Below are 56,123 nucleotides of genomic sequence, written 5' to 3'. Positions count from 1 at the left end.
ACCTCGTGCCGGCCCGGCTGACTGCACTGCTGGTTGCCGCGCTCGCGCCGTTGGTCGGCGGCAGCGCGGCCACCGCGTGGCAGGTGGCCCGCAGCGACGGCGGCGACCACCCGAGCCCGAACGCCGGCCGGGTGGAGGCCGCGTTCGCCGGTGCGCTGGGGCTGCGGCTCGGCGGCGCGAACGTCTACGCCGGGCAGCGCGAACGCCGCGGCACGCTGGGTAACGGGAACACACCGGAGGTCGACGACATCGCCCGCGCCGTACGGCTCTCGCTGCTGCTGTGGGCCGTGGCGCTTGCCGTCACTGCCGTGGCGTGCGGGGGTGGTCGGCGGTGAGCGGGCTGCTGGTCGCGGGGACGACGTCGGACGCCGGCAAGAGCGTGGTCACCGGCGGGATCTGCCGATGGTTGGCCAGGCGCGGCATAAAGATCGCGCCGTTCAAGGCGCAGAACATGTCGCTGAACTCGTACGTCACTCGCGACGGCGCGGAGATCGGCCGGGCGCAGGCGATGCAGGCGGCCGCGGCCGGCGTGGAGCCCGAGGGCGCGATGAACCCGGTGCTGCTGAAGCCGGGCGGCGAACGCACCCAGGTGATGCTGCTCGACCAGCCGGTGGCCGAGGTGGACGCGCTGTCGTACCGCGATCTCAAGCCGCGGCTGCAGCAGACGGTCAACGACTGCCTGGCCGATCTGCGCGCCCGCTTCGACGCGGTGATCTGCGAGGGCGCGGGTAGCCCGGCGGAGATCAACCTGCGTGACCGCGACATCGCGAACATGGGGCTGGCCCGTGCTGCCGACCTGCCGGTGCTCGTCGTCGGCGACATCGACAGGGGCGGCGTGTTCGCCGGCATGTACGGCACGCTCGCGTTGCTCGACGCCGCCGACCAGCGGCTGATCGCCGGGTTCGTGGTGAACAAGTTCCGCGGCGACGATCGGCTGCTCGCGCCTGGCCTGGACATGTTGCGTGACCACACCGGCCGCCAGGTGTTCGGCGTACTGCCGTGGCTGCACGGTCTCTGGCTGGACGCCGAGGACTCCCTCGACCTCGCCGCAGGGCGCAACGCCGAGCCCACGCCACCGGCCGGTGACGACGTGCTCAGAGTGGCCGTCGTACGGTTCCCGCGGATCAGCAACTTCACCGACGTGGACGCGCTGGCCGCCGAGCCCGGTGTGGTGGTCAGGTTCGTCACGTCGCCGGCGGAGCTGCACGACGCCGACCTGGTGGTGCTGCCTGGCACCCGCGCGACGGTCGGTGACCTCGGCTGGCTGCGTGAGCGTGGCATCGCCGACGTGCTTGCCGAGCGCGCCGCCGCCGGGCGCCCGATCCTCGGCATCTGCGGTGGCTACCAGATGCTCGCCCGCGAGATCCACGACGACGTGGAGAGCCGCGCCGGCAAGGTAGCGGGGCTCGGCCTGCTGCCTGCCAGCGTGCGGTTCCTGCCGGGGAAGACCCTCGGCCGGCCGACCGGTTCGGCGTTCGGTGAACCGGTCGAGGGCTACGAGATCCACCACGGTGTGGTGGACGTCGAGGCCGGCGACCCGTTCCTCGGCGGGTGCGCGGTCGGTGCCGTACGTGGCACGACGTGGCACGGCGTGCTCGAGTGCGACGGGTTCCGCCGTGCGTTGCTGCGTACCGTCGCCGCGGAGTCCGGGCGCAGGTTCGTGCTCGCGGGTGAGGTGTCGTTCGCCGAGGTACGGCAACGCCGGCTGGACGGGCTCGGCGACTTGGTCGCCGAGCACCTGGATACCGACGCCTTGCTCCGGTTGCTCGACGCGGGTGTGCCGAAGGATTTGCCGTTGCTACCACCGGGGGCGCCATGACAGCCGACGTACCACAGCCGATCGTGTTGCTCTCCGCCGCGGACACCGACCTGCTCGCTGCGAAGTCGAGCGGCGCGCCGTGGCGGTTGGCCAACCCCGCACGCACGGAGGCGGCGGACGTGCCGGCACTCGTCGACGGCGCGTACTGCGTCGTCGTGCGGTTGCTCGGGGGCAAGCGCAGTTGGGAACAGGGACTCAAGGCGGTGCTCGACGCGGGGGTTCCCGTCGTCGTGCTCAGCGGTGAGCCGACGCCGGACGCCGAGCTGATGGCGCTGTCGACCGTGCCGGGCGGCGTGGCGACACAGGCGCTCGAGTACCTGCGCGAGGGCGGGCCGGACAACCTGGCGGAGCTGGCCAACTTCCTCTCCGACACCATCAGGCTCACCGGCGAAGGCTTCGAGCCGCCGAAATCTTTGCCCAGCAGCGGAATCCACGGCACGCGCGAACACCGCGACGACCGGCCGACGGTCGGCATCGTCTTCTACCGCGCGCACGCGGTGTCGGGCAACACCGGGTTCGTCGACGTGCTGGCGGACGCCGTGGAGGCGGCGGGTGCCAACGCCCTGTCGGTGTTCTGCGGCTCGCTGCGTTCTGCGGACGCCGAGGTCTACGAGCTGCTCGGCGGTCTCGACGCCTTGGTGGTGACCGTGCTCGCCGCCGGTGGCGCCGTGGCATCCGACGCAACGGCAGGCGGCGACGAGGACGGCTGGGACGTAGGCGCGCTCGCCGCTCTCGACGTCCCCGTCGTCCAGGGGTTGTGCCTCACCTCGCCGTGGCAGACCTGGCACGACTCGGACGCCGCGCTTACGCCGATGGACGCGGCGATGCAGGTGGCCATCCCCGAGTTCGACGGCCGCCTGGTCACCGTGCCGTTCTCGTTCAAGGAGACCAGCGACGACGACGTACCGGTGTACGTCGCCGATCCCGAGCGCGCCGCCCGGGTTGCGGGTATCGCCGTACGGCACGCGCGGCTGCGGCGGTCGCCTAACCCGCACAAGCGGCTCGCGCTCGTGCTCTCCTCGTACCCCACCAAGCACGCCAGGGTCGGTAACGCGGTTGGCCTGGACACCCCCGCGTCGGCCGTCGTGGTGCTGCAGGCCTTGCAGGAGGCCGGATACGACGTCGGCGACGGGTTCTCCGACGACGGCGACGAGCTCGTACACCGGCTGATCGCCGCGGGTGGGCACGACGTCGAGTGGCTGACCGAGGAACAGCTCACCGTCGCACCGTTCCGGGTTCCGCTCGCGGACTACCGGGAGTGGTTCGGGTCGCTGCCCGAGGCGTTGCGCGAGAACGTGCGCGAGCACTGGGGCGAACCGCCAGGCGGGTTGTACGTCGACGGCGACGAGATCGTGCTCGCCGCGCTGCAGTTCGGCAACGTGGTGCTGATGATCCAGCCACCGCGCGGCTTCGGCGAGAACCCGGTGGCCATCTACCACGATCCCGACCTGCCACCCAGCCACCACTACCTCGCCGCGTACCGCTGGCTCGACACCGAGTTCGGCGCCGACGCGGTTGTCCATCTGGGCAAGCACGGCACGCTGGAGTGGTTGCCGGGCAAGGGGCTCGGGCTGTCCGCAGAGTGCGCTCCCGACGCGGTGCTCGGTGACGTGCCGCTGGTGTACCCGTTCATCGTCAACGACCCAGGCGAGGGCACGCAGGCCAAGCGGCGCGCGCACGCGACCGTCGTCGACCACATGATCCCGCCGATGGCGCGCGCGGACACGTACGGGGACCTGGCGAAGCTGGAGCAGCTGCTCGACGAGTACGCCACCGTGCAGGCGCTGGATCCGGCGAAGCTGCCGACCGTGCGGGCGCAGGTGTGGTCGCTCGTGCAGGCGGCACAGCTGCACCACGACCTGCACCAGGACGAGATGCCCGCCGAGGACGAGTTCGACGACTTCGTCATGCACATCGACGGGTACCTCTGCGAGGTCAAGGACGTACAGATCCGCGACGGCCTGCACGTGCTCGGCAACGCGCCCGCAGGCGAACAGCTGGTCGACACGGTGCTCGCAGTGCTACGCGCGAATCAGGTGTGGGGCGGGCGGCAGGCGTTGCCAGGACTGCGATCCGCGATCGCCGCTGCGTTCGACCTCGACGAGCGCACGTTGCTCGCTGCCCCGGGCGAGCGGGTCGAGGCACCGCAGGCGCTGGGCGAGCTGGCCGCGGGTGGCAGTGGTGCGGACGTGGTGGACGTGCTCGAGACGCTGGCCAAGCAGCTGGTCGTGGGGATGGACACCAGCGGTTGGGACGTCACGAAGGCGCCCTCGGTGACCGTCGAGGTGCTCGGCCGCGAAGTCCCGGATGTGGTGCGGGTGCTGGAGTTCGCGGCCACCGAGGTCGTACCGCGGTTGGCGCGTACGACCGACGAGGTCGGCAACCTGCTGCATGCACTCGACGGTGGCTACGTGCCCGCGGGCCCGTCAGGCTCGCCCACCCGCGGCCTGGTGAACGTGCTGCCGACCGGCCGCAACTTCTACTCCGTCGACCCGAAGGGCATCCCGTCGCGCAATGCCTGGGACGTCGGTGTGGCGCTGGCCGACTCGCTGATCGCGCGGCACCAAGAGGACACGGGGGAGTACCCGCGCTCGGTGGGGCTAACCGTCTGGGGCACGTCGGCCATGCGCACCCAGGGCGACGACATCGCGGAGGTGCTCGCGCTGCTCGGCGTGCAACCGACGTGGGACGACGCGTCCAGGCGGGTCACGGGGTTCGAGGTGACGCCGCTGGCCGAGCTCGGCCGGCCGCGCATCGACGTGACCATCCGCATCTCCGGGTTCTTCCGCGACGCCTTCCCGCACGTGGTGGCCATGCTCGACGACGCCGTACGTACGGTCGCCGAGCTCGACGAGTCGCCGGACGACAACTACGTGCGCGCGCACGTGGTCGAGGACGAGCGGGCACACGGCGACCGGCGCCGCGCCACCGCACGCATCTTCGGTTCCAAGCCTGGCGCGTACGGCGCGGGCCTGCTGCCGTTGATGGATGCACGCAACTGGCGCACCGACGCCGACCTCGCCGAGGTGTACGCGGTGTGGGGCGGCTACGCGTACGGTCGTGGCCTGGACGGACGCGAGGCGCGTGCGGACATGGAGAGCGCGTTCCGCCGGATCTCCGTCGCCGCGAAGAACCAGGACACCCGCGAGCACGACATCGTCGACTCCGACGACTACTTCCAGTTCCACGGCGGCATGGTAGCGATGGTGCGGCAGCTCACCGGCAGCTCGCCGGCCGCGTACGTCGGTGACTCCGCGGTGCCCGACCAGGTGCGCACGCGCACGCTCGCCGAGGAGACCAAGCGGGTGTTCCGCGCGCGGGTGGTGAACCCGCGGTGGATGCAGGCAATGCAGCGGCACGGCTACAAGGGCGCGTTCGAGATGGCCGCCACCGTCGACTACCTGTTCGGTTACGACGCGACCGCGGGCGTCGTCGACGACTGGATGTACGAGCAGCTCGCCGCGTCGTACGTCTTCGACGAGCAGGTGCGCGAGTTCATGCAGCGGTCGAACCCGTGGGCGCTGCGCGGCATCGCGGAACGGTTGCTCGAGGCCGCCGACCGCGGCCTGTGGGCGCAGCCGGACCCGGACACCGTGCAGCAGCTGCAGGACACCTACCTAGAGCTCGAAGGCGACCTGGAAGGAGACGGATGAGCTACCCGTTCACGGCGGTCGTCGGGATGGACGACGCGCGGTTGGCGCTTGTGTTGAACGCGGTGTCGCCGGCCATCGGCGGGGTGCTCGTCCGCGGCGAGAAGGGCACCGCGAAGTCGACCATGGTGCGCGCGCTGACCGCGTTGCTGCCCAACGTGCCGGTGGTGCAGGACTGCCGGTTCTCCTGCGATCCCGCGACGCCCGACCCGCAGTGCGTGGACGGACCGCACAACGGGTCGAGCGCGACCACCAGGTCCGCGCGGCTGGTGGAGCTGCCGGTCGGGGTGAGCGAGGACCGCGTGGTCGGTTCGCTCGACGTGGAACGCGCGCTCACCGAGGGCGTGCAGACGTACCAACCGGGTCTGCTCGCCGCCGCGCACCGGGGCGTGCTGTACGTCGACGAGGTCAACCTGCTGCACGACCACGTGGTGGACCTGCTGCTCGACGCCGCCGCGCTCGGCACGTCGTACGTCGAGCGCGAGGGCGTGTCGGTACGCCATGCCGCGCGCTTCCTGCTCGTCGGCACGATGAACCCGGAGGAGGGCGAGCTGCGCCCGCAGCTGCTCGACCGGTTCGGCCTCACCGTCGACGTCGCCGCCCCTCGCGACGCGGAGCTGCGCAGCGAGGTGGTCAGGCGCAGGCTCGCGCACGACGCCGCCCCCGGCAGCTACACCGACAAGTGGGCGGACGCCGAAGCCGCGCTCGCCGCGGACATCGCGACGGCCCGCCGGCGGTTGCCCGACGTGGCCTTGCCGGACGCGGCGCTGCGGCAGATCGCGTCGGTGTGCGCGTCGTTCGACGTCGACGGGCTGCGCGCCGACCTGGTTACCGCGCGTGCCGCGCTCGCACACGCGGCCTGGCAGGGCCGTACCGAGGTCACCGCCGAGGACGTACGGGTGGCCGCCCGGTTGGCGTTGCCGCACCGGCGCAGGCGCAACCCGTTCGACGCCCCGCAGCTGGACGAGGAGCAGCTCGACCAGGCACTCGACGAGGCACAGCAGACACCCGAGGACAACGATCCTGACGGCCCGGACGACGACGGCCCCGGTGATGGTGCGCCGGCACCGGACGACGGCGGCACGACGACGAGCAGCGACGAGACGAGTTCGGCGCAGGGCAATGGGCATGCGCCTGCCGGGACCTCGACGGCCGCGCCTGGCGCCACGTTCGCGGCGCGCCGGCTCGAGGTGCCAGGCGTCGGGACCGGCGCGGCCGGGCGCCGGTCGCGGGCGCGTACCGACTCAGGCCGGGTGACCGGCGCGGCGGTGCCGCGGGCCACGGTGACCAGGTTGCACGTGCCCGCCACGGTGGCCGCGGCGGCGCCGCACCAGCACGCGCGCGGGCGGAGCGGCACCGGCCTGGTGTTGCGGCGCGGCGACCTGCGCGAGGCGCGGCACGAGGGCCGCGAGAGCAACCTCGTGTTGTTCGCCGTGGACGCCAGCGGTTCGATGGCGGCGCGGGCACGGATGGGCGCTGTGAAGGGCGCGGTGCTCTCGCTGCTGCTCGACGCGTACCAGCGCCGCGACAAGGTCGGCCTGGTGACGTTCCGCGGCAATGCGGCGGAGGTTGCGTTGCCGCCGACGTCGTCGGTCGACACGGCGGCGACGCGGCTGACCGACCTGCCCACAGGTGGCCGTACCCCGTTGGCTGCCGGGTTGCTGCGTGCCGCCGACGTGTTGCGGGTGGAGCGGCTGCGCGACCCGTCGCGGCGTGCACTGCTCGTCGTCGTCACCGACGGCCGCGCCACCGGCGGCGAGCAACCGCTGCGCGACGCATACGCCGCCGCCGACTGGCTCGCGGCGACCGGCGTCGCGAGCGTGGTCGTCGACTGCGAGAACGGTCCGGTGCGGCTCGGCCTCGCCGCGAAGCTCGCGGATGCGTTGCGCGGCAACGTGTTGCGCCTCGACGAGCTGGCGGCCGACGCGTTGTCGGCTTCGGTGCGAACGATCAGGGAGGCGGCGTAGATGCCACAGGGTAAGCCGGCGGTGGTGCCCGACGACGGGCTCACCACGAAACAGCGCAGGCACCGGCCGCTGCTTGTCGTGCACACCGGTGCGATGAAGGGCAAGTCGACCGCGGCGTTCGGTCTGGCGTTGCGCGCGTGGAACCAGGGCTGGCCGATCGCCGTGTTCCAGTTCGTGAAGAGCGCCAGGTGGAAGGTCGGCGAGGAGGCCGCGCTGCGCGCGCTCGGTGGCGTGCACGAGCAGACCGGCGAGGGCGCGCCAGTCACTTGGCACAAGATGGGCGAGGGCTGGTCGTGGATCAGGCACCGCCGCGGCGAGGAGGACCACGCCGCCGACGCACGCGAGGGCTGGGCGCAGGTCAAGCGCGACCTCGCCGACGAGGCGTACAGGTTCTACGTGCTCGACGAGTTCACCTACCCGATGAAGTGGGGCTGGGTGGACGTCGACGACGTGGTCGAGACGCTGCGCTCGCGGCCGGGCACGCAGCACGTGGTGGTAACCGGCAGGGACGCCGACCAACGCCTGGTCGACGCCGCCGACCTGGTCGTCGAGATGACCAAGGTGAAGCACCCGATGGACGTCGGCCAGAAAGGCCAGCGGGGCATCGAATGGTGAACACTGCCGACGTGCCGCGGATCGTCGTTGCCGCGCCCGCATCCGGGCACGGCAAGACGACCGTCGCCACCGGGTTGCTCGCCGCGCTGCGGGCACGTGGGTTGGCGGTGTCCGGGCACAAGGTCGGGCCGGACTACATCGACCCCGGCTACCACGCGCTCGCCAGCGGCCGTCCGGGCCGCAACCTCGACCCGGTGCTGTGCGGTGAGGAGCTGATCGCGCCGCTGTTCCTGCACGGCGCCACCGGCGCCGGCGTCGCGGTGATCGAGGGCGTGATGGGGCTCTTCGACGGGCAGGGCACCACCTCGCACGGCTCCGCCGCACACGTCGCGCGACTGCTGGACGCTCCGGTAGTACTCGTCGTCGACGTCGCGGCGCAGGCTCGTTCGGTCGCTGCCGTCGTGGCCGGGTTCGCGTCGTACGACCCGCGGATACGGGTGGGCGGCGTCGTGCTGAACCGGGTGGCGTCGCCGCGGCACGAGGAGATCGTGCGCACAGCGCTCGCCGACCTCGGGGTGCGCGTGCTCGGCGCGATCCGTACGACCGACGCGGTGACCACGCCGTCGCGGCACCTCGGTCTGGTACCCGCCGCCGAGCGCGCGGACGAGGCCGTGACGCTGGTCGAACGGCTCGGCGCAGTGGTCGCCGACGCCGTCGACCTCGACGCCGTGCTCACGGTCGCGCGCACGGCAGGCACGCTTACCGCACAACCATGGTCGCCGCCCGAGGTGCGGGTAGCCGACCGTCCCACGGTCGCGATCGCCGGCGGTGCGGCGTTCACGTTCTCCTACGCCGAGACGGCCGAGCTGCTCACCGCGGCGGGCGCCGACGTGGTGTCGTTCGATCCGTTGCACGACAAGGAGTTGCCGGAACGCACAGCAGCGCTGGTGATCGGCGGCGGCTTCCCCGAGATGTACGCCGACGACCTCTCCGCCAACGAACCGCTACGCACGGCGGTCGCCGAGCTGGCCGCTACCGGGGCGCCGGTCGCCGCCGAGTGCGCCGGCCTGCTGTACCTGGCCGAGGAGCTGGACGGCAAGCCGATGTGCGGTGTGCTCGACGCGACCGCGCGGATGACGGAGAAGCTCAGCCTCGGCTACGGCGAGGCGACCGCCGCGACCGGCTCCGTGCTCGCCGACGCCGGCACGACCGTACGTGCGCACGAGTTCCACCGCACCGCGATCGAGCCGGCGCACAGCGTCCCGCCGGCGTGGAGGTTCGGCGGCCGCCAGGAGGGCTTCGTGCGCGGCAACGTACACGCGTCGTACCTGCACCTGCACTGGGCCGGCATCCCCGCGGTGGCGGAGCGAGTGGTGCGCGCCGCCGCGGCGTACCAGGAGGCGGTGGCGTGATGCGGCAGCTGATCGGTGTGGGTGTGGGCCCTGGTGACCCGGAGCTGGTGACGGTGAAGGCCGTGCGGGTGCTGCGCGACGCCGACCTGGTGTTGGTGCCGGTGCTCGCCGACGACGAGCCGGGCCGGGCGGAAGCGACCGTGCAGGCGCACGTGGGGCACGACCGGGTGCGCCGGGTGGTGTTCGCGCTGAACGAGCGCACCGACTCCGCGCGCCGTGAGGCGGCATGGGACGCCGCCGCCGACACCGTGGTCGCCGCGTTCGGCGACGGCGCGGAGACCGTGGCGTTCGCGACCATCGGCGACCCGAACGTCTACTCCACCTTCACCTACCTCGCGCAGACCGTACGCGCCCGGTTGCCCGAGGTGGCCACGCCGACCATTCCAGGCGTCACGGCCATGCAGGACCTCGCGGCGCGCAGCGGCACCGTGTTGAGTGAAGGCAGCGAGACGCTCGCGCTGTTCCCGATGACCGCAGGTGTCGAGAGGTTCCAGGCCGCGCTGGCCGCGTTCGACACGGTCGTCGCGTACAAGGGCGGCCGACAGCTGCCGCGGATGCTCGAAGCCGTCGAACGCGCCGGCCGGCTCGACACCGCTGTGTATGGCGCGAGCCTCGGGCTGACCGACGAGGACGTCAGGCCGGCGGCCGAGATGACCGGCCCTGCCCCGTACCTGTCCACCGTGTTGGTTCCCGGGCGCCGCTCGGGCCGAGGAGGCAGGCTGTGAGCGCGAAGGTGTGGTTCGTCGGGGCCGGGCCGGGTGCGGCCGACCTGTTGACGTTGCGTGCGGCGCGGGTCATCGCCGAGGCCGACATCGTGGTGTGGGCCGCCAGCCTCGTACACGCCGACGTGCTCGAGCACGCGAAGGCGGACGCGGAGATCATCGACTCCGCCGGGCTCCCGCTCGAGGACGTACGCAACCTCTACGTCCGGGCGAAGACCGACGGTCTCGTCGTCGCGCGCATCCACTCCGGCGACCCGGCGCTGTGGGGTGCGGTGCAGGAGCAGCGTGAGACCTGCGACGAGCTCGGCATCGAGCACGAGACCATCCCCGGCGTCAGCGCGTTCTCCGCCGTGGCGGCGATCGTCGACCGGGAGCTGACCGTGCCCGAGGTCGCGCAGTCGGTGGTGCTGACCAGGCTCGGCGGCGGCAAGACACCGATGCCGCCGCGCGAGGAGGTGCGCGAGTTCGCCAGGCACGGCACCACCATGGCGGTGTTCCTCGGCGCCGCGCGGTCCGGGCAGCTGCGGCAGGAGCTGCTCGACGGCGGCTACCCGCCGGACACCCCTGTGGTCATCGCGTACCAGGCGACCTGGCCGGAGGAGCTGATCGTCCAATGTACGGTCGACTCGCTCGAACGCACGGTCAAGGAGCACAAGCTCTGGAAGCACACGCTGTTCCTCGTCGGCCGTGCGCTGGACGCGACCGGCACCAGGTCGCACCTCTACCACCCCGGCCACTTCCACGGCTACCGCAAGGCCGACCGCGCCGCCCGCCGTGCCCTGCGGGAGAGCAAGACGCCATGACCGAACCGCCAGAGCCCGAGCTGCGCGAGCCCGACCTGCCGCGTACGGCGAAGGTGAAGAAGCGCGCCCTGCGCACCGGCTGGACGACCGGCACGTGTGCGTCGGCGGCGGCGAAGGCGGCGACCACCGCGCTGCGCGACCAGTGCGCGCAGCAGGAGGTGGAGGTCGCGATCCCCGTCGGGCAGCGGGTGCGTTTCGACGTACATTCCTGCGAGTACGACCACCGCCGCGCGACGGCCGTCGTGGTGAAGGACGCCGGCGACGACCCGGACGTCACGCACGGCGCGCATCTGACGGCGACGGTTTCGTGGCGCGACGAGCCGGGCGTAGGGCTCGACGGCGGTGAAGGTGTCGGCATCGTCACCAAACCAGGTCTGGGCATCCCCGTCGGCGAGCCGTCCATCACCGGGCCGCCGCGGGAGATGATCACGAAGGCCGTCGGCGAGGTCGTCGACCTCGGCCGGCGCGGGGCGCGGGTGGTCATCTCTGTGCCGGACGGCGAGCGGATGGCGCGCAAGACCACCAACCGGCGGCTCGGCATCCTCGGCGGCATCTCCATCCTCGGCACCACGGGGATCGTGCGGCCGTTCTCCACGGCGTCGTGGCGGGCGAGCGTCGAGCAGGCGGTCTCCGTGCTCGCGGGACAGGGCGAGCGCACGGTGGTGCTGTGTACCGGCGGGCGCACAGAGCGCGGCGCGATGCAGCTGCTGCCCGAGTTGGCCGAGGTGTGCTTCGTCGAGGTCGGCGACTTCACCGGCGCCGCGCTACGGCGCGCCTGCTCCGTCGGCGTGGAGCGGGTGGTGTTCGTCGGCATGGCGGGCAAGCTGGCCAAGCTCTCCGCCGGCGTGCTGATGACGCACTACACCAGGTCGAAGGTCGACGTCGGCCAGCTCGCCGCGCTCACCGAGGCCGCCGGTGCGGACGCCTCGACGGTGGCGGACGTCGCGACAGCGAACACCGGCAGGCACGCGTACGAGATCTGGGAGCGCGACGGCGTGCTACGCCAGGTGGGCGACCTGATCTGCGCCCGGGTGTGCTCGGTGCTGGAACGCGCCGGCCAGGGCCAGTACGACGCCGACGTAGCGATGGTCGACTTCACCGGTGCCACCGTCGTCGCCGCTACCCGCCCGGAGTGGGTGAACGCCGCATGATCACCGTCATCGGGCTGGACGGCTCCGCACTGTCCGCCGCCGTCACGGACGCGCTCGCCACAGCGACGCTCGTCGTCGGCGGGCGCCGGCACCTGGACGCGGTGGACGTTCCGTCCGCCGCGCGTACCGTCGTGCTCGGCAACGTCGGGGACGCGCTCGACGAGCTCGGCAAGCACGACGGAGACGCAGTGGTGCTCGCGTCCGGCGACCCCGGGTTCTTCGGCATCGTCCGCGCGATGCACGAGCGCGGCCTCACGTATGTCGTGCACCCGGCGGTGTCGTCGGTGGCGCAGGCGTTCGCCCGTGCCGGCGTCTCGTGGGACGACGCAGTCGTGGTGAGCGCGCACGGACGCGACCTGCGGCCGGCGGTCAACACCTGCCGCGCGCACCACAAGGTCGCCGTGCTCACCACGCCAGGCGCTGGCCCGGCCGAGCTCGCCGCGGCGCTGGATGACAGGCCGCGGCAGCTGGTGGTCGCCGAGTTGCTCGGCACGGCCGGCGAGACCGTGACGCCGTGCACGCGGGCCGAGGCCGCCGCCCGTGGCTGGCGCGACCCGAACGTCGTGCTGGTGCTCGACCCCGCGCTCGACGCCACCTCGGCCGGGTGGTCGTGGCCACGCGTCGCCGTACCCGACGGTTGGGCGCTGCCCGAGGACGACTTCGAGCACCGCGACGCGATGGTCACCAAGGCCGAGGTGCGTGCGCTCGCGTTGGCCAAGCTCGCACCGCGGCCCGGCACGTTGGTGTGGGACGTCGGCGCGGGCAGCGGGTCGGTCGCGGTGGAATGTGCGCGGTTCGGTGCGGCCGTCGTGGCGCTCGAACGCGACGCCGAGCAATGCGCACGCATAGAGGCGAACGCCGCAGCGCACGGGGTGCGCGTCGACGTGGTTCGTGCAGAGGCGCCAGCTGCCCTGGACGCATTGCCGGAACCGGACGCCGTCTTCGTCGGCGGTGGTGGTACCGCGGTCGTCGCGGCGGTCGCGGCGCGACGACCGACCACCGTGGTGGTGGCACTGGCCGCGCTCGAACGCGTCGGGCCGGCCGCGGACGCGTTGACCACGGCCGGCTACCGGGTGGCGGCCACGCAGCTGCAGGCGTCTCGGCTTGCAGCACTGCCCGATGGCGCGCACCGACTGGCCGCCACGAACCCTGTCGTCGTGGTGTGGGGTGAACGCCGATGACCATCGCACTGATCGCCGCTACCGCGGCTGGGCGGTCGGCCGCGCACCGGCTAGCGCAGGCGTGGCCGGAGGAGACCCGGGTCTACGACGAGAGGGCGAAGACCGCGGTCGAGCAGGCGTGGCGCGACTGTGATGCGCTGGTGTGTTTCCTCGCCGTCGGCGCGACAGTACGTCTCGTCGCGCCGCTGCTCGCCGACAAGCACACAGACCCCGCCGTGGTGTGCGTGGACGAAAGCGCACAGCACGCCGTCGCACTGCTCGGCGGGCACGGCGCAGGCGCCAACGAGCTCGCCACCCGCGTCGCCGATGTGCTCGGTGCCACGCCGGTGATCACCACGGCCACCGACGCCGCCACCGTGCCAGGACTCGACATGCTCGGCTGGCCGGTCGAAGGTGCGACAGCGGCAGTGGGCAGGGCGATGCTCGACGGCGAGCCGGTGCGGCTGGAGTGCGACGCCACGTGGCCGCTGCCCGCCTTCCCGCCGAACGTCAGCGTCGGCGGGCGGTTGCCGGACGACGGCACACACCGCGTCGTCATCACGGACACCGACATCGCCGCCGACGACGGCCACACGGTCGTGCTGCGGCCGCCGTCGCTCGTCGTCGGTGTCGGTGCCAGCAAGGGTGCACCCGCCGACGAGGTGGCCGACCTTGTACAGCGGGCGCTGCGCGAGTCCGGGCTCTCGCCGTCGTCGGTGTGTGCGCTCGCCACGGTGGATGCCAAGCGCGACGAGCCCGGCGTCGTCGCGACGGCCGAGAGGTATGGCTGGGCGCTGCACACCTATCCGGCCGAACGGCTGGCGACGGTGGAGGTGCCGAACCCCAGCGACGCCGCGCAACGCGCGGTCGGCACGCCGAGTGTCGCGGAGGCGAGCGCGCTGGTCGGTGCGGCGGAACTCGTGGTGCAGAAGCGGAAGTCCGCCATGGCCACCGTCGCCATCGCGCGGGTGCGGCCGCGGGGTCGGCTCGCCGTCGTCGGCATCGGTCCAGGCGCCAGGGATCTGCTGCCGCAGAAGGCAACCGACGAACTGCGCCGCGCGTCCGTGGTCGTCGGGCTCGACCAGTACATCGACCAGGTGCGCGACCTGCTCAGGCCAGGCACGAGCATCCGTGCCACCGGGCTCGGCGACGAGGAGGCCCGCGCGCGGTCCGCCGTGGACGCGGCCGCGGCCGGGAACGCGGTGGCACTACTGGGATCCGGCGACGCCGGCGTGTACGCGATGGCCAGCCCGGCGCTCGACCTCGCCGGCGACGACATCGACGTGACCGCCGTGCCAGGCATCACGGCCAACCTCGCGGCCTCGGCCTTGCTCGGCGCACCGCTCGGGCACGACCACGCGGTGGTGTCGCTGTCCGACCTCAACACGCCCTGGGCCGCCATCGAACGCCGGGTGCAAGCCGCAGCAGAGGCCGACTACGTGGTGACGTTCTACAACCCGCGTAGCGCCGGTAGGCACTGGCAGCTGGGCAAGGCGGTCGGCCTGCTCGCCGAGCACCGGCCGCCGCACACGCCGGTAGGCGTCGTACGGCACGCGACCCGTGCCGAGGAGCACGTCGAGCTCACCACCCTCGCCGACTTCGACGAGACGACGGTCGACATGGCGTGCCTGGTGATCGTCGGCAGCACGAACAGCCGTATCCGCAGCGGCCGGATGGTGACACCGCGGGGATACCGATGGTCGCGGTAGCCACCATCGGCGCGTGCCAGGGCTGCGGTGCGTGCCTGCTCACCTGTCCTGAGCATGCGATCCGGCCCAGCGACGGCGTGCTCGTCGTGCTCGACGACTGCTGCACCGGATGCGGGGAGTGCGTGGAGATCTGCCCCGTCGACGCGATCAGCCTTACCAGTGAAGGAGTCTCGCCATGAATGTCCGCTCCGACGTGGTCGCCTCCGGTCGCTGGACGAGAGCGGAGCGGCTGCGGTTGTCCGGCATGATCGGCGTGATCGCCGGCATCCACGTGGTCGGCTGGTCGATGTACCTGTACTACGCGAACAACCTCGCGGCGGCCACGTCGTTCGCGGGCGCGGGCACGCTGGCGTACGCACTGGGCATGCGGCACGCGTTCGACGCCGACCACATCGCGGCCATCGACGACACCACGCGGTTGATGCTGCAGCGCGGCCGGCGGCCGGTGGGGGTCGGCTTCTTCTTCGCCATGGGCCACTCGTCGGTGGTGTTCGTGCTGTCGTTGATCGTCGCGATCGCGGCCGGCGCGGCCACGGCCGCGAAGGTGGACGCGTTCCGCACCTACGGCAGCGTGGTGGCGGCGGCAGTGGCGGCCACCTTTCTGCTGCTGGTGGCCGCGCTCAACGCGCTCGTGCTCGTCGGGGTGGGGAAGCTGTGGCGGCAGCTGACCCGCGGCGAGCTGGACGAGAAGGACCTCGAGCTGCAGCTGCTCAACCGCGGGCTGATGAACCGGATGCTCGGCGGCCGGGCACGCAGCCTGATCCGGTCGTCGTGGCACATGTTCCCCGTCGGCTTGCTCTTCGGGCTCGGCCTGGAGACCGCATCCGAGGTGACGTTGCTGACGCTGTCGGCGAGCGCGGCGACCGCGGGCACGTTGCCGATGCTCGCCGTGCTCACGCTCCCGTTGCTGTTCGCCGCCGGGATGAGTGCGCTGGACACGGCGGACAGCTTGCTGATGACCCGCGCGTACTCGTGGGCGTTCCGGAGCCCGGCGCGCAAGCTCTACTACAACCTCGCGACCACCGGCATGACCGTGGTCGTCGCCTGCTTCGTCGGCACCGTGTACCTGGCCGGGCTGGTCGTCGGCGGCACGGGGATCGGCGGCCCGCTCGCGGCGTACGCGGCCATCGGCGACCACTTCGAGCTGCTCGGCTACATCATCGTCGGGCTGTTCCTCACCGCCTGGCTCGGTGCGGCGCTCGCCTGGCGGGTCGGCGGGTTCGACCGGAAGTACGGGGCAGCCCGATGACGCGGGTGGTCAGCGCGATCGAACGCGAGTCGTACGAGATCCTGCGCTCGCGCGTGGACACCGGTCACCTCGCGCCGCTGCAGCGGGCAGTGGTCGAACGCGTGGTGCACGCGAGCGCCGACGTCGACTACGTCGCCGACCTGGTGTGCGAGGAGGATGCGCTCGCCGGCGGCCTTGCCGCCTTGCACGCGGGCGCACCTGTGGTCGCCGACGCGGAGATGATCGCCGCCGGCATCACCACGCGCGAGGTCGTCTGCCGCATCCGCGACCCGCGCGTCCCGGCGCTGGCACAGGCGCAGGGCTCCACCCGCTCGGCCGCGGCGATCCGGCTCGCGTACGAGGAGGTCGGCGCCGGCGCGGTGTGGGTGGTCGGCAACGCGCCGACGGCGTTGACGGCGATCCTCGAGCTCGACGTGGCACCGGCGCTTGTCGTCGGGCTGCCCGTCGGGTTCGTCGGCGCGGTGGAGTCGAAGCACGACCTACGGGCGAGCGGTCTGCCCGCGGTGAGCAACCGAAGCGAGAAGGGCGGGTCGGCGGTCGCCGCCGCGGCCGTGAACGCCCTGCTCTACCTGGAGGGGGAGAAGGGATGACCGAGATGCTGCCGCTGCTGATCGTCGGGCATGGCACGAAGAGCGAGAAGGGGGTGCGCGAGTTCCACGCGTTCATCGACCGCGTGCGCACCCGGGTGGCCGACCGGGTGCCTGTGGTGGAGGGCGGCTTCATCGAGCTCGCCCCGCCGCCGGTGACCGACGCGGTCGGGAAGGTCGTCGCCACCGGGCACCACGACGTGGCGACGGTGCCGTTGGTGCTGACGGCCGCCGGGCACGGCAAGGGCGACATCCCCGGCGCGATGGCCCGCGAGCAGGTACGGCACCCGGGCCTGAGGTACCGCTACGGCCGGCCGCTCGGGCCGCACCCGGTGCTGCAGGACGTCGTCGCGGCACGTATCGACGACGCGCTCGACGGTGCCGACCGCGCGGACACGTACGTGGTGCTCGTCGGCCGCGGCTCCACCGACCCGGACGCCAACGCCGAGGTCGCGAAGGTCGCCAGGCTGCTGTGGGAGGGGCGCGGTTACGCGGGCGTGGAGCCGTCGTTCATCTCGCTGGCCGAGCCGTCTGTGCCCGCGGCGTTGGACAAGGTGCGCAAGCTCGGTGCGTCGCGGGTGGTGGTGGCGCCGTACTTCCTCTTCCCCGGAGTGCTGCCCGACCGCATCGTCGCCCAGTCACAGGAGTTCGCGGCAGCGGACCAGGCGATGGAGGTGCGGGTGGCCGACCTCATCGGCGACTGCGACGAGCTCGCCGACCTGGTGCTCGAACGCTACGACGAGGCGGTCGGCGGTGACATCAGGATGAACTGCGACACCTGTGTCTACCGCATCGCCCTGCCCGGCTTCGCGGACAAGGTGGGCGCACCGCAGCTGCCGCACCACCACCCGGACGACCCCGCGCACTCGCACGGCCACGGACACGGGCACCATCATGTCGGTTGACGTGGACCTGCGCCACCACGGCGACGCGGAGCTCGACACCGGTCTCGTCGACCTCGCCGTCAACGTGCGCAGGCAGCAGCCGCCGGCCTGGTTGCGCGCGGAGCTCGCCGCCAGCCTGGACGGGCTCGCCAGTTACCCGCGGTCGGCCGTCGCCCGTGAGGTGGTGGCGGCGCGGCACCGGCGGCCTGCGGAGCAGGTGCTGTTGACCGCGGGCGCGGCCGAGGCGTTCACGTTGATCGCCCGTGCACTGCAGCCGCGGCACGCGGTGGTCGTGCATCCGCAGTTCACCGAGCCCGAAGCCGCACTGCGCGCGGCCGGGCACGACGTGCACCGGCAGCTGCTCGACGCCGCCGACGGGTTCGTGCTGCGGCCGGCCGACGTACCGGACGGTGCCGACCTGGTGGTGGTCGGCAACCCGACCAACCCGACGTCGGTGCTGCATCCGGCGGACGAACTGCGGGCGCTCGCCCGGCCGGGTCGGGTGCTTGTCGTGGACGAGGCGTTCCTCGACGCCATACCGGGCGAGCCGGAGAGCCTCGCCGCCGCGACCGACGTGCCCGGGCTGCTCGTCGTACGCAGTCTCACGAAGACCTGGGGGTTGGCCGGGCTGCGGGTGGGTTACCTGCTCGGCGCCGTCGACCTGGTGACGCGGTTGGCCGAGGTGCAGCCGCCGTGGTCGGTGTCGACGCCGGCACTTGTCGCGGCGCAGGCGTGCACGACGACTGCCGCCGTCGCGGAGGCGGACGCGACCGCACGGGTCGCCGTGACGCACCGGGAGTACCTGCTCGACCTGCTGCGCGACGTGCCCGGCGTCGAGGTGGTCGGAGTGCCGCGTGCGCCGTTCGTGCTGTTGCGGGTGCGCGACGGCCTGGGCGTGCGGGAGGCCTTGCGGCAGCGGGGTTTCGCCGTACGTCGTGGGGACACGTTCCCTGGCCTCGGCCCGGACTGGTTGCGCATCGCCGTAAGGGAGCCTGGGGTGACCGAGTCGTTCGTCCAGACCCTGTCGGAGGTGCTCCGGTGACGCTGGACCGGACGATTGCGGCGATCGCCGCCCCTGACCCGGCCGTCGAGGCGGAGGCGTGGCAGCGGCACGGCCAGCTGACCAAACCGCGGGGGTCGCTCGGTGCGCTGGAGGACGTGGGCGTGCGGCTCGCGGTGCTCGCCGGCGAGTGCCCGCCGCCGTTGCCAGAACCGGCGGCCATCGCGGTGTTCGCCGGCGACCACGGCGTACACGCCGAAGGCGTCACCGCGTGGCCGCAGGAGGTGACCGCGCAGATGGTGGCGAACTTCCTTGCCGGCGGCGCCGTCGTCAACGTGGCTGCCGCACAGTGCGGTGCCTCGGTGAGCGTCGTCGACGTCGGGGTGGCCACCGAGCTGCCGGACGCGCCGGACCTGTTGCGCCGCAACGTACGCCGGGGCACGGGGAACATCGCCGTCGAGCCTGCGATGACGCGCGCCGAGGCCGTACGGGCGGTCGAGGTGGGCATCGAGACCGCGCGCGAGCTGGTGGCCGCCGGCAACCGGTGCCTGCTGGCCGGCGACATGGGCATCGCGAACACCACGCCGTCCGCCGCGTTGGTCGCGGCCTGCACCGGCGTGCCCGTGCAGCAGGTGACCGGGCACGGTGCGGGCGTGGACGAGGCGGCCTGGGCGCGCAAGGTCGCGGTGGTGGAGCGGTCGCTGGCGACACACCGGCCGGATCCCGACGACCCGGTCGGCGTGCTGGCCGCGGTCGGCGGGCTTGAGCACGCGGCGATCGCCGGGTTCCTGCTCGGGGCGGCCGCACACCGGGTGCCAGCGGTGCTCGACGGCGTCACCGTCGTCGCCGCGGCGCTGGTGTCGCACGCGCTCGCGCCCGACGTCGTGCACGCGCTCATCGCCGGGCACGTCTCGGTCGAGCCGGGTGCGCGGCACGCGCTGGCCGCGCTCGACCTGCGGCCGCTGCTCGACCTCGACCTGCGGCTCGGCGAGGGCTCCGGCGCGGTGCTCGCGCTGCCGCTGGTGCAGTCCGCGGCCGGTGTGCTGCGCGACGTGGCGACGTTCGACAGCGCCGGTGTCCTTGACAAGAGGTGAGGCGGATGGACGACGAGTTGCTCTACCCGGTGTCGCTGCGGATACGTGGCCGGCTCGCCGTCGTGGTCGGCGGCGGTACGGTCGCGATGCGGAAGGTGGGCGGCCTGCGCGCCGCCGGTGCGGACGTTCGTGTGGTCGCGCCCGACCTGACCCCCGCACTGGCCGACCTCGCCGACCGCGGCGTGATCACCGTTGCGCGCAAGGCGTTCGAGCCGGTCGACCTGGACGGCGCCTGGTTCGCGTTCGCGTGCACCGACCGGCCTGAGGTGAACGCGACCGTGGCTGCTGCTGCGGAGGACCGCCGGCTGTGGTGCGTACGCGCCGACGACGGCGTCGCGTCGGCCGCGTGGACACCTGCGGTGGGCCGCGCCGACGGCGTCACGGTCGCCGTGAACGCGCAGCGCGAGCCGCGGCGTTCGGCGGCGTTGCGCGACCGGTTCGTCGAGCTCGTGCACGAGTCCGTGAGCGAGAGCCGTGACAACGAGCCGGGCGGGGTGGCCATCGTCGGTGGCGGGCCTGGTGACCCCGGCCTGCTGACCGTGCGGGGCAAGGAGTTGCTGCGGGCGGCGGACGTCGTCATCACCGACAGGCTCGCCCCGCACGACGTGCTCGACGAGCTGCCGTCCGGGGTCGAGGTGATCGACGCGGCGAAGGTGCCGCGTGCGGCAGGGATGCGGCAGGAACGCATAAACGAGGCGCTCGTCGAGCACGCCAGGGCGGGCCGCCGGGTCGTGCGGCTGAAGGGCGGCGACCCGTTCGTCTTCGGCCGTGGCCTCGAGGAGGTCATCGCCTGCGCGAACGCCGATGTGCCGGTCGAGGTGGTACCCGGCGTGACGAGCGCGGTCGCGGCGGCCGCGTCGGCCGGGGTGCCGGTCACCCATCGTGGCGTGACACAAGGGTTCACGGTCGTGTCCGGCCATGTGCCGCCTGACGATCCGCGTAGCCAGGTCGACTGGGCCGCACTTGCGAAGTGCGGCACCACCCTGGTGCTGCTGATGGCCGTGGAGAACCTCGCGGCGATCGTCGACTCGTTGCGTGCCGCCGGGATGCCCGCGGACACCCCGGCTGCATGCGTCGTGGAGGGCTGCACACCGCGGCAGCGGGTGGTGACGGCGCCGCTCGGCGAGTTCGTGGCCGCCGCCGACGCCGCGGAGATCGCCAACCCTGCGGTGGTGGTGATCGGCGATGTGGCTGGGTTCGCCTCGACCACGGGCCAGGAACGCACCTCCGCCGACCGCGTGCTGGTGCTCGGTGGTGCGCGGTCGGGGAAGTCGGCGACGGCAGAGCGGTTGCTCGCCGGGCGCGAGCAGGTGGCGTACGTAGCCACCGGGCCGGCGCCCGCACCGGACGACGCCGAGTGGGCGGAGCGGGTGCGGCTACACCAGGAGCGCCGGCCGTCCGGCTGGACGACGGTCGAGACGCTCGACCTGGTGTCGTTGCTGGACGCCGTCGACGAGCCGCCGCTGCTCGTCGACGGCCTGGCTACCTGGCTCACCGCGGTGCTGGACGAGTGCGGTGCCTGGCGACGCGACCCGGACGCCGACCGTGCCGTGGAGGAACGCGTCGACGCGCTGGTCGCCGCCTGGCGCAAGACGACCAGGCACGTGGTGGCGGTCAGCGACGAGGCGGGCTCCGGGGTCGTGCCTGGCACCTACGCCGGGCGCCGGTTCCGCGACGAGCTCGGCCGGCTGAACGCGCGGATCGCGGCGGAGTGCCAGCAGGTGTGGCTGTGCACGGCAGGTGTGCCCCGCAGGCTGCGATGAGTCCGTTGCGTACGGCGCTGAGCCTGTTCACCGTGCTGCCGGTGGCCGGGCCGGTGGAGGTGCGCCGCGTCGATGCGAAGCGGGCGGTGTTGTGCCTGCCGGTCGTCGGGGTGCTGCTCGCTGCCGGGAGCGCAGCCGTGCTCGTGGGCGTACGGGTCGCCGTGGACGGCACTCCAGGTCGGTTGCTCGCCGGCCTGCTCGCCGTCGGGTTGCTCGCCGTGGCCACAGGCGCGCTGCACCTGGACGGGCTGGCCGACACCGCCGACGGCCTCGGCAGCCGGCGGCCGGCGAGCGACGCGTTGGCGATCATGCGACGTTCCGACATCGGGCCGATGGGCGTGGTGGCGCTGGGCTTCGCCCTTGCGTGTCAGGTGGTGGCGCTCGCCGCGGTGCCGATCTGGTGGGCGGCGGCCGCGCTGTGCGCGTCTGCGGTGGCAGCGCGGGTCGGCGTGGTGCTGGCGACGGGTGCGCCGGGTGCGCGGACGGACGGCTTCGGCGCGTTGGTCACCGGTGCAGTGCCGCGCGTGGTGCGGTACGCGTACGCGGTGGCCGTGGTGGCGTTGGCGGCGCTGCCCGGCATCTTCGGTGCGGTCGCGCTCGGCTGGCGGCTGGCCGTCGCCGCTTCGGCCGGGCTGCTGGCCGGTGCGCTGCTGCGCGCGTACGCGGTGCGGCGGCTGGGCGGCGTCACCGGCGATGTCTACGGCGCTGTGGTGGAGACGGTGAGTACGACCACCCTCGTCACCCTTGCCTTGCTGAGCTGAGCGGGCCAGCCTGGTGGCATGCAGCGGGTGCCGGTCGGGTCGAGCGTGCTTGCCAGTGTCGGCCACGCCCGCGGCGTGCTCGAGGTGGAGTTCCGCAGCGGCGCGGTGTACCGGTACGTCGGCGTGCCCGAGCACGTCTACGTCCACCTGCTGAACGCGGACTCCCAGGGCATCTACTTCAACGACCACATCAGGGACACCTACGACTGGGAGCGCGTCGCCTGACCCGCCGGGTCAGCCGAGGGCCGTCAAGGCGACGATGACGACGGCCAGCGTGGCGTCGAGTACCAGGCAGAACTCGGCCAGCGAAGGGCTCACCACCCGGCTGGTACGGAAGTGGTAAAGGTCCCAGGCCGCGTGGCCGAGCAGGCCGAGCGCCACCAGGTAGGCGCCGAGCGGTGGGTGCAGCAGCAGCCCGACCGCGGCGACCGCGCCGTACGCGAGCAGCGCCAGTGTCTGCAGCGGCAACCCGTAAACCGGTCGGAGCGCGCCGCGCAGCAGGCCGTACACCAACAGCACCGCTCCGGCACCGAACAGCAGCCAGGTCGGCTCGATGCGGTCGTCGACGAGTCTTGTCACGGTGATCACGACCACGGTGCCGAAGAACAGCGGCCAGGCCGCGCCGTGCTTGCCTAGGGCAGCCGCGCCGAGATAGACGACGGCGGCCGCGGCGAGCACCGGGGCGAGATCCGCGCCGCCGCCGGAGTCGAACCCGACGAACGCGGCGAAGGCGAGGCCGGCGACGGTGGGCCAGCGGCGCAGCAGTGGTCGGGCTGGGCTGGCGGTCGTCGGTGCCGTCATCGCAGTCTCCTCGCGCTATGCCCGCGCCATGCGGGTATGCAGGACAGTAGCACGAGATACCCAATACCCCAAGGGGGTATTAGCCTGGCTCAGTGCCGGGTGAGGTGGGCGCACTGGTCGGCCCACGCCTGTACGAACTCCTCGTCGGTTCGGTCGAGCGGCGGTGCGCCGAAGGTCCAGGTGGAGCGCCGGAAGTTCACGATCGCGCCGAGCACGGCGACGGCCAGTGCGTCGAGGTCGGTGTCGTCGGCTCCGCCGCGCCAGCGCTTCAACAGCTCCGCCATGGCGCGGTAGCCGGGGTCGGACACCTGGGCGCGGAACAGGTCGCGCTGGCGCGGGATCCGGTGCCCCTCGCGTTCGAGCAGGTGCGAGATCTGACGTTGTGCGTCCAGCTCCGCGAGCACCCAGTGGCCGACTAGCACGGCTTCCGTGCGGACGTCTCCCGGCGGACGGTTGACGAACTCGTCCCTGCCGGCCTGCACGGAGTCGAGGTACCTGTGCACGGCGGCGACGAGGAGCGCCTCCTTGCTCGGGAAGTGCCGGTAGAGGGCGCCGCGGCGCGGCTGCAGCCCGGCGGCCTGCTCGATCTGGCCGACGGTCGTGGCCCGGTAGCCGTGTTCGGCGAACAGGTTCAGGCCCGCGGTGATCAGTCGCTCGCGGGTGCTGCCCTGGACGGCCGCGCGATCCTCTGTAATCATCGGATTATCAAGATAATCGATTGATTACCCATCGCGGAAGCCGGCCGGGAAGAGGAGGTCCACATGCCCGAGGGCACGTTGCCCGCGGGCACCGTCGAGTACCTCGACACCGGCGGCGACGGCCCGGTGCTGCTCTTCCTGCACGGGGTGCTCACCGACGCGACGCTCTGGCGGCCGGTCGTGGACGAGCTCGCCGGCACGTACCGGTGCGTCGTCCCGACGCTGCCGCTCGGCTCGCACCGCCGGCCGCTGCACGAGGACGCCGACTGCACCCCGCTCGGCCTCGCCGACCTGCTGGCCGAGCTCGTCGAGCGGCTGGCGCTGTCGGCGGTGACGGTAGTGGCCAACGACACCGGCGGCGCGCTCGCCCAGCTGTGGGTGGCGAAGCGGCCGGACGTCGTGCGGCGGCTGGTGCTCACCTCGTGCGACGCGTTCGAGAACTTCCCGCCCGGGCTGCCAGGTCGGGCCTGCGTGGCGGCCGCCTACCTGCCCGGCGGGCTGTGGCTCGCCGGGCAGACGCTGCGCGCGGCGGCGCTGCGGCGGCTGCCGGTCACGTTCGGCTGGATGGCGAAGCGTCCGCTGTCGCCGGCCGCGGCCGATCGCTGGTTCGACCCCGTACGCCGCAGTCGCGGCGTGCGACGGGACGTCGGCCGCTTCCTGCGCGCGGTGAGCAGCCGGGACACCTCGTGGGCCGCGGCCCAGCTGCCGCACTACGACCGGCCGGCGTTGGTCGGGTGGGCAGGCGAGGACCGCGTGATGCCACCGGCGCACGGCCGCAGGCTGGCCGAGCTGCTGCCGGACGCACGCTACGTCGAGGTCGCAGACAGCTATACCTTGCTGCCCTGGGACCAGCCGAGCCGGCTTGCCGCCGCGATCGCCGAGTTCCTCGCGGACACCGACGCGGCGGTCAGCTCTCCTCGGTGAGTGCGCTGAGGCCGGTGGCGGCCGCCTTGTTGATGTGCTCGGTGCACACCTGTGCGGCGCGTTCCGGGTCACGTGCCTCGATCGCCTCGACCAGGCGCCGCAGCTCCTTGATCGACTGCGCGGGCCGGCCAGGCTGCGACAGCGAGGTGGCGCGCAGCGCGCGTACGCGGGCCTGCAGGCCCTCCAGGATCTCCTGGATCGGGTTGCTCCCCGCGCCCGCCATCAGCACGGCGTAGATGTCGTCCTTCGCGCGAAGCAGTGCGCGGATGTTCTCGGTGTCCGCGAACGCGACGACGGCGTCCTCGAACGCCGCGCGCAGCTGGCCGAAGTGCTCGTCCGTGGCGCGTGCGATGAACCGGCGTACGGTCATCGCCTCTAGCATCGCCCGCACCTCGTAGAGGTCCGCGGCGTCCTCAGGCGACGGGGTGGCGACCACCGCACCCTTCTGCGGGATCACCGTGACCAGGCCCTCGACGTTGAGCTGGCGCAGGGCCTCCCTGACCGTCGTACGCGAGACGCCGAGCTGCTCGATCAGCTCCCGCTCGACCAGTCGCTGGCCGGGCTTGAGGTCGAAGTCGAGGATCGCCTGCCGGAGCACCGCGGTGACCTGCTCGCGCAGTGGCGCGGCGACCCGGCCGAGGCTCGGTGCACCCCAGGAGGCGACGGATGGCTCTTGACTCACGGGGAGATCCTATGCGAGGACTCCGCGTCGCCCTCGTCGGCGAGGTCGCGCAGGCCCTCCAGCCAGCGGGCGATCTCCGTGTGGTCGGCGTCGGTGGGCAGCTCGCCGGCGGCGCGCTGCCACAGTGCGGCGGTGCTCTCGCACAGCTGCGCGGGCATGCCGAGCGAGTGGCACAGGCCGAGGCCGATCTGGACGTCCTTCAGCATCAGTCGCATGGCGAAGCCGGACGCGAAGTTGCCCGGCAGGATGAACGACGGCCACTTGTACTCGGTGGAGCCGCTGCGCCCGGTGGACCCGTTGACGACGCCGAGCGCCGCCTCCAGGTCGATGCCGAACTCCCGCGCGGTGAGCAATGCCTCCGAGCTGGCCAGCAGGTGGGTCGCCGACATCAGGTTGTTCAGCGCCTTGATCGCGTGCCCGGCGCCGCTGCGCCCGACGTGTACGACGTTGCTGCCGAACACGCCGAACATCGGCTCGCACCGCCGTACGTCGGCAGCGTCGCCGCCGACCATCACCGACAGCGTGCCGGCACGCGCACCGGTGACGCCGCCCGAGACGGGTGCGTCCACGAAGCGCACGCCGTGTTCTCCCGCGCGCCGCGCGAGCTCGACGGTACGCGCGGGCTCAGAGGAGCTCATGTCGACGACGATGGCGCCTGCGGCCATCCGGTCGAGCAGCCCGTCGTCGAGCAGTACGCGCTCGACGACGTCGGAGTCCGGCAGCATGAGGATGACGGCCGACGCGCCTTCGGCCACGTCGGCGGCTGTCGGCACGCACACCGCGCCGGCATGCTCGCCGAGCGCCGTCATGGCGGCGGTCGACGTGTCGTAGCCACGTACCGGGTAGCCGGCGTCGAGCAGGCGGGCCGCCATGACGGCGCCCATGTTGCCGAGGCCGACGAACCCGACGGTGCTCAGGTCGGACTCGTCACTCATCGGCCAGCTCGTTCAGTACGCGCTCCGCGACCCGGAACGCGTCCAGGCCGGCCGGCATGCCGCAGTAGACCGTCGCCTGCAACAGGCATTCGCGGATCTCCTCCGCCGTGCAGCCGTTGGCGACCGCGCCGCGTACGTGCACGCCGAGCTCGTGCATCCGGTTCAGCGCGGTGAGCATCACCAGGTTGAGCATGCTCCTGGTCTTGCGTTCCAGGCCTGGCCGGGTCCAGATCTCGCCCCAGCAGTACTCGGTGGCGAGCTGCTGCACCGGCTGCGCGAAGTCGCTCGCCTGCGCGAGGGACCGCTCGACGTGCTCGGCGCCGAGCACTTCCTTACGGGTGGCGAGACCGCGCTCGAAGCGGTCGGAACCGTTGTGCTGACTCATCGATCGCCCCGCTCCGCGCCGTACTCGCTGTCGCTGACCGCGTCCGCCCACGCGGTGGTACCCAACGAGACCGCCGTGTGCAACAGGTAGCTGTCCTCGTTCGCGCCGTGCCAGTGGCGCTCACCGGCGGGGATCCAGATGGTGTCGCCGACGCCGATCTGCTCGGGTGTGCCGCCAGCCGAGCAGATGAGTCCACTGCCGGCGACGACGTGCAGCACCTGCCCGCGCTCGTGGGTGTGCCAGTGGGTGCGGGCACCGGGGGAGAAGAACACGTTGTTGATCGTCGTGTCGTCGGTCGTCGGCATGACCGGGTCGGCCCACACCGTTCCTGTGAAGGTGTCGGAGCGCTGCTCCGACGGCCGGCCGGCAGTGCTGTTGCGGACGATCTTCATGGGTTGTCAACTCCCCCTGCTCGGTCGTGGACACGTACACCGCCGGCCAGATCACCGAGCGCGTCGACGACGCGGTTGCTGATCAGGTCGGCGTAACCCTGGCTGTTGGCCAGGCCGAAACTCGCAATGGGTCCTGCGGAGTTCAGCGACGGGACCCCGAGGTCGCCAAGCAGCTCGACGTAGAGCTTGACGTCCTTCAGCATCAGCGCGCCGGTGAGCCCGCCCTCCAGGTAGTCACCGGTGATGATACGCGGGAACCTGTTGAGCGACGCGAAGTTGACGCCGCTGCTGGTGTTGATCACATCGAGCAGCGTCTTCAGGTCGAGCCCGGCCCTGCGCCCGGCCACCATCACCTCGGCCGTCGCCGCCAGGTTGACCGCGTTGAGGAAGTTGTTCAGCAGCTTGGCGGTGTGCCCGGCACCCGGCCCGCCCATCGGGTGCACGGCAGAGGCGAACGGCTCGAACAGCCAGGCCAGCTCGTCCAGCAGCTGCGTGGGTCCGCCGGCCATGATCGTCAATGTGCCCTTCTCCGCCGCGGACGCGCCGCCGGACACACCGGCGTCGACGTACGTGCCGCCCGCTGCGTCGAGCTCGGCGTGCAGGGCCACCGTCGAGCTGGGGTCGGCGGTGGTGAGGTCGACGACGACCTGGCCGCTGCGGCAGTGCGCAACGACGCCGTCGGCGCCGCGCATCACGGACTCAACCGCCGTGCTGTCCGGCAACGACATGAGTACGCAGTCGGCGTTCGCGGTGACCTCGGCCACCGACGCGGCAGCGGTCGCGCCTGCGGCCTCCGCCGCACCCGGCGCCGGGTCGTAGCCGAGTACCGGGCGTCCTGCGTCGACGATGCGGCGCGCGATCCGGCCGCCCATGTTGCCGAGCCCGATGAAGCCGATCGGTGTCTGTGTCATGTCCGCCTCGCTCCCTGGCCGCCGTCGATGGCGGCGGTGTCCCACGCTCCTGCGCCACCGGACGGGCGCACGGTGTTGACCGCGGCGGCGCCGCCGTCGACGGAGACCACCTCGCCGGTCATGTACGCCGAGTCGTCGCTGAGCAGGAACGCCGCCACGGCCGCGATCTCGTCGGCCGTGCCGGCCCGGCGCAGCGGTGTGGTGCTGGCGCGCCTGGCCATGTCGGAGCCACCGCCGGCCTGGTCGGTGCCGCCGGCCGCGAATAGCTCGGTCGGCACGATGCCGGGCGCGACCGCGTTCACCCGCACACCGAGCGGCCCGCCGTAGACCGCGGCGCCGTGCACGATGCCGAGCACGCCGTGCTTCGACGTCTGGTACGGCAGCAGGTCGGCGCTGCCGCGCAACGACGCGATCGACGCGGTGAGCGCGATCGCGCCGCCGCTGCGCTGTTCGCGGTACTGCCGGAAGGCGGCCCGCACGCCGAGGAACGGGCCGCGCAGGTTCACCGCCAGGACGCGGTCGAAGTCGGCGACGTCGATGTCCGGGAGCGCGTCGAAAGTGCCGAAGATGCCGGCGTTCAGGTGGTGCAGGTCGATGCGGCCGAACCGGTCCACCGCCGCACGGACGTACGCGTCGACCGCCGCCTCGTCCGCGATGTCGGCCTCGACCGCGAGTGCGGACGGCAGCTCTGCGGCCACCCGTTCCGCCCCGGCGCCGTGGGTGTCGACGACCACTACCGAGGCGCCTTCCGCGGCCAGCCGCCTGGCGCTCGCCTCACCCAGACCACGCGCCGCCCCGGTGACGACGGCGACCTTGCCCGCCAACGACGATCGCGTCACAGTCGGCCTCCCGGTTGTCGTTGTCGCGTGCGCCGGGTCAACCGATACGCAGCGCGAAGTCGAAGCTCGGGTCGACCAACCCGAACCTGTCGGCGTCCGCCGGGTCGTGCCCGGCGATCAGCACCCGGCCCCGGTCCTGGCTCATCTCCGCGAGCAGGTCGTAGGCGCGGTACATCTCTTCCAGGTCCGCGATGACGGAGAACGGGCGGCCGAGCTCGTACTCCTCGTAGAAGTGCACGGCGTCCGACGCGAGGATCGCGGTGCCGTCCGCCGTGGCGACGGTCACCACCAGCTGACCTGGGGTGTGGCCGCCGACGCGCACGGCCTCGATGCCCGGTGCCACGTCGTGGCGTTCGCCGGTCAGCGTCAGCCGGCCCTCGTCGCGGATCGCCGTGAGCTGGCGGAGCTCGGCCAGCTCGGTCGGCGCAGCGAACAGCAGCCGGTCGCCGTAAGGGCCGTGCCAGAACTCGTACTCGCGCCTGTCCACGACGACCTCGGCGGTGGGGAACAGGTCGAGGTTGCCGATGTGGTCGTAGTGCCCGTGCGTGGCCACCACCTGGTCGACCGTGTCGACGCCGAGCGCGGTGAGCGCGTAGCGTGGCTCGATCAGCGAGGTGCGGCCGCGGCGCACCCCGACGGCGGTGTCGAAACCGGTGTCGATGACCACGGTGCGGTCGGCGTTGCGCGCGATCCAGAAGTAGTACGCCATCGTGACGTCGGCGTCCGGCTCGCCGTACAGGTGGTAGTTGAGGTAGTTCTCGCTCTTGGCCGACGTGCGGGTGCCGTAGCGGACCGCGATGACCTCGTACGTGCCGCCCGCTGGCGGCTGCGCTGGCTCCGGCATGCGATCCACATCTACGACGGCGTCCCTCGTCCGATGAACGGATTGTATGACGGTCGTATAACTTCGGTCAATCGCCGCGGTCGCGGGTAGCCGCGAGGTGCTCGAGGGTGTCGGCCGCGCCGGCGGCGCCCGGTGCTCCTGCGATGGCTGCGGCGAGCTTCTCCGCCGCGGCCCGGTAGCTCGGGTCCGTACCTACCGTGTGTACGGCGGCGCCGATCTCGTCCGCGGTGGCGGTCTCGCCGTCGAGCGCGATGCCGGCGCCGAGCGCCGCCACCCGCGCGGCCAGCGCAGGCTGGTCCGCGGCCGGGTTCGGCAGGCACACCAGCGGCACGCCGTGCGCGAGCGCCGCCGTCACCGTGCCGTGTCCCGCGTGCGTCACCACGACGGCGGCCTCAGGCAGCACCTCGGTGTGCGGCAGGTAGGTGCGCAGCGCGGCGTTGGGCGGTACGTCGAGCCCTGCGGTGTCGGCCATCGCGGTGAGCGCGAGCACCCGGTAGCCGTCGCCGTCGGCGAGCGCGTGCAGCGTGCGCTCGATACGCGACCGCTGGTCCCACGCGTAGCCGGTGGAGAAGCTGGCCACGACGAGGGGCCGCCGGTCGCCGGGCTGCCACGGGAGCGCGTCGCCGGACGGCCGGGTCCGTTCTGACACCGGCCCGACGTAGCCGAACGACGCCGGCGCCTGCGCTGCCAGCGGGTCGAGGTCGCGGATGCTCGTCGCGAGCACGGGGAACGGCGTCCACGTCGCCCAACCGGTGTCCACGTCGGGCAGGCCTGCGGTCTGCCGCATCTGGTTGACCGCACCGAGCATCATTGATTCGCCCCATCCGTGCGGCGGCAGGATCGCACCCGGTGCGCTATGTACGAGCACGGCGGTCGGCGTGGTCGCGTTCTCCGCGGCGGCCAGCACGCCGAACATCGTGCAGTCGACGACCAGCGCGTCGTACGGCTGGTCGGCGGACAGGTCGGCAACGTCCGCGAGGTGCTCGGGGGACGCCCAGACGCCCTCCACGAGGGCGGCCATCACTCGTTCCGGTGGCTCGTCCACGCGGTACGCGGCGTTCGCGCGTTCCAGCACGGTGAACGCGAAACCGCGGCTCTCGAAGTGCTGCCGCTGGCCGGTGTAACCGGCGAAGCGCACTGGTGGCCACGGGCCGCCAACTCCTGTGCCACCCCGGTGGCCGGTACCTGGTTGCCCGCGCCGTACCAGGTGGTGAACGTGAAGCGCATGTCAACGACCGCCGAGCAGTGCAGTGATGGTCAGCCGCATCGTCGACTCGGCCTGACGCCGGGATCGGCCCATGTCGCGGCGCAGCAGCTTCCAGGTGTAGACGTCGCAGGCGCAGACGAGTGCGTCGACCAGCCGGGCGCGCTCACCTGACGGGACGTCAGCGAGCTGCGGCGCGAACTGGCGCTGCACCCGTTGGCGGTGCCTGCTGCGGCCGGTGCGGACGAGGTAGGCGACCGCCGGGTCGGACTCGTCGGCGAGGTTGCGCACGACCAGGTCGCCGAAGCGTTCGTAGTGGTCGAACCAGGCCGTGACGGACGCGTCGACATCGCCGGGCGGCGCCTGGTCGAGCCCCGCGCCGATCTGTGCGACGACGGCCGCCATCGCGCTGTCGATCAGCCGGGCCCGCCGGCCGAACACCCGCAGCACCGTCTGCACGCTGACGCCCGCGGCGGCGGCGACGTCCTCCAGGCGGATGTCGGACCTGAACGTGTCCTGCAGGGCACGCACCGCGGCGTCGAGGATGCGCTGCTTCGTCTCAGCCGCAGCCTCGGCGCGCGCGGTCATCGTGTACGGCCGCCCTGCTTTCATGAGAATTCATATTAACGTGAAATTCTCCGGCAGCCTAGCGGATTCACTTGAGCTGGCCACGCACCTCCCCGCCGGGGAACATCGGCGTGTGCACGTTGACGTAGTGCGCACGCGGGTCGTCCACGAGCGCGGCCAGCTCGGCCGGCGTCATCTCGCCGCCCTCGGCGGCGGTCAGGCACGCGCTGACGGTGCTGGTCGCGGCGGGCGGCGTGGTCAGGCCGATGACGATCGGCCCGGCGACGTTCCGCGGTCCGACGTGGATGTGCGCCGCCACCGGCGCGGCGGTCAGGTCCCTGACCTCGAGCGTGTAGCATAGCTCGTCGCCGTCGACGGTGTAGGAGAAGAACCCGCTGCCGTCGCTGACGGCGGGCGGCGTCTCCTGCTCCGGGTTGAGCGGTATGGCCGGCGCCCCGCCCGGGGCGGCACCGGCCACTCCGGGAGCGACGGCGAGGGCTGCCCCGAGTAGGGCGGCGGCGAGTATTCCGACGGTCCTGCGCATGGTTTACCTCCTGCGGCTACCCCCGGTACCCGGCACAACGGCTCCGGGGGCCGGACGGTTCATGTCGGCTGCTCTTCTTCGCGGCGACACGTGCGGTTCGCCGACTGGACGCGAGCAGGCAGCGTCCGCCCTTACGTTCTGCAACTGGCCGCCTACGCTTCGCTTTCGGTCGTCTTCCCGGTCACTTGGCCGGACTCCGCTGGAACCGACCCCAGATTCGCTTCTGGACGAGGTGCCAGCGATGACCGGATCTTCCGCGTTGACCAGCCGCCGGCGGTTCATCACGACGGCGGGGTCAGTGCTCGTAGGTGCGGCGACGGCGACCCTGGCGCCGTCCTGGGCACATGCCGCACAGAGCGTGGCGAACCCGCGGCTGCGCGGCGAGCCGTTCACGCTCGGCGTCGCGTCCGGGGACCCGGAGCCGCACAGCGTCGTGCTGTGGACCCGGCTGGCGCCGGAACCGCTGCACGGCGGCGGCATGCCGGACCGCCCGGTGCCGGTGCAGTGGCAGGTCGCCTGCGACGAGCGGTTCACCTGCCCGGTGGCCAGCGGCACCGAGTTCGCGCGCCCCGAGTACGCGCACAGCGTGCACGTCGAGGCCGGCGGCCTCGACCCGGACCGCGAGTACTTCTACCGGTTCCGCGCCGGCGACCGGGTGAGCCCGGTCGGTCGTACGAGGACGGCGCCGCCGCACGACGCGGCGACGCCGGTGCGGTTCGCGGTGGCGTCCTGCCAGAACTGGCAGAACGGCTACTTCACCCCGCTCGCGCACCTGGCCGACCAGGACGTCGCGGTGGTCTTCTTCCTCGGCGACTACATCTACGAGAGCAAGCCGCACAAGAAGGAGTACGTGCGGCAGCACGAGGGCGACGGCGAGCCGATGACGCTGGAGCAGTACCGGAACCGGTATGCGCAGTACCGCACCGACCCCAACCTGCAGGCCGCCCACGCGAACGCACCGTGGGTGGTCACGTTCGACGACCACGAGGTGGACAACAACTACGCCGCCGACGTGCCGCAGGACCCGGACGACCAGTCGCACAAGGAGTTCAGGAAGCGGCGGAAGGCCGCGATGCGCGCGTACTTCGAGCACATGCCGCTGCGCTACCGCGCGCACCCGCACGGCGCCGCCATGCGCCTGTACCGCGGGCTGCGGTTCGGCCGGCACGTCCGGGTCAGCGTGCTCGACACCCGCCAGTACCGCAGCGACCAGCCGCGGACGTTGCAGGAGGCGAAGAACCCGGCGTTGAGCATCACGGGGAAGGAGCAGGAGAGGTGGTTGCTCGACCGGCTCACCGACACGTCCGCGACGTGGAACCTGGTGGCCAACCAGGCGATGATCGCGCAGAACGACCGGCTGCCTGGCCGCGACCTGCTGTACGACCTCGACAACTGGGACGGGTACCGGGTGCAGCGGCGGCGGCTGCTGTCCACACTGCACGAGGCGGACGCGCAGAACGTCGTCTTCATGACCGGTGACCGGCACTCCACCTGGGTGTGCGACCTGCGGCCGGACTTCGAGGACGAGAAGTCGCCGGTCGTCGGTGCGGAGCTGACCGGCACGTCCATCTCGTCCGGCGGCAACCCGGACCTGGCCGCGTTCCACAGCATCTTCGACCCGATCAAGGCGAAGAGCCCGCACTGGAAGTTCATCGACCACCAGCGCGGCTTCCTGCTGTGCCACGCCGACAAGGACCAGCTGACCACGGAGCTGCGTGTCGTCTCGAGCGTCACCCAGCCGAAGGCGGACGGAGGGACGTACGCGACGTTCGTCGTGGAGTCCGGCCGCCCGGGCGTCGAGGTACGCGACGTCGCACCGCGGCCGCTGCTGCGCCTACGCGGCGACCCGGAGATGGGACCGGGCGGCCCGCTGCCGCTGAGCACCGGCTGGACCGACCCGCGGAAGTGGCACTGAGCGCGTCGTCAGCCGGCGTGCTGCCGTGCCGCGCGCAGCCGTACGTACCGTCGACCAGATCACGTGCTGCACAAGCAGCGTGACCGAACCCGCCGCGACGATGCCGGCAAGGTTGATGCTGAGCTGCAGCGCGTCCGCTCCGCCGGACACATCACCCGCACACTCAACACGAGCGCGATGATGACAGACCCCGCCGCCGAAGCGGTCGGCAGCTGAGGGACTAGGCAGTCGTGGTCACCACGACCTGCCGTCGAACCGGCCGCGGTGTGGTGAACCACGTTCACCAGGTCGTTCCTGCTGCCGGTTCTGTGGTCGCTGGGCCGATGCCCGCGCGCTGGTGCCGTGCGTGACGTTGCCGGTGTGGGTGCGTCCCTGGATCTTGTTGAGCGCGTCGAGGCTGCCGACGCGGTAGATGACGTTCCCGGTGTGCGTCCGCATGTCGAGGCCGTTGGCGGGATCTGCGTGCTCGACGTGGATGTTGCCGGTGTGGGTGCGGAGGTTGGCGTTGCCCGTCACGCTGCCGACCGAGATGCTGCCGGTGTGCGACTGGACTCTTCCGGCGCCGAACTCGCCCTGTACCTGGATGTCGCCGGTATGGTTGTGGACGTCGATGCCACGGAACTGCCATCGAGGCGCACCGCTGGGTTCTTGAGGTCGACCTCGACCGAGGAGCCCGGCGGGATGCGGGCCTCGAGGGACATCGGCTCGCGCCCCGCGGCTCCGCCAGGTTGCTGGGACGTAGTCGGTGACGTCGACCCCGTTGACGATGGTGCGGCCGCTGACGCCGCCGATATGCATGTCGCCGTCGATGGATATCGAGTTGTTGCGACCGATCGAGATCGCACCGCCGGAGATGTTCCCGATGACGGTCCCGCCGGTGATGTTGATCCCGCCACCGGAGCTGCCCGGGAGGGAGACGCCGAGACGGCCGGCACGAGTGTCGAGCGAGACCTGGTCGAGGTCCTCCTGTGACCCGCGGACCGTCAGCTGTGGCGACGAGATCCCCGGATCCGTTACCACCGATACGGGTGCGTCACCGCCCGCTTGCTGCAGCGCGCCCACCCGCAGTGTCAGCGGCCCCTGGAGCTCGGGGAACTTCGTGTCAACTCGGGCATACCGTGCTTGCACCTTTCGGACGGGACGGCGTGGCCGTCGTCGGCTGCACAACCGGCCGACGCGGCAGGTCCGGGAAATGGTTCCACATCGGCGGGGCGGATTGTTGCTCTCACATCGGCAGCGGTGGCCGATGTAGTGGTGCTGCGTCGGCTCAGCGGTAGTTCACGAACTGTACGGCGAAGTCGAAGTTCTTCTCCTTGATGAGGGAGATGACGGTCTGCAGGTCGTCCTTCTTCTTCGCCGAGACGCGGAGCTCGTCGCCCTGGATCTGGGCTTTCACGCCCTTCGGGGCCTCGTCGCGGATCAGCTTGGTGAGCTTCTTCGCGTTCTCCTGCGAGATGCCCTCGGTGAGGTCGCAGCCGAGCCGGTACTCCTTGCCGGACAGCTGCGGGTCGCCGGCGTCCAGGGTCTTCAACGAGACGCCGCGCTTGACCAGCTTGGTCTGGAACACGTCGAGCACCGCCTTCGCGCGGTCCTCGCTGTTCGCCCGGATCTCGATGTGCTTCTCACCCGACCACGCGAGGGACGCGTTCGTACCTTTGAAGTCGTAGCGCTGCGAGATCTCCTTGGCCGCTTGGTTCAAGGCGTTGTCGACCTCTTGACGATCGACCTTGTTGACGATGTCGAACGACGAGTCGGCCACCGGACCCCCCTTGCATTCTCGAACTGCCTGTCAGGCTATCGACCCGGCCGGCAGTCACACCGCGCCGCATAGCGTTGACAGTTCCTAACGGAGGGACCAGGGTAGCTGCAGCTTTCCTACCGAGGGGTGAGGAGTCGGGGTATGCGCCGTCGGTACCGCGTCATGCTGGCCGCAGTCGTCGTCGCCACACCGGTCGCGGTGGTCGCCCCGCAGGCCGCTGCCGGCCCCGCCCCGATGCCGTCGCTGCAGCAGGAGTTCAACGCCGCGGCGGCGGAGTTCGACGTGCCTGTCGAGGTGCTGCTCGGCGTCTCGTACCTGCAGTCGCGCTGGGAGGACCATGCGGGCCGGCCGAGCAGAGCCGGCGGCTACGGGCCGATGCACCTCACCGACGCGGACGCACCCACAGGTGTCGGCGACCGCGAGCACACGGCGCGGGTCACGCCGTCCGACACGGCGCTGCACACGCTCGACCGTGCCGCGCGCCTTACCGGCACGCGCGCCGCGGAGCTGCGCGACGACCCGGCGGCGAACGTCCGCGGCGGAGCCGCTCTGCTGGCCGACTACCAACGCAAGCTTGACCTGTCGACTGGGCGCGGCACGCCCGCCGGCGACTGGTACGCGGCGGTGGCGAAGTACAGCGGTGCGTCCACCAGGCCGGTCGCAGAGTCGTTCGCCAACCAGGTCTTCGCGCGGATGCGCGACGGCGCCGCGCGTACGACGGCGGACGGTGAACGGGTGCGGCTCGCGCCGCATCCCGACGTGCAGCCGGCGCGCGCACAGCTCGGCCGGCTCCGGCTCGCCGACAGCAAGAGCGAGGGCAAGGTGCAGTGCCCCGAGCGACTCGGCTGCCAGTGGATCCCCGCGCCGTACGAGAAGTACGGCGACGGGCCTGGCGACTACGGCAACCACGACCTCGCGAACCGCCCGGACGACATGAAGATCGACCAGATCGTCGTGCACGACACCGAGGAGACCTGGGCCAACACGCTCGAGCTCGTGCAGGATCCGGAGTACGTGAGCTGGCAGTACACGATCAGGTCGAACGACGGTCAGGTCGCGCAGCACGTCAAGCACAAGAACGTCGCGTGGCAGGCCGGCAACTGGTACACGAACATGCACTCGATCGGCATCGAGCACGAGGGTTACGAGGCCGACGGCAGCTGGTACACCGAGGCGATGTACCAGAACTCCGCCGCCCTCGTGCGCTACCTGGCGGAGAAGTACGACGTCCCGCTCGACCGTTCGCACATCATCGGGCACGACCAGGTGCCGGCGACCGAGCCGAGCCGGGTGCCCGCCATGCACCACGACCCCGGGCCGTTCTGGGACTGGGAGCACTACTTCGACCTGCTGGACTCGCCGATCGCCCCTGGCAACAACCCGCGCGGCGGCGTCGTCACGATCCTGCCTGGCTTCGCGGGCAACGACCAGCTGGTCGCCGGTTGCGGCGACGACCCGGACGCGGCGTGCGACGAACCCGGCACCAACTTCGTCTACCTGCGCACCGAGCCGAACGACGACGCGCCGCTCGTCAACGACGTCGGCCTGCAGCCGGACGGCAGCCCGAGCACCACGAACGTGTCCGACATCGGCGCCAGGGCCGCGGCGGGCGCGCAGTACCCGTACGCGGGCCGCGACGGCGACTGGACGGCGGTCTGGTACCTCGGCCAGCAGGCGTGGTTCCACGACCCGGCCGACAATCCGACCAGTGGCGCAGCCGAAGGCCGGCAGCGACTCGATCCCGTTCTACGGCACCGCGTACCCGGAGGAGAGCGCGTACCCGGACGACGTGCCGTACCAAGAGCTGAAGCCACTGCAGTACTCGCTCGAGTCCGGCCGGTCCGTGGTGGTCGCGGACCCGAAGGTCCAGACCGACTACTACTACGCGAAGGAGTACCAGGTGCCCGGCCGGCAGATCGTCGGCAAGGACAGGTACTACCTGGTGTGGATGGGCCACCGGATGGGCTACGTGCGGGCGGCGGACGTGGACGTCGTGCCGGCCGTCGCGTAGCTCTCGGACTTGAGTCTCCACCCTCTGGAGGCCATAGCTTCCTGCCTCGGCAAGCGAGAACCGAGGAGGGGGCACGATGGCAGTGAAGAAGGTCGGCCACCGGCTGACCGTGGAGTTGGCCGCGGGTGACGCGGCGGTCGTCGACCTGGGCAAGATGCTCGGGCCGACGGGCGTGAACATGATGGCCGTCAAGCGCGCCTACGACGAGGCGACCGCCGGCCAGCGCGGCGACATCGTGCCAGTCGTCATCACCATCTACGACGACAAGTCGTTCGAGCTGCGTTACAAGACGCCGCCCACCGCGTCGCTGATCAAGCAGGCGCTCGCGACGAACGGCTCGTCCGGTGACCGGGTGCTGTCGCGGGCCCAGCTCGAGACGATCGCGGCGCGGAAGCTGCCGGACCTGAACACCGCCGACCTGGCGAAGGCCGCACGCACCGTCGCGGGCACGGCGCGCTCGATGGGGGTCCGCGTCGAGGAGGGCTGACCGTGGCGACCCGTGGGGCGGCGGTACGGCCGCCGTTCGCAGCACTCGACCCTGGGCTCAGGCTGGCCGAGCACTTCCTCGCGGGTGGGCAGCCGGGCCTGTGTCGAGTGCTGTGGGCGCTGCCGGACGAGTCGGCCGCAGCGGATCGGCTGAACGAGCTGATGGTCGAGCTGGGAGCGCAGCCGTGCCTCGACGGCTGCCCAGGTTCCTGGCGGCTGGTGTACGTGGGCCGCGGCCGCCTGGTCACCCCCGTGACGGCGGCCGTGTGCGCCGTCGCCGAGCTGGTCGCGCTGTCGGGCTGGGGCAGGTTCAAGCGGTGCGCCAGGTGCGGCCGGCCGGTCGTCGACCGCACCAACGGCTGCTCACGTCGCTGGTGCGACGAACACCGCAGGCGCGGCGTAGGGTGCTCAGCGTGACTAGTTGTGACGAGCTCACCGACGCCCTCACCACCGTCGAGGTCGAGCAGGCCCACGATCGCATCCGCCAGCACGTCCGCCGCACACCCGTGGTGGCCGTCGAGCGGGACGACGGCACACCGGTGTCGCTGAAGCTGGAGTACCTCCAGCACACCGGCACCTTCAAGGCGCGCGGCGCGACGAACCGGCTGCTTGCCGCCGCCGAGTCCGGCGAGCTGACCGACGCCGGTGTGGTGGCCGCTTCCGGCGGCAACGCGGGCCTCGCGGTGGCGTACGGCGCCGGCCGGATCGGTGCGTCCGCCGAGATCTACGTGCCCGAGGTGATCAGCAAGGTCAAGGCGGACCGGCTGCGCGGCTACGGCGCCGAGGTGGTGGTCGGCGGCGCCAGCTACGCCGACGCGCTCGCCGCGGCGAAGGCCAGGATCGCGGCGACCGGGGCAGTGGAGGTGCACGCCTACGACCAGCGTGAGGTGTGCGCGGGACAGGGCACGCTGGCGCTCGAGCTGCTCGAGCAGGCGGAGTTCGACACCGTGCTCGTCGCGGCCGGCGGTGGCGGCTTGATCGCGGGCATCACCGCCGGGCTCGCCGGCAGGGCGGACGTGGTCGCCGTCGAACCCGCCAACCTGCCGACGCTGCACGCGGCGTTCGCCGCGGGCGGGCCCGTCGACATCGAGGTGGACACCACGGCCGTGGCCGCAGACTCGCTCGGCGCCAGGCGCGCGGGCACCATCGCGTACGCCACGACGAGCGCGACGAACGTGGCGAGCGTGCTCGTCACCGACGACGCCATCGTAGAGGCGAGGCGGCACCTCTGGGCGAGCTGCCGGATCGTCGTCGAGCACAGTGGCGCCGCCGCGCTTGCCGCGCTGCGCTCCGGCGCGTACCGCCCCGCCGCCGGCGAGCGCGTCGCCGTGGTGTGCTGCGGCGCCAACACCGACCCGTCGGACCTGTGAGCGAGCCGACGCCCGCCCGAACTCGAGTGGGCGACTACTCGTGTCCGCCGCGAGAGCGGCCCGGATGGTAGAAGCATGTCTGGGCCAACCGACGGTGCGCGGGCGGCAGCGATGCAGCGGTTGCCGGTTGCCCATGCTCTCGCCCTGCAACTGCTGGACGATGAAGCGACGAACGAGCAGATTGCAGAACGTCTAGGGATCGAGCCGGAGGCGGTACGGCCGCTACTAGCAGTTGCCGAAGCCAAGTTGGCCGCGCTTCTTGAGGAGCAGTCGCCGTGAACCACCGAAATGTTCATGAACCGGCTCGTACGATCCGGCCATGGGGTGCGAGTGGCCGCTTGTCGGGCGGGCCGAGGAACTGGGTTTTCTGCACGACGCATTACGCCCGCGCGACGGACCACGAGGCGCTGTGCTTGCGGGAGCAGCGGGCGTAGGCAAGACCCGGCTGGCACGCGAAACGCTCGCCTCGACCGGACGGCGCGGTGACGTCACCCGGTGGGTGGCCGCGACCCTCTCCGCGCGTCAGGTGCCGATGGGTGCGTTCGGTGCCTGGGTGGGAGCCGCCGGCGGTGGCCCGGCCCGCGCACTGCAGGCGGCCAGGGACAGGTTGCTCGCCGTACCGGACACCGCCGGTGTGGTCGTGGGCGTCGACGACGCGCACCTGCTCGACGAGCTCTCGGCCCTGCTGGTCCACCAGCTGGTGGTGAGCCGGGCGGCCGCGGTCGTCGTCACGGTGCGGACCGGTGGGACATCGCCTGATGCGGTGACGGCGTTGTGGAAGGACGGGCACCTCGACCGGCTGGAGCTGCAGCCGTTGTCCGAGGACGAGAGCACGAGGTTGCTCGAGGCAGTGCTCGGTGGCCCGGTGGAGAGCATCAGCGCGGCGCGGATGTGGGCGCTGACCCAGGGCAACGTGCTGTACCTCCATCAGCTCGTCGACGGTGAGCGGGCGGCCGGCCGGTTGAGCTCGGTCCACGGCGTCTGGCGGTGGACGGGGAAACCGGCCATCACGCCCGGGTTGGCCGAGCTGATAGAGGCACGGATGGGCGCTCTGTCGGAGCCGGTACGCGAAGCGGTCGACGTGCTGGCCGTAGGGGAGCCGCTGGGCGTACCTCTCCTGCTGCAGCTGGTCGACCCCGCGGTGGTGGAAGCGGCGGAGGCGGCGGGTGTGCTGACCGTCGAGCGCGACGGCCAGCGGTTACGGGCCAGGTTGACCCACCCGCTCTTCGGCGAAGTGCGGCGCGCGGCGATCGGTCGGCTGCGCGCCCGCCGACTCGCTGGCCGGATCGCCACCGCCATGGCGACGTTCGCCGACCGGCGCGCCAGTGACAGGTTGCGTCGCGCCGTGTTCGCCCTCGACTCCGACCTGCGGCCGGATCCCGAGCTCTTGGCCTCCGCGGCGCAGTCGGCGATCCGCTTCGTCGACCTCGCACTTGCGGAACGACTCGCCCGTGCGGCGATCGCCGCCGGCGGCGGATTCGAACCAAGGCTCACCTTGGCGTACGCGCTCACCTGGCTCGACCGCGGCGCCAAGGTCGACAGTGAGCTCGCCGAGCTCGGCGAGGTCGCTCGTACAGACGTCCAGCGCCGGCAGGTGGCAGTCGTGCGGTCGGGGAACCTGTTCTGGACGTTGCGCAAACCGGCCGAGGCCGTCGCCGTCATAGACGCGGCCGACGCGGCGATCAGCGACGCCGCGCAACGGCAGGCACTGACGGCGATGCGTGCCGCGTTCCACGGCTTCGCCGGTCGGCCGGACGAGGCCGTGCGGTGCGCGCGTGCCGCCCTCGCCGCTGCCGACCTGCCGGACGAGCAGGTGGTGCTCGCGACGTGGGGGTTGGTCCTCGGTCTCGGGCTCACCGGTCGCTGCGACGAGGTGGAGGCGGCGGCGGCGCGGGGCTACGCGGCCGGCACCCGGCCGTTCGACGGTGCCGTGCTCCGGTTCGGGCTGAGCGACCTGCACATGATCGTGCTGCGGCTGGCCGGCCGGCTGGACGAGCTCGACCGGATCGCGCACGACCGCCGGGCGGAGAGTGCGAGCGTGTTCGGCCCCCTGCACCTGATGGGCGTGACCCTGCTCGGGCATGCTGCCCTCGCGCGCGGGCGGTTGCGGACGGCGGTCAGGTGGTTGCGGGAGGCGCGGGCCGGCCTGGCCGATGCCGACGTGCCCGGCTGGGAGTTCCGTTGCCTGCTCAGCCTGACCGAGGCGTTCGCGATGTCGGGCGACCGGGCCGCGGCCGAGGGGACGCTGGCGGAGTTGCAAGCGGGCCGGCATCCCGCGTTCGGTTTCCTGGCTCCCGAGCTGTCGCTGGCCCACGCCTGGGTGGCCGCCGCGGGAGGTGCCGTCACGCAGGCGATCGAGCTGGCCACCACCGCAGCCGGTGAGGCGGCACGGGCCGGGCAGCTCGCACACGAAGTGCTGGCGCTGCACACGGCCGTCTGCTTCGGCGATCCGACCCCGGCGGCACGGCTGGCCGAGTTGACGAGGTCGGTCGACGGCCCGCGGGCGCAGGTCGCCGCCGCACACGCCGCCGCGCTCGGCGCGGACGACGGTGTGGCTCTCGACGAGGCGTCGGTGCGGTGGGAACGGATGGGCGACCTGGTGCCGGCTGCCGACGCCGCCGCGCAGGCCGCGACCGGGTATGGCCGTCGCGGAGCAGGTGCCGCGGCGCAGTCGGCGGCGGCGCGGGCGTACCGCCTGGCGCAGAGCTGCGAGGGCGCCAGGACGCCGGCGCTGGTCGCGGTCGCACGCCCGCTCCCCCTGACGGGGCGGGAGCGGGAGATCGTCACGCTGGCCGCGCGGGGGCTGACGAACAAGGAGATCGCGGACCGGTTGGTCGTGTCGGTGCGTACGGTCGAAGGCCATCTCTACCGGGCGTCGGCGAAGCTCGGCGTCACCAGGCGGGCCGATCTCGCTGCCATGGTGCTCGACTGCTGACCCGGTCGCCGTCGATCCGAGTAGTCGGTTACTCGCCTCCGACCGTGATGATCGTCGCGTCCCACGCGGTCGCCGCCCGCGATGCTGCGGGACCAGCCAGCGAATTCGAGTAGTGCGCCACTCGTGCCCGATCCGTACGTCCGCGGCACGCTGAGACGAGCGCCCACCAGCGGCGCCGACGCACCTCCGCCTCGGACGGGAGGTCGACTGTGGACGTACGGTCGGCCGTGCCAGGGTTGCCACTGCGACTGGCCCAGAATCTGGGTGACCCCGCGATCTGCATCGCCGTTCTCGACGGTCCCGTCGACCAGGCGCACCCGTGTCTCGCCGGGGCGGATCTGACCAGGCTCGGGACCCTCGTGCAGGATCCCGCGGGAATCGGCCCGATGTCGCTGCACGGTACGCACGTGACGAGCTTGCTCTTCGGCCAACCCGGTTCGCCCGTCGTCGGTATCGCGCCGCGCTGCCGCGGGTTGCTACTGCCGGTGTTCCGCGACGGCAGCGACACGCGCGTGTCGCAGCTCGATCTCGCGCGAGCCATCGAGCGTGCGGTGCAAGAGGGCGCCCACGTCGTGAACATCAGCGGTGGTGAGCGCACCCCTGGCGGAGTGCCGGACCCCATCCTCGCCCGAGCGCTACAACTGTGCGAGGACAACGGCGTGCTCGTCGTAGCCGCGGTCGGCAACGACGGATGCGACTGTCTGCAGGTGCCCGCGGCGGTCTCCTCGGTGGTCGCCGTCGGTGCGACGGACGGGAGCGGCGAGCCGCTCGCGGCGAACAACTGGGGCGAGGAGTACCAGAACAACGGTGTGCTCGCCCCTGGCCAGCACATCGTGGGCGCGGCGCCCGGTGGCGGGGAGCAGGCGCTCACCGGCAGCAGCTTCGCCACGCCCGTGGTGTCCGGCGTCGCCGCGCTGTTGCTGGCGAGCCAGTTGGCCGATGGGCACGCGCCCGATCCGTTGGCGGTACGCGACGCCATCGTCGGCGGCGCTACCGAATGCGACCCGGTGGTCGCACCCGACTGCCGTAAGTACCTCGCCGGAAAGCTCAACGGGGCAAGGGCGTACGCCCTGATCACTCGGGGAAGGGACATAGCTGTGACGACTTCCGACTCACCAACGATGCAAGCGCAGGACGTGCAGCCCGCGGCACAGCAGGCGGTGCCGGCTGCACCTGAAGCTCAGCCGGCGGGTGTACAGGCGGCGTGTGAGGGCGCCCCACCGGCCGAAGTGCCGGTCGAGCCCGCCGTAGGTGCGCAGGCCAGCGCGGTACCGGCAGCTGCCGCGCCCGCTCGGCCGGCACCCGGCGTGAGCCCGGCCGCCAGCTGCGAGTGCGGCGGGGAGAGTGCGAAGTCGCTGGTCTACGTGATCGGCACGATCGGCTTCGACTTCCGTACCGAGGCGCGCAGGGACAGCTTCCGGCAACAGATGGACCCGTTCGCGGTGTCCGCGCCGGGCGGCGAGCAGCCCGAGACCTACACCACGGTGGCGGCGAACCCGTACGACCCCAACCAGCTCAGTGCCTACCTGGCGCGGAATCCGTGGGCGTCGGACAAGCTGACGTGGACCCTCAACATGGACCGCACTCCGCTCTACGCGCTCGAGGCGGAGCTGCCGGTCGGCATGGACTGGGGCGAGCCGGTCGTCGACCCGACCTGGGACAGTGATCGCCTCGAGCAGGCGGCCGGCCGGCCGGCGGATCTCGCCGAGATGCTGACCAACCTGTCCGCCTTCCCGCCGGTGTCGCACGTGTACAAGATGTTCAGGGACGCGATCGCCGGGCAGGCACGCCCGGTCGACGAGGGCGGCTTCATCTCCCGGGTGTCCGTTCCCGGTGTGCTGACGAACCGCACGGTGCGGCTGTTCTCCGGACAGGTCGTGCCCGTCGTCGAGGTCAAGAGCCGCGGCATCCACACCTGGAACGAAGCGGCGTTGGTGGAAGCCTCCGTGGAGCAGGTCACCGCCGATGTCGCGAAGACCACGGAGGACGAGCTCGACGAAGACATCCTGCGGCAGAACGTCCGGGCCTTCCTGGACAAGGTGTACTACCAGTTCAGGAACCTCGGCCAGACGCCGGCCGACCGTGCGCTGAACTACGCGGGCACCAACGCGTTCATGTTCACCAACGAGATCAGGGCAGGCCTGATGTCCGGCAGGTACGTGCCGGGCAGGAACGTCGGCCTCTACACGCTGGACACCATCACCGTCGCGAAGAGCCCTTACGACCGGGTCGACTCGGACTGCTGGGACGTCGTGGCGACCTTCTTCGACCCGGAGAACGAGAGACGCGCCCGGGTCTCGTACCTGTTCACCATCGACGTCAGCGACGAGCTGCCCGTCAGCCTTGCGCCCGCGCACCGGTTCCTCGGTACCTGAGCGGTGGCCACGATTCCTAGGAGGTAACCGATGTCGAGCCCACTGCGATCCCGGCGGTCGACCGTCGCGCTGCCGGTCCAGGCACGCCCGGTGAACCGGGATCACTACGACCTGGCGTGGCAGGAGTCCGAAGGTGGTGTGGAAGCAGCCCAGTCGCGCTGTAGCCACCTCAGGGGCATGGCCAGGCAGATGTGCTACGCGACGCAGTACGGGGTGTCGGTCTAGGCGTCCGCCGACGCCTGGCGCTGACCGGCCGCAGGTGGAACGCAACCACGAGGAGACGAGATGACGCACACAGCGAACCTGCACATGCCGCTGCAGGCGGCACCAGTGAACCGCATCGGTCCGTCGGCGGCCACGGCCACCGGCAACGGCGTGGAGGCCAACCTCTGGGGCTTGCCGATCGGTGACGTCCTCGAGGGCGCCGGTGGAGTGGTGTGGCCCTACGCCAAGGAGTGGCTGAACAGCTGAACGACCACGCCAGCACGAAGGTTCATCGAGTGAGGAGTGAGAGATGATCGACCAGCCGATTCACACAAAGGCCGCACTGCGGTCGCCGGCACTGAGCCTGCCGTCGCAGGCGGTGCCGGTGACGCGTGCCGGCGCGGGTGGTGCCAGTGGTGGTGGTGTCGAGGCCGACGGCCTCTTCGACGACATCGTCCGCGGTGTCGGCACCGTCGCCCAGACAGCGCTGCCGATCCTGGGCGGTTTCGGTATCTGACCGGGGCGTGCTGACCGGGCCGCCGGCGACAGAGCTGACGGCCCGGTCGGCTGCAAGTTCATGGCGTGAGCGCGCTTCGGCGCGCAGACGACGGGAGTACGCACGTGCGACTCAACCTGCCAGTGCAGCGGCCGATCGACCGCCGGGTGACATACGAGCAGTTCATGGAACGGAAGCCGATCATCGACCCGAACAGCGGCGAACTCCTCGAGGTCCTCGTCGTGCCGCTCGGCGGCAACTACGGTGACCATCACCCGGGCGACCCGAGCTGGTTCCGTCACCCGGGTACGCGGGGGTGGAGCTGTCCACCTGCCGCGGCAGCCTGCGTGTGGCTCGGCTTCGGGTGACCATGGCAACCGGACCTGCGGTGCGTGATGGCACCCGTGCCCGGTTGGTGCGTGCCACGTTCAACGCCGCGGCGGAGCACTTCGACGACCCGCAGCTGTTCTTCTGGGACCACTGCGGCGCGCGGACCGTCGCTCTGGCCGGCGTCGCGCCCGGGCACCGCGTACTGGACGTCTGCTGCGGCACGGGCGCGTCGGCGTTGCCCGCCGCTGCGCGAGTGGCGCCGGTCGGCTCCGTCGTCGGCATCGACATCGCGGACGGTCCACTGGCGCGGGCACGGGTGAAGGCCGCACGGCAGGGCCTGACCAACGTGCGCTTCGTCCGCGGTGAGATGACGGCGTTGGACCAGCCGGACGCGACCTACGATGTGGTGCTCTGCGTGCTCGGGCTGTACTTCGCCGTCGAGCTGCCGGCGGTGGTGGCCGAGCTGTGGCGCGTCGTGCGGCCAGGCGGCACCCTCGCGGTGACCACCTGGGGTGCTCGGGCGCTCGAGCCCGGCAACGCCATGTACCTGGACGCGGTCGGCGCGGTCCGTCCTGACCTGCGACCGGCGAGCATCCCGTGGGAGCGGATCAACAGCCCGGAGAAGCTCGCCGGGGTGTTCGCCGCAGCCGGCCTGCCGGCCCCGGCCGTCGAGCGCGAGACCGTTACACGTCCGACGGACCCGGACGCCTTCTGGACCGTCATCCTCGGATCCGGCTACCGGTTGCTGGTCGACGCGATGGACCGGATTGCCGCGAGCCGGGTGCGCGCGGCCCTGCGCGAGCGGATGACCGAAGAACGCGTCGACCGGCTGACCGCCGACCTGCTCTACGCGCGCGCCGCCAAGCGCGCCTGACCGCAGTCGTTGGCGCCGACGGGCCCGGTCAGCCGGGCAGGGCGACGTCGAGGTCGAGCCAGCGCGCCAGGTCGCTGATCTCGCGGCGCACGGCAGCAGTCATGGTCTTGCTGAACGCGGCGTCCTCGTGCACGGCGTTCACCTGGAGCACGCCGGCCTTGCGGTCGGCGGTGGCGTCGAGCTTGCCGACCAGCCGGTCGCCGTACAGGATCGGCAGCGCGAAGTAGCCCCAGCGGCGGTTGGCCGCCGGCTTGTACATCTCCAGGTAGTACTCGAACTCGAAGAGCTCGACCGTGCGTCTGCGGTCGTGCAGCAGCCGGTCGAACGGGGACAGCAACGCCGCGCGCCCGGCGAACGGCCGGCCCAGGTACGACGGGTCGACGCGCCAGGTGCCCGGCACCCCCTCGACCGTCGCCGGCTCGCCGGCCTCGCCCACGTCGCTCGGTTCGCCCGGGCTCACCGGCGCCGTGGCGCGGGCGATGCCGAGCGCGCGCAGCCGCCGCTCGTTGCGGACGCGCAGCGCATCGTCGGCCGGGACCACAGGGTCGTCCGGGTACACCCGGGTGGCCAGGTCCCACAGCCGGTCGCGGCCCCTGCGCCCGGCGATCGCCACCTCGCCGCGCTGCACCATGAAGTCGAGCAGCCGGGTGACGTTGCGGTTGTTGGTCCACCCGGTCGACGCCCAGGGCACCGCGCAGGTGTCCGGCAGCTCGCGTGAACGCAGCGGGCCGGCGGCGTCCAGCCGCGACACGATGTCGCGGCGGCACGCGTCGTTGGCCCGTACCCAGTCGCGGTGCCTCAGCTGCCAGTCGCTCAGCTCGCCGCGCCCGGGCCACTCGGCCATCTCCGCGCGGTAGAGCGCCAGGTCAAGGCTTGGCCGGATCATCGCGTGCAGCTCGAGCAGTGCCCGGTGGGCCAGGGCGGCGTCCAGCTCGTCCGGCGAGTACGACGCGCCGAGCCGGCTCCACGCCACCAGGTGCGCGTTCGGCGCGATGGCGGCGGTCGGGTCGAGCTGCAGCAGGGTCAGGTGGTGCACCACGTCGAACAGTGCAGTGGGCCGCTGTTTGGTCAGCAGCTGGGCGTGCACGGCGATGCGCCGTGCCTCGGTGCGGGACAGTGTGTGGACGGTCACGCCACGAGGCTAGGCGGTGACTCCGACAGCCGCACCTGCCCGTTGGCTGTGGTGCCTATGCCCGCGCCTTCCGATCCGATGGACTACCGCGCCGGTGACGCCGACCGTGAGCGCACGGCGGAGATCATCCGGCAGGCGGCCGGCGACGGCCGGATCTCGCTCGACGAGCTGGAGACCCGGCTGACGGCCACCTACGCGTCGCAGACGTATGCCGCGCTCGCCGAGGTCACCGCCGACCTGCCGCCGTCCGCCGGCCTGCCCGCGCTGCGGTCGGACAGCAAGCCGTTGCAGCTGGTGGGCAAGGGCGGTTCGGTGCGGCGCAAGGGACGCTGGCAGGTGCCGAGCCGGGTGGTCATCGATCGCATGCACGGTTCGGTGCGGCTGGACTTCCGGCATGCGGTGTTCGCCGCGGATGTCACCACGATCGAGGTGTCGATGAAGCATGGCTCCCTCACCCTGCTCCTGCCGGACGGCGCGACCGCCGCGGTCGACTGCATCGTGCAGTGGGGAGCGTTCGCAACAAGGTTCCCGAGATACCGTCGTCCGGCCACCCGCACCTGGTGGTCACCGGCGAGAAGGAATACGGTTCGCTGGTCGCGCGCTACGGCTACGGCCACCGCTGGCGCCGCATCCGCTGAGCGTCAGGAGAACGGCGTGTGCGGCCGCGGTCGGGGCTCGCCGTCGAGGGTCACGTCGACGCGCTCGTCGTAGAAGCAGGCCAGGCCGGTGATCTTCTGGCTCTCCGGCAGCGGCGCCGGGTACGTCCACACCACGTTCTCGTGCAGCTGGTCGCCGACCGCGACGTGCCAGTAGTGCGCGGTGCCCTTGTACGGGCAGTGCGTGCGGTGGTCGGACGGGCGCAGCAGGTCCATGCGTACGTCGGTGAGCGGCAGGTAGTGGCGGGGCAGCAGGCTGGTCTCGAACAGGATCCGCGGCTGGCGGGACTCGGCGACGACCACACCGTCCACCTGCACGACGACGTGCCGGGAGCTGGCGAGCACGTCGATCCGCTTGTACGGGTCGCGCGGGTGCACGGCGACGGGTTCGTCCTCCTCGAACCACTGGTCCATCGCGTGCCAGTCCAGCCGCACCAGGCCGCGCACGGCGTCATCGGCGCCGTCGCCGTACCGCAGCGCCGCCGCCGACGCGGTGTGCGCTCCGACCACGACGTCGCAGACCGCCGCCTCCCCGCGTTCGTCGGTGCGGTCGACGGCACCTGTGGGTGTCAGCTCGGCGTGGATGTCGCCGGTCGGCAGGTAGTAGGCCGGGTAGTAGGGGTGCTCCCACACGAGCACCGGCCGCCGGGTGTCCGCGACGAGCTGCCCGCCGAGGTACGCGCGTACGCGCTTCTGTCCGGTCTCGGTCTTGAGGGCGTCCGTCATGCAGCCAGCCTAGGCACGCTCTCGCCTAGGCTGTGCGCGTGCGGGATCCGAGGCGGTTACCGAAGGCGCATCTGCACGTCCACCTGGAGAGCACGATCCGCCCGTCGACGTTGCGCGACCTCGCCGCCGTGCACGGTGTGCGGGTGCCGCAGGAGCTGTCGGGCGGCCGGCACCGGTTCGGCGGGTTCGCGGACTTCCTCGCGCAGAACGAGCTCGTACGGTCCTGCCTACGCCGGCCGGACGACTTCCGTAAGGTGGCGTACCAGCTGTGCGCGGACCACGCTGCGGACGGCGTGGCCTACGTCGAGGTGTCGTTCACCGCGGCCGCGCACGGCGAACGGCTGGGTGAGCTCGACATGCCGCTGGCCAACGTGCTCGCCGGGCTCGCCCGCGGGCGCGCGGAGTTCGGCATCGACTACGGCGTGATCCTCGACCACTCCAGGCGCCGGTCGGTGACGCGGGCGTGGCGCACCCTCGAGCTCGCGCTCGCGTACGCGACCGACGGCGTGGTGGCGGTCGGGCTGGCCGGTGACGAGAGCTACCCGGGCGACCCGTTCGTGGACGTCTTCGACGCTGCGCGAGAGAACGGACTGCACGTGGTGCATCACGCCGGCGAGGCGGCAGGCGCGGCGAGCGTACGCCAGGCACTGCGCGACGGCCGTGCCGAACGGATCGGGCACGGTATCCGGGTGCTCGAGGACGAGGACCTCGTAGCCGAGGTGCGGGACCTGCGGATACCGCTCGAGGTCTGCCCGTCGTCGAACGTCGCGCTTGGCTTCGCTTCCTCGTTCGAGACGCACCCGCTGCCCAGGCTCCGCGAAGCGGGCTTGCAGGTGACCGTCAACACCGACATCCCCGCGATGACCGGAGCCGACCTGACAGGCGAGTACACCCGGGTGCGCGACGCGTACGCGTACGACGACACCGAGCTGGCCGGGCTCGCCCGTAACGCCGTGGATGCGTCCTTCGCGCCGCCGGACGTGAAGCGGCGGCTGCACGCCGGCATCGACGGCTGGCTGACCTGACCCCGGGTATGGTCTGCGGCATGGCGTACGTCGATCTGCCCTCGCTGAACCTCAGCGGCGAATGGAACGTGACCGAGCCGGAGCGAGCGATCGCCGCGCGGCTGGTGCCGCTGCTCCCAGAACCGGTCGCCGACGGCGCAGATGTGGAGCAGCGGTGGGCAGTCGCTTACCGCCAGCTCGGCACGGTGATCGAGGTGATCCGCACAAGCGGGGAGGAGCTGTTCGCCGGCCACGAGGGCGGGATCACGAGCGTCCCTGGCACGGTCACCATGGTGGACATGATGTTCGACCTCGTGCAGGCGATCAGCGGCTCCGAGCCGTACCGGGCGTACCTGCAGACGGGGCAGGACCGCGACCGGGCGGTGATGGAGAACTGGCTGACCGAGCTGGAGTCCGAGCTCGCGCAGTTCCTGGCTTTGCTCAACCAGGCTGCGAGTCCGCAGAAGTCGTAGTTTCACCGGCGAAGCGGCGTTCCCAGGCGGCCAGCACGTCCGGTGCGGTGCGCTTGGTCAGCAGGCTGACCACGACGAAGACGACCAGGTTGCTGGCCATCCCGTAGATGATCGGCTCGTTGGAGAACAGCCCCTGCGTCACCATCAACACGATCACGACCACGCTGCTGACCAGGATCGCCGACACCGCGCCGACTGCCGTGGCACGGCGCCAGAACAGCGCTCCCACGATGGGCACGAACAGCGCGCCGGTGAGCAGGTCGTACGCGACCGTCAGCGCGCCGACCACGTCGCCGACCACGACCGCCGTGACGAGCGTCGCGACACCGACCACCACGAGCGCGATACGGCTCGCGGCGACCCGGTTGTGCGCGCCGCGGGCGAGGAACCCGCCGTACACGTCGTGCGCCAGCAGGGTCGACGACGCCATCAACCCGGCGCTCGCGGTCGACATCACCGCGGCGAGCGCGGCCGCGATCACCAGCCCGCTGACGCCCATCGGCAACACCTCGGTCGCGATCTCGGCGAACGCGCTGTCCGGCGAGTCCAGGCGCGGGAGCAACGCCTTCGCCGCGGCACCGACGAGTGCGCCGGCGATCGCGTAGAGGATGCAGTACCCGCCCGCGGTGATGCTGCCCCACCGCGCGACGCGTGGGCTGCGTGCGGTGAACAGGCGCTGCCAGATGTCCTGCCCGATCATCAGGCCGAAGAAGTACAGCAGGAAGTACGTCGCGATGGTCTGTCCGCCGATCGCGCCGAAGTCGAAGTACGAGGCGGGCAGCTCTGCGCGCAGGCCGGACAGGCCACCCGCGCGGGACAGCGTCACCGGCAGCAGCGCGAAGAAGATGCCCACGGTCATCACCCAGAACTGCAGCACGTCGGTCAGCGTGATCGACCACATGCCACCGGCCACCGAGTACGCGACTACCAGCCCGCCGGCGAGCACGATCGCGAGCTTCGGGTCCATCCCGAGTACCGGTGCGAAGACCGCGCCGATCGCGATCGTCGACGTGACCGCGATCATCATCGCGTACGCGGCCACGACGAAGGCGCTGATCAGCTTCGCCGCGCGGCCGTACCTGTGCTCCAGTGCCTCGGACACCGTGACGACGCCGAGCCGGGAGAGGCGGGTCGACATCAACACACCGAGTGCCATCACGCCGAGGCCGATCATGAACACCAGCCACATGCCCGAGATGCCGTGCTGGTAACCGAGTCCGACGCCACCGATGGTCGACGCACCGCCTAGGACAACGGCGCTGAGCGTGCCCACGTACATGACCGGTCCGAGGCGTCTGCCCGCCACGAGGAAGTCCTCGGCGCTGCGAGCCCGCCGTAACCCCCAGTACCCGGCACCCGCGATGACCACGAAGTAAGCAATTATCACGATTGTGTCGAGCATCGGCCGGCCTCCCAGCAACGGTGTGTGGGTGTGCCAGGGAAAGTTTGGTCCGGCGCGCGCGAGTTGGCAACAGCTGTTGCCGCGGGATCAGCGTCCGATTCCGGTGAGCAGGGTAGCGACGACCGGCTCGATCGCGGGTTCGGTCGGGCTCGTGTCGGGCTGCAGTAGGCCGGCGAGCACGGTGTCGTGACAGATGCCGACGAGCATTGCTGCGGCGGTGTCGACGTGGGCGTCCGGATCGAGCCGGCCGAGTGCCCGCTCGGCGCGCAGGTAGTCGGTCAGCCGGTCGCGCCACTGTTCGCCGTGCTCGTCCAGCTCCGCGAACCTGGTGAGCACGGTGGGTCGGTTGAGCAGCCCGGCGAACGCCGGCAGGATCGCCCGGTGCATGGTCAGGCCGTACGCGAGGTACGCACGGAGGTTGGCTTCGACGGTGCCGGCGCCGGGGTCTGGAAGCGGGGCCAGGCTCTCCTCGACGGTGCGGACGTGGGTGCGCAGCGCGGTGGCGATCAGCTCTTCCCTGTCGGTGAAGTGGTTGTAGAGCACGCCGTCGGCGACGCCGGCCTCGCGGGCGATCGCGCGTACGGTGAGTCCTGCCGTCCCGTGGCTGGCGATGATGCGTTCGGTGCTGGCGATCAGGTGCTCGCGCAGGCTCGGGCTGTCGTCGTCGCGCAGTGCCGCTGCTCTCCTGGGTGACATGTCGCCCGTCAGGAGTGCGCGGGAGCGGCGGCGGTCACCAACCACGCGGTGCCGCGCAGGCGGACCGCGTCGGGCTCGGCGAAGTCGCGCAGCGCGGCGGTGAGCGCGTCGCGGGCCTGCGCGGCGGACTCCGCGTCCACCTGGCCCAGGTGGTACCTGACCGGTCCCCAACCGGTGATGAACTCGGCCGCGTCCGCGACGTCGCGCCCCCAGATCTGGTCGACCTCGACGCGCGTGCAGGTGACGTCCTCGAACCCGGCGGCGGCCAGCACCGACCGGGTGTGCTCGGGGTCGGCCAGCGACGTCGGGCCGCTCCCGTCCTCGCCCGTGGGCCGAGGCAGGTACGGGCCCATCGCGCCGAACACCGTACCGAGGTCGGTGCCGGTGAGCGCGGTCATGCACGCGAACGCGAGCCGTCCCGCAGGGCGCAGGGCGCGGCGGATGTTGGCGAACGCGGCGACCGGGTCGGCGAAGAACATCACGCCGAACCGGCTCATCGCGACGTCGAACGCAGCGTCGGGGAACGGGTACACCTGCGCATCGCCATGCTCGAAGGACACGTTGGGAACCTGCTCCGCCGCGGCGCGGTCGCGCGCCCGCGCGAGCATCGGCCCCGACAGGTCCAGACCGGACGCGTGCCCCAGCCGCGCCCGACGCGCTGCCAGCCGGGTCAGCTGGCCGTTCCCGCAGCCGACGTCGAGTACCCGAGCCCGCTCGCCGATCGCGGCGGCCTCGAGCAGGGCGTCGTTGAAGCCGCTGTTCACCGCGTCGTAGCGGTCCTGGTGGGCGGCCCAGTGCTCGCCCTCGTACCCGTTCCACGCCTCCGCCTGCGCGGTGTTGACGATGCCTGCCACCTGGATATCCTCCGACCACCAAGGTTCTGAACAGATGTTCATGACCGTCTGTTCAGAATCCTTCATCGACGAGCCACTGTCAACCGCGCCTGCGCCGGGTCAGCAGCAGGACGCACGCGACGGCGCCGAGCGCCACGGTGACGAGTCCCGAGCCGCCGAGCGTCGCCTGCGGGCCGAATGCCGTGGTGGGCGGTCCGCCGAGCGCCGTGCCGAGCGGCGACGCGGTGAGCAGCGCCGCGCTTCGGGCGGCGAGCATCGCGGCCAGGTGCTGCGGCGGCGACTTCTCCTGCATGAGCGTCACCGAGAGCGCGACGAACGGTCCGTAGATCGCGCCGCCGACCGTGAAGCACGCGACGGTGACGGCCGTCGGCACGTCGAACCCGAACGGCAGCAGTGTGAGCCCCCAGCCGACCACGATGGCGACCGTCACCGGCCAGAGCGGCAGTTGCCGCAGCGCGCCGACCGCGATCCCGCCGAGCACTGCGCCGATGCCGAACAGCATCCAGTAGAGGCCGAGCAGCGTGCCCGGTGCGTGTAGGACGTCGGTCACGTGCAGCGGTAGGGCGACCTCGACCGGGCCGTAGAGGAAGTTGAAGAACCAGGTGAGCGTGAGCAGCCCGAGCAGCTCGGGATGCGACCGCAGCAACGCGAGCCCGCCGCGGGCGGCCGTCTGGTCGACGGGGGAGACGTGCCCGGACGACGGCAGCCTGATCCGCGCGACGAGCACCGCAACGAACACGTAGGTGAGAGCGTCCAGGCCGAGCACGAGCGCCGAGCTGACGTACGTCACGAGCACACCGGCGATCGCGGGCCCGGCGATCGTGGCGGCGAAGTTGACCGAGCTCACGAGGGTGTTCGCGGCGAGCCGCTGCTCGTCCGGCAGCAGCTCGGCCAGCAGGGTGTACTTGCCAGCGCTGCCCCATGCGTGCAGCAGCGAAGAGACCGCGAGCACCACGACGTACAGCGGCGGCGTGAGCAGTCCGGCGAGCCAGGCGAGCGGTACGGCGCCGAGGAACACACCGCGCACCACGTTGTCGGCGAGCAGCAGCTGCCTTGCCGGTACCCGGCGCAGCCGGCGACCGAGCACCAGCGCGCCTACTACGCCAGGCAACGTGTACGCGGCCACCGCGCCGCCCACCCACAGCCCTGCGGTCGCCTGTGGCGCGAGCTCGATGGCGAGCCACGCCACCGCGACGAAGCTCATCCCGTCCCCGAGGTACGAGACTGCGAAGCCGAGGATCAGCCGCAGGAACACCCGGTTGGCGAGCACCGGGCGGTAGGCGGAGGGGACGAGACGCCAGACCACCGTCGACCGCGGTTCAGCTCAGCGCAGGCGGCTACGTCAGTTCTCAGCTCACGGCTTTCTTCACGAGCGCGGCGATCTTTGCCTCGTCGGCGGCGGTCAACTCCGTCAGTGCGAAGGCGGTCGGCCACATGGAGCCTTCGTCGAGGTTCGCCGGGTCGTTGAAGCCGAGCGTCGCGTACCGCGACTTGAACTTGTCTGCGCCCTGGAAGAAGCAGAGGACCTTGCCGTCCTTGGCGTACGCGGGCATCCCGTACCAGATTCTCGGCGCGAGGGTGGGAGCGCTGGCCGTTATGACGGCATGGAGCCGCTCGGCCATGGTGCGATCCGGTTCCGGCATCTCGGCGATCTTCGCGAGCAGGTCGCTCTCCCCGTCGGCCTTGCCGCCGCGACGTCCCTTCAGCTCCTTGGCGCGCTCCATCATCGCGGCCCGTTCCTCGTCCGTGAATCCCGGAGAAGTCTTCTTCGCGCTCTTCTTCGCGGCCTTTCGTTCAGCCATGATGTCTCCATCCATCGTGCGGGGCGGTATTTGCTGTCACCCTAGTCGCGGCCCTGAACCCGTGCTTCTCGATTCCTGATCGCTCTGGTCGACCTGTTTCGCGCCACATAGGCTGTGCCCATGGCCATCCTGCACCGCGCTACCGTCACGCCGAGCAAGCCAGAACTCGTCGAGTCGTGGCTCGACCAGCAGCCGTGGGGCGGCTCCGGCGAGATCGAGACGATCGGGAGTTACCGCTTCGACGATCCCGAGGGGGAGGTCGGTGTGGAGGCGATGCTCGTGCGCCGTGCAGGGCGTGTGCTGCAGGTGCCGATGACCTACCGTGCCGCGCCGCTCGAGCATGCGGAAGCACACCTGATCGGAAGGGCGGAGCATTCCGTCCTCGGGACGCGCTGGGTCTATGACGGGACCAGGGATCCGGTGGCACTGGAGTGCTTCACCCGTGCGCTGGCCGGCGAGCAGGAGCAGGCAACCCTAGATGAGTGATTCCTTGAAGGGTGTGGTCGGCGCGGCTGCGGAGACGTGGGGCGGAGGGTGTTCAAGATCGATGTGTGACCAAAGAACTGAACACCCTCCTGACAGCACTGTATGTGGTGGTCGACGATCACGTG

Annotated in this window: 58 protein-coding genes and 1 pseudogene (1 of these 59 running past the window's edge); 38 read left to right on the top strand and 21 right to left on the bottom strand. The window is 71.7% G+C overall.

The features are described 5' to 3' along the window. The 20 genes in view from GEV07_07575 to GEV07_07480 are tightly spaced (at most 18 nt apart) and all read left to right on the top strand, a layout consistent with a single transcriptional unit that may run on beyond the window. Window positions 1-335: the 3' end of a cobalamin biosynthesis protein gene (locus GEV07_07575; GenBank protein MQA02576.1), read on the top strand. It extends 601 nt beyond the left edge of the window; 335 of the gene's 936 nt are visible here — the last part of the coding sequence; its start codon lies off the left edge, out of view; the stop codon is at window positions 333-335. Beyond that, a complete protein-coding gene (locus tag GEV07_07570) occupies window positions 332-1,819 on the top strand; it encodes a cobyric acid synthase (GenBank protein MQA02575.1) in 1,488 nt (495 codons plus the stop codon). The genes GEV07_07575 and GEV07_07570 overlap by 4 nt, the downstream gene beginning before the upstream one ends. Continuing rightward, window positions 1,816-5,472 (top strand): cobaltochelatase subunit CobN, encoded by a 3,657-nt coding sequence (gene cobN, locus GEV07_07565; protein MQA02574.1) that lies wholly within the window; start codon window positions 1,816-1,818, stop codon window positions 5,470-5,472. Before GEV07_07570 ends, cobN begins: the two co-directional genes overlap by 4 nt. Continuing rightward, complete coding sequence (locus GEV07_07560; protein ID MQA02573.1) at window positions 5,469-7,436, top strand: putative cobaltochelatase; 1,968 nt, start codon at window positions 5,469-5,471, stop codon at window positions 7,434-7,436. The genes cobN and GEV07_07560 overlap by 4 nt, the downstream gene beginning before the upstream one ends. Next, a complete protein-coding gene (gene cobO, locus GEV07_07555; protein MQA02572.1) occupies window positions 7,437-8,051 on the top strand; it encodes a cob(I)yrinic acid a,c-diamide adenosyltransferase in 615 nt (204 codons plus the stop codon). Further along, window positions 8,045-9,403: a cobyrinate a,c-diamide synthase gene (locus GEV07_07550; GenBank protein ID MQA02571.1), complete on the top strand. Its 1,359-nt coding sequence runs from the start codon at window positions 8,045-8,047 to the stop codon at window positions 9,401-9,403. The genes cobO and GEV07_07550 overlap by 7 nt, the downstream gene beginning before the upstream one ends. Then, window positions 9,403-10,128 carry a precorrin-2 C(20)-methyltransferase gene (cobI, locus tag GEV07_07545; protein MQA02570.1) on the top strand — a complete coding sequence of 242 codons (726 nt, stop codon included), beginning with the start codon at window positions 9,403-9,405 and terminating at the stop codon, window positions 10,126-10,128. Before GEV07_07550 ends, cobI begins: the two co-directional genes overlap by 1 nt. After that, window positions 10,125-10,928 (top strand): precorrin-4 C(11)-methyltransferase, encoded by an 804-nt coding sequence (gene cobM, locus GEV07_07540; GenBank protein ID MQA02569.1) that lies wholly within the window; start codon window positions 10,125-10,127, stop codon window positions 10,926-10,928. The genes cobI and cobM overlap by 4 nt, the downstream gene beginning before the upstream one ends. After that, a complete protein-coding gene (locus GEV07_07535) occupies window positions 10,925-12,079 on the top strand; it encodes a cobalt-precorrin-5B (C(1))-methyltransferase (GenBank protein ID MQA02568.1) in 1,155 nt (384 codons plus the stop codon). Before cobM ends, GEV07_07535 begins: the two co-directional genes overlap by 4 nt. Beyond that, window positions 12,076-13,260 carry a precorrin-6y C5,15-methyltransferase (decarboxylating) subunit CbiE gene (gene cbiE / locus GEV07_07530; GenBank protein MQA02567.1) on the top strand — a complete coding sequence of 395 codons (1,185 nt, stop codon included), beginning with the start codon at window positions 12,076-12,078 and terminating at the stop codon, window positions 13,258-13,260. The genes GEV07_07535 and cbiE overlap by 4 nt, the downstream gene beginning before the upstream one ends. Continuing rightward, entirely contained in the window at window positions 13,257-14,948 is a 1,692-nt protein-coding gene (gene cobJ / locus GEV07_07525) for a precorrin-3B C(17)-methyltransferase (GenBank protein MQA02566.1), read from the top strand. The genes cbiE and cobJ overlap by 4 nt, the downstream gene beginning before the upstream one ends. Further along, complete coding sequence (locus GEV07_07520) at window positions 14,936-15,127, top strand: 4Fe-4S dicluster domain-containing protein (protein ID MQA02565.1); 192 nt, start codon at window positions 14,936-14,938, stop codon at window positions 15,125-15,127. The genes cobJ and GEV07_07520 overlap by 13 nt, the downstream gene beginning before the upstream one ends. Next, window positions 15,124-16,197 (top strand): HoxN/HupN/NixA family nickel/cobalt transporter, encoded by a 1,074-nt coding sequence (locus GEV07_07515; GenBank protein MQA02564.1) that lies wholly within the window; start codon window positions 15,124-15,126, stop codon window positions 16,195-16,197. The genes GEV07_07520 and GEV07_07515 overlap by 4 nt, the downstream gene beginning before the upstream one ends. Beyond that, window positions 16,194-16,787 (top strand): precorrin-8X methylmutase, encoded by a 594-nt coding sequence (locus tag GEV07_07510; protein ID MQA02563.1) that lies wholly within the window; start codon window positions 16,194-16,196, stop codon window positions 16,785-16,787. The genes GEV07_07515 and GEV07_07510 overlap by 4 nt, the downstream gene beginning before the upstream one ends. 5 nt (window positions 16,788-16,792) lie before the next feature. Continuing rightward, window positions 16,793-17,689 carry a hypothetical protein gene (locus GEV07_07505; protein ID MQA02562.1) on the top strand — a complete coding sequence of 299 codons (897 nt, stop codon included), beginning with the start codon at window positions 16,793-16,795 and terminating at the stop codon, window positions 17,687-17,689. Beyond that, window positions 17,679-18,710, top strand: a complete 1,032-nt coding sequence (locus GEV07_07500; GenBank protein ID MQA02561.1) for a threonine-phosphate decarboxylase — start codon at window positions 17,679-17,681, stop codon at window positions 18,708-18,710. The genes GEV07_07505 and GEV07_07500 overlap by 11 nt, the downstream gene beginning before the upstream one ends. Next, window positions 18,635-19,762: a nicotinate-nucleotide--dimethylbenzimidazole phosphoribosyltransferase gene (cobT, locus tag GEV07_07495; GenBank protein ID MQA02560.1), complete on the top strand. Its 1,128-nt coding sequence runs from the start codon at window positions 18,635-18,637 to the stop codon at window positions 19,760-19,762. Before GEV07_07500 ends, cobT begins: the two co-directional genes overlap by 76 nt. Window positions 19,763-19,767: 5 nt before the next feature. After that, complete coding sequence (cobA, locus tag GEV07_07490) at window positions 19,768-21,525, top strand: uroporphyrinogen-III C-methyltransferase (protein ID MQA02559.1); 1,758 nt, start codon at window positions 19,768-19,770, stop codon at window positions 21,523-21,525. After that, entirely contained in the window at window positions 21,522-22,286 is a 765-nt protein-coding gene (locus GEV07_07485) for an adenosylcobinamide-GDP ribazoletransferase (GenBank protein ID MQA02558.1), read from the top strand. Before cobA ends, GEV07_07485 begins: the two co-directional genes overlap by 4 nt. Before the next feature lie 18 nt (window positions 22,287-22,304). Next, a complete protein-coding gene (locus GEV07_07480) occupies window positions 22,305-22,511 on the top strand; it encodes a KTSC domain-containing protein (protein ID MQA02557.1) in 207 nt (68 codons plus the stop codon). A gap of 9 nt (window positions 22,512-22,520) precedes the next feature. Here the strand turns inward: GEV07_07480 and GEV07_07475 are convergent, their stop codons facing one another. Further along, window positions 22,521-23,087, bottom strand: a complete 567-nt coding sequence (locus GEV07_07475; protein MQA02556.1) for a hypothetical protein — start codon at window positions 23,085-23,087, stop codon at window positions 22,521-22,523. An 89-nt stretch (window positions 23,088-23,176) separates the two neighbouring features. After that, complete coding sequence (locus tag GEV07_07470; protein ID MQA02555.1) at window positions 23,177-23,785, bottom strand: TetR family transcriptional regulator; 609 nt, start codon at window positions 23,783-23,785, stop codon at window positions 23,177-23,179. Window positions 23,786-23,848: 63 nt separating this feature from the next. Here GEV07_07470 and GEV07_07465 point away from each other — a divergent pair, with 63 nt between their 5' ends. Next, window positions 23,849-24,709: an alpha/beta fold hydrolase gene (locus GEV07_07465; protein ID MQA02554.1), complete on the top strand. Its 861-nt coding sequence runs from the start codon at window positions 23,849-23,851 to the stop codon at window positions 24,707-24,709. Here GEV07_07465 and GEV07_07460 read toward each other — a convergent pair. From GEV07_07460 to GEV07_07415, 10 genes are all read right to left on the bottom strand, one after another. Then, complete coding sequence (locus GEV07_07460; GenBank protein MQA02553.1) at window positions 24,693-25,391, bottom strand: FCD domain-containing protein; 699 nt, start codon at window positions 25,389-25,391, stop codon at window positions 24,693-24,695. The two genes, GEV07_07465 and GEV07_07460, sit on opposite strands and share 17 nt — an antisense overlap. Then, entirely contained in the window at window positions 25,388-26,326 is a 939-nt protein-coding gene (locus GEV07_07455) for an NAD-binding protein (GenBank protein MQA02552.1), read from the bottom strand. Before GEV07_07455 ends, GEV07_07460 begins: the two co-directional genes overlap by 4 nt. Continuing rightward, window positions 26,319-26,711: a 4-carboxymuconolactone decarboxylase gene (locus GEV07_07450; protein MQA02551.1), complete on the bottom strand. Its 393-nt coding sequence runs from the start codon at window positions 26,709-26,711 to the stop codon at window positions 26,319-26,321. The genes GEV07_07455 and GEV07_07450 overlap by 8 nt, the downstream gene beginning before the upstream one ends. Beyond that, window positions 26,708-27,103 (bottom strand): cupin domain-containing protein, encoded by a 396-nt coding sequence (locus GEV07_07445; protein ID MQA02550.1) that lies wholly within the window; start codon window positions 27,101-27,103, stop codon window positions 26,708-26,710. Before GEV07_07445 ends, GEV07_07450 begins: the two co-directional genes overlap by 4 nt. Further along, entirely contained in the window at window positions 27,100-28,014 is a 915-nt protein-coding gene (locus GEV07_07440; GenBank protein MQA02549.1) for an NAD-binding protein, read from the bottom strand. The genes GEV07_07445 and GEV07_07440 overlap by 4 nt, the downstream gene beginning before the upstream one ends. Then, entirely contained in the window at window positions 28,011-28,853 is an 843-nt protein-coding gene (locus tag GEV07_07435) for an SDR family oxidoreductase (protein ID MQA02548.1), read from the bottom strand. The genes GEV07_07440 and GEV07_07435 overlap by 4 nt, the downstream gene beginning before the upstream one ends. A 37-nt stretch (window positions 28,854-28,890) precedes the next feature. Next, complete coding sequence (locus tag GEV07_07430) at window positions 28,891-29,697, bottom strand: MBL fold metallo-hydrolase (protein ID MQA02547.1); 807 nt, start codon at window positions 29,695-29,697, stop codon at window positions 28,891-28,893. A 67-nt stretch (window positions 29,698-29,764) separates the two neighbouring features. Further along, window positions 29,765-30,835 carry a hypothetical protein gene (locus GEV07_07425; GenBank protein MQA02546.1) on the bottom strand — a complete coding sequence of 357 codons (1,071 nt, stop codon included), beginning with the start codon at window positions 30,833-30,835 and terminating at the stop codon, window positions 29,765-29,767. 90 nt (window positions 30,836-30,925) lie between these two features. Further along, entirely contained in the window at window positions 30,926-31,513 is a 588-nt protein-coding gene (locus tag GEV07_07420; protein MQA02545.1) for a LacI family DNA-binding transcriptional regulator, read from the bottom strand. Between the two features lie 43 nt (window positions 31,514-31,556). Continuing rightward, window positions 31,557-32,012: a CHRD domain-containing protein gene (locus GEV07_07415; GenBank protein MQA02544.1), complete on the bottom strand. Its 456-nt coding sequence runs from the start codon at window positions 32,010-32,012 to the stop codon at window positions 31,557-31,559. A 241-nt stretch (window positions 32,013-32,253) separates the two neighbouring features. On the opposite strand from GEV07_07415, the gene GEV07_07410 reads away from it, so the two are divergent. Next, the gene (locus GEV07_07410) at window positions 32,254-33,927 is read left to right on the top strand and encodes an alkaline phosphatase (GenBank protein MQA02543.1); all 1,674 of its coding nucleotides are present in this window, start codon (window positions 32,254-32,256) and stop codon (window positions 33,925-33,927) included. 234 nt (window positions 33,928-34,161) lie between these two features. Here GEV07_07410 and GEV07_07405 read toward each other — a convergent pair whose 3' ends face one another. Together GEV07_07405 and GEV07_07400 are read right to left on the bottom strand one after the other, a co-directional pair. After that, window positions 34,162-35,055, bottom strand: coding sequence for a hypothetical protein (locus GEV07_07405; GenBank protein ID MQA02542.1), 894 nt, complete (start codon window positions 35,053-35,055; stop codon window positions 34,162-34,164). A 139-nt stretch (window positions 35,056-35,194) separates the two neighbouring features. Beyond that, window positions 35,195-35,686 (bottom strand): YajQ family cyclic di-GMP-binding protein, encoded by a 492-nt coding sequence (locus GEV07_07400; GenBank protein MQA02541.1) that lies wholly within the window; start codon window positions 35,684-35,686, stop codon window positions 35,195-35,197. Between the two features lie 141 nt (window positions 35,687-35,827). Here GEV07_07400 and GEV07_07395 point away from each other — a divergent pair. From GEV07_07395 to GEV07_07340, 12 genes and pseudogenes are all read left to right on the top strand, one after another. Beyond that, window positions 35,828-37,697 (top strand): annotated as a pseudogene (locus GEV07_07395) (N-acetylmuramoyl-L-alanine amidase). A 76-nt stretch (window positions 37,698-37,773) separates the two neighbouring features. Then, a complete protein-coding gene (locus GEV07_07390) occupies window positions 37,774-38,184 on the top strand; it encodes a 50S ribosomal protein L11 (protein MQA02540.1) in 411 nt (136 codons plus the stop codon). A 2-nt stretch (window positions 38,185-38,186) separates the two neighbouring features. After that, the gene (locus GEV07_07385; GenBank protein MQA02539.1) at window positions 38,187-38,600 is read left to right on the top strand and encodes a hypothetical protein; all 414 of its coding nucleotides are present in this window, start codon (window positions 38,187-38,189) and stop codon (window positions 38,598-38,600) included. Next, window positions 38,597-39,553 carry a pyridoxal-phosphate dependent enzyme gene (locus GEV07_07380; GenBank protein ID MQA02538.1) on the top strand — a complete coding sequence of 319 codons (957 nt, stop codon included), beginning with the start codon at window positions 38,597-38,599 and terminating at the stop codon, window positions 39,551-39,553. Before GEV07_07385 ends, GEV07_07380 begins: the two co-directional genes overlap by 4 nt. Before the next feature lie 75 nt (window positions 39,554-39,628). After that, entirely contained in the window at window positions 39,629-39,832 is a 204-nt protein-coding gene (locus GEV07_07375; protein MQA02537.1) for a hypothetical protein, read from the top strand. A gap of 40 nt (window positions 39,833-39,872) precedes the next feature. Further along, window positions 39,873-42,488, top strand: a complete 2,616-nt coding sequence (locus GEV07_07370) for a helix-turn-helix transcriptional regulator (GenBank protein ID MQA02536.1) — start codon at window positions 39,873-39,875, stop codon at window positions 42,486-42,488. 209 nt (window positions 42,489-42,697) lie between these two features. Continuing rightward, the gene (locus GEV07_07365) at window positions 42,698-44,863 is read left to right on the top strand and encodes a S8 family serine peptidase (GenBank protein MQA02535.1); all 2,166 of its coding nucleotides are present in this window, start codon (window positions 42,698-42,700) and stop codon (window positions 44,861-44,863) included. 30 nt (window positions 44,864-44,893) lie between these two features. Then, window positions 44,894-45,088: a hypothetical protein gene (locus tag GEV07_07360; GenBank protein MQA02534.1), complete on the top strand. Its 195-nt coding sequence runs from the start codon at window positions 44,894-44,896 to the stop codon at window positions 45,086-45,088. Window positions 45,089-45,148: 60 nt separating this feature from the next. Beyond that, the gene (locus GEV07_07355) at window positions 45,149-45,334 is read left to right on the top strand and encodes a hypothetical protein (protein MQA02533.1); all 186 of its coding nucleotides are present in this window, start codon (window positions 45,149-45,151) and stop codon (window positions 45,332-45,334) included. A 43-nt stretch (window positions 45,335-45,377) separates the two neighbouring features. Further along, on the top strand, window positions 45,378-45,584 hold the full coding sequence (locus tag GEV07_07350; protein MQA02532.1) for a hypothetical protein: 207 nt from the start codon (window positions 45,378-45,380) through the stop codon (window positions 45,582-45,584). A 65-nt stretch (window positions 45,585-45,649) separates the two neighbouring features. Then, entirely contained in the window at window positions 45,650-45,931 is a 282-nt protein-coding gene (locus tag GEV07_07345) for a hypothetical protein (GenBank protein MQA02531.1), read from the top strand. Between the two features lie 2 nt (window positions 45,932-45,933). After that, complete coding sequence (locus GEV07_07340) at window positions 45,934-46,767, top strand: methyltransferase domain-containing protein (protein MQA02530.1); 834 nt, start codon at window positions 45,934-45,936, stop codon at window positions 46,765-46,767. Between the two features lie 28 nt (window positions 46,768-46,795). On the opposite strand, the gene GEV07_07335 is transcribed toward GEV07_07340, so the two are convergent. After that, a complete protein-coding gene (locus GEV07_07335) occupies window positions 46,796-47,899 on the bottom strand; it encodes a winged helix-turn-helix domain-containing protein (protein MQA02529.1) in 1,104 nt (367 codons plus the stop codon). Window positions 47,900-47,956: 57 nt separating this feature from the next. Between GEV07_07335 and GEV07_07330 the strand changes: the two genes are divergently transcribed. Further along, the gene (locus GEV07_07330) at window positions 47,957-48,610 is read left to right on the top strand and encodes a DUF1707 domain-containing protein (GenBank protein MQA02528.1); all 654 of its coding nucleotides are present in this window, start codon (window positions 47,957-47,959) and stop codon (window positions 48,608-48,610) included. On the opposite strand, the gene GEV07_07325 is transcribed toward GEV07_07330, so the two are convergent. After that, window positions 48,541-49,281, bottom strand: a complete 741-nt coding sequence (locus GEV07_07325) for a DUF427 domain-containing protein (GenBank protein ID MQA02527.1) — start codon at window positions 49,279-49,281, stop codon at window positions 48,541-48,543. The two genes, GEV07_07330 and GEV07_07325, sit on opposite strands and share 70 nt — an antisense overlap. Window positions 49,282-49,319: 38 nt before the next feature. Between GEV07_07325 and add the strand changes: the two genes are divergently transcribed. After that, window positions 49,320-50,306 (top strand): adenosine deaminase, encoded by a 987-nt coding sequence (gene add / locus GEV07_07320; GenBank protein ID MQA02526.1) that lies wholly within the window; start codon window positions 49,320-49,322, stop codon window positions 50,304-50,306. Between the two features lie 20 nt (window positions 50,307-50,326). After that, window positions 50,327-50,758 (top strand): hypothetical protein, encoded by a 432-nt coding sequence (locus tag GEV07_07315; GenBank protein ID MQA02525.1) that lies wholly within the window; start codon window positions 50,327-50,329, stop codon window positions 50,756-50,758. On the opposite strand, the gene GEV07_07310 is transcribed toward GEV07_07315, so the two are convergent. The 5 genes from GEV07_07310 to GEV07_07290 form a co-directional block, all read right to left on the bottom strand. Continuing rightward, entirely contained in the window at window positions 50,727-52,160 is a 1,434-nt protein-coding gene (locus GEV07_07310; GenBank protein MQA02524.1) for a sodium:solute symporter, read from the bottom strand. The two genes, GEV07_07315 and GEV07_07310, sit on opposite strands and share 32 nt — an antisense overlap. 87 nt (window positions 52,161-52,247) lie before the next feature. Beyond that, window positions 52,248-52,856, bottom strand: a complete 609-nt coding sequence (locus tag GEV07_07305) for a TetR family transcriptional regulator (GenBank protein ID MQA02523.1) — start codon at window positions 52,854-52,856, stop codon at window positions 52,248-52,250. Between the two features lie 8 nt (window positions 52,857-52,864). Then, a complete protein-coding gene (locus GEV07_07300) occupies window positions 52,865-53,710 on the bottom strand; it encodes a methyltransferase domain-containing protein (protein MQA02522.1) in 846 nt (281 codons plus the stop codon). Window positions 53,711-53,789: 79 nt separating this feature from the next. Then, window positions 53,790-55,016 (bottom strand): MFS transporter, encoded by a 1,227-nt coding sequence (locus tag GEV07_07295; GenBank protein ID MQA02521.1) that lies wholly within the window; start codon window positions 55,014-55,016, stop codon window positions 53,790-53,792. Window positions 55,017-55,059: 43 nt separating this feature from the next. Beyond that, a complete protein-coding gene (locus GEV07_07290; GenBank protein MQA02520.1) occupies window positions 55,060-55,512 on the bottom strand; it encodes a hypothetical protein in 453 nt (150 codons plus the stop codon). A gap of 120 nt (window positions 55,513-55,632) precedes the next feature. On the opposite strand from GEV07_07290, the gene GEV07_07285 reads away from it, so the two are divergent. Then, window positions 55,633-55,998 (top strand): hypothetical protein, encoded by a 366-nt coding sequence (locus GEV07_07285; protein ID MQA02519.1) that lies wholly within the window; start codon window positions 55,633-55,635, stop codon window positions 55,996-55,998. Window positions 55,999-56,123 lie beyond the last annotated feature (125 nt).

It is taken from the genome of Streptosporangiales bacterium (genome assembly GCA_009379825.1).
Taxonomy (GTDB): Bacteria; Actinomycetota; Actinomycetes; order Streptosporangiales; family WHST01; genus WHST01.
Note: the sequence above shows the minus strand (reverse complement) of the source record. Positions and strands in the feature narration are given on the sequence as shown.

Coding starts and splice junctions, on each gene's coding strand:
- GEV07_07445 (MQA02550.1), bottom strand. CDS start 27,103: ATGAAGATCGTCCGCAACAGCACTGCCGGCCGGCCGTCGGAGCAGCGC.
- GEV07_07340 (MQA02530.1), top strand. CDS start 45,934: ATGGCAACCGGACCTGCGGTGCGTGATGGCACCCGTGCCCGGTTGGTG.
- GEV07_07410 (MQA02543.1), top strand. CDS start 32,254: ATGACCGGATCTTCCGCGTTGACCAGCCGCCGGCGGTTCATCACGACG.
- cobI (MQA02570.1), top strand. CDS start 9,403: ATGCGGCAGCTGATCGGTGTGGGTGTGGGCCCTGGTGACCCGGAGCTG.
- GEV07_07355 (MQA02533.1), top strand. CDS start 45,149: ATGACGCACACAGCGAACCTGCACATGCCGCTGCAGGCGGCACCAGTG.
- GEV07_07505 (MQA02562.1), top strand. CDS start 16,793: ATGCTGCCGCTGCTGATCGTCGGGCATGGCACGAAGAGCGAGAAGGGG.
- GEV07_07480 (MQA02557.1), top strand. CDS start 22,305: ATGCAGCGGGTGCCGGTCGGGTCGAGCGTGCTTGCCAGTGTCGGCCAC.
- GEV07_07440 (MQA02549.1), bottom strand. CDS start 28,014: ATGACACAGACACCGATCGGCTTCATCGGGCTCGGCAACATGGGCGGC.
- GEV07_07455 (MQA02552.1), bottom strand. CDS start 26,326: ATGAGTGACGAGTCCGACCTGAGCACCGTCGGGTTCGTCGGCCTCGGC.
- GEV07_07375 (MQA02537.1), top strand. CDS start 39,629: ATGTCTGGGCCAACCGACGGTGCGCGGGCGGCAGCGATGCAGCGGTTG.
- GEV07_07510 (MQA02563.1), top strand. CDS start 16,194: ATGACGCGGGTGGTCAGCGCGATCGAACGCGAGTCGTACGAGATCCTG.
- GEV07_07475 (MQA02556.1), bottom strand. CDS start 23,087: ATGACGGCACCGACGACCGCCAGCCCAGCCCGACCACTGCTGCGCCGC.
- GEV07_07350 (MQA02532.1), top strand. CDS start 45,378: ATGATCGACCAGCCGATTCACACAAAGGCCGCACTGCGGTCGCCGGCA.
- GEV07_07420 (MQA02545.1), bottom strand. CDS start 31,513: ATGAAAGCAGGGCGGCCGTACACGATGACCGCGCGCGCCGAGGCTGCG.
- cobN (MQA02574.1), top strand. CDS start 1,816: ATGACAGCCGACGTACCACAGCCGATCGTGTTGCTCTCCGCCGCGGAC.
- GEV07_07390 (MQA02540.1), top strand. CDS start 37,774: ATGGCAGTGAAGAAGGTCGGCCACCGGCTGACCGTGGAGTTGGCCGCG.
- GEV07_07305 (MQA02523.1), bottom strand. CDS start 52,856: ATGTCACCCAGGAGAGCAGCGGCACTGCGCGACGACGACAGCCCGAGC.
- GEV07_07465 (MQA02554.1), top strand. CDS start 23,849: ATGCCCGAGGGCACGTTGCCCGCGGGCACCGTCGAGTACCTCGACACC.
- GEV07_07430 (MQA02547.1), bottom strand. CDS start 29,697: ATGCCGGAGCCAGCGCAGCCGCCAGCGGGCGGCACGTACGAGGTCATC.
- GEV07_07315 (MQA02525.1), top strand. CDS start 50,327: ATGGCGTACGTCGATCTGCCCTCGCTGAACCTCAGCGGCGAATGGAAC.
- GEV07_07550 (MQA02571.1), top strand. CDS start 8,045: ATGGTGAACACTGCCGACGTGCCGCGGATCGTCGTTGCCGCGCCCGCA.
- GEV07_07520 (MQA02565.1), top strand. CDS start 14,936: ATGGTCGCGGTAGCCACCATCGGCGCGTGCCAGGGCTGCGGTGCGTGC.
- GEV07_07470 (MQA02555.1), bottom strand. CDS start 23,785: ATGATTACAGAGGATCGCGCGGCCGTCCAGGGCAGCACCCGCGAGCGA.
- cobO (MQA02572.1), top strand. CDS start 7,437: ATGCCACAGGGTAAGCCGGCGGTGGTGCCCGACGACGGGCTCACCACG.
- cbiE (MQA02567.1), top strand. CDS start 12,076: ATGATCACCGTCATCGGGCTGGACGGCTCCGCACTGTCCGCCGCCGTC.
- GEV07_07515 (MQA02564.1), top strand. CDS start 15,124: ATGAATGTCCGCTCCGACGTGGTCGCCTCCGGTCGCTGGACGAGAGCG.
- cobA (MQA02559.1), top strand. CDS start 19,768: ATGGACGACGAGTTGCTCTACCCGGTGTCGCTGCGGATACGTGGCCGG.
- GEV07_07285 (MQA02519.1), top strand. CDS start 55,633: ATGGCCATCCTGCACCGCGCTACCGTCACGCCGAGCAAGCCAGAACTC.
- GEV07_07370 (MQA02536.1), top strand. CDS start 39,873: ATGGGGTGCGAGTGGCCGCTTGTCGGGCGGGCCGAGGAACTGGGTTTT.
- GEV07_07330 (MQA02528.1), top strand. CDS start 47,957: ATGCCCGCGCCTTCCGATCCGATGGACTACCGCGCCGGTGACGCCGAC.
- GEV07_07415 (MQA02544.1), bottom strand. CDS start 32,012: ATGCGCAGGACCGTCGGAATACTCGCCGCCGCCCTACTCGGGGCAGCC.
- GEV07_07450 (MQA02551.1), bottom strand. CDS start 26,711: ATGAGTCAGCACAACGGTTCCGACCGCTTCGAGCGCGGTCTCGCCACC.
- GEV07_07360 (MQA02534.1), top strand. CDS start 44,894: ATGTCGAGCCCACTGCGATCCCGGCGGTCGACCGTCGCGCTGCCGGTC.
- GEV07_07500 (MQA02561.1), top strand. CDS start 17,679: ATGTCGGTTGACGTGGACCTGCGCCACCACGGCGACGCGGAGCTCGAC.
- GEV07_07325 (MQA02527.1), bottom strand. CDS start 49,281: ATGACGGACGCCCTCAAGACCGAGACCGGACAGAAGCGCGTACGCGCG.
- GEV07_07485 (MQA02558.1), top strand. CDS start 21,522: ATGAGTCCGTTGCGTACGGCGCTGAGCCTGTTCACCGTGCTGCCGGTG.
- GEV07_07290 (MQA02520.1), bottom strand. CDS start 55,512: ATGGCTGAACGAAAGGCCGCGAAGAAGAGCGCGAAGAAGACTTCTCCG.
- GEV07_07535 (MQA02568.1), top strand. CDS start 10,925: ATGACCGAACCGCCAGAGCCCGAGCTGCGCGAGCCCGACCTGCCGCGT.
- cobJ (MQA02566.1), top strand. CDS start 13,257: ATGACCATCGCACTGATCGCCGCTACCGCGGCTGGGCGGTCGGCCGCG.
- GEV07_07310 (MQA02524.1), bottom strand. CDS start 52,160: ATGCTCGACACAATCGTGATAATTGCTTACTTCGTGGTCATCGCGGGT.
- GEV07_07560 (MQA02573.1), top strand. CDS start 5,469: ATGAGCTACCCGTTCACGGCGGTCGTCGGGATGGACGACGCGCGGTTG.